The sequence below is a fragment of the Parazoarcus communis SWub3 = DSM 12120 genome, assembly GCF_003226565.1.
In the GTDB taxonomy this organism is placed as follows: Bacteria; Pseudomonadota; Gammaproteobacteria; order Burkholderiales; family Rhodocyclaceae; genus Parazoarcus; species Parazoarcus communis.
Genome location: NZ_QKOE01000008.1, coordinates 1 through 57,671 on the forward strand (window position 1 = coordinate 1; position 57,671 = coordinate 57,671).

48 protein-coding genes and 1 tRNA gene (1 of these 49 running past the window's edge) are annotated in these 57,671 nt (G+C 62.7%); 22 read left to right on the forward strand and 27 right to left on the reverse strand.

What is annotated here, in order from left to right:
- Nucleotides 1-66 precede the first annotated feature (66 nt).
- The 4 genes from DNK49_RS12445 to DNK49_RS12455 all read right to left on the reverse strand — a co-directional run bounded on the left by DNK49_RS12445 (nt 67) and on the right by DNK49_RS12455 (nt 2,760).
- Nucleotides 67-591 (reverse strand): hypothetical protein, encoded by a 525-nt coding sequence (locus DNK49_RS12445; RefSeq protein WP_110525012.1) that lies wholly within the window; start codon nt 589-591, stop codon nt 67-69.
- 157 nt (nt 592-748) lie between these two features.
- Entirely contained in the window at nt 749-1,168 is a 420-nt protein-coding gene (locus DNK49_RS24650; RefSeq protein ID WP_243632348.1) for a toll/interleukin-1 receptor domain-containing protein, read from the reverse strand.
- Nucleotides 1,169-1,631: 463 nt separating this feature from the next.
- Entirely contained in the window at nt 1,632-1,943 is a 312-nt protein-coding gene (locus DNK49_RS23930) for a hypothetical protein (protein ID WP_133255104.1), read from the reverse strand.
- Between the two features lie 244 nt (nt 1,944-2,187).
- Nucleotides 2,188-2,760 carry a hypothetical protein gene (locus tag DNK49_RS12455; protein ID WP_110525017.1) on the reverse strand — a complete coding sequence of 191 codons (573 nt, stop codon included), beginning with the start codon at nt 2,758-2,760 and terminating at the stop codon, nt 2,188-2,190.
- 403 nt (nt 2,761-3,163) lie between these two features.
- Here DNK49_RS12455 and DNK49_RS12460 point away from each other — a divergent pair, with 403 nt between their 5' ends.
- The 4 genes from DNK49_RS12460 (at nt 3,164) to DNK49_RS12475 (ending at nt 8,986) form a co-directional block, all read left to right on the forward strand.
- Nucleotides 3,164-3,688 carry an RNA polymerase sigma factor gene (locus DNK49_RS12460; RefSeq protein ID WP_110525254.1) on the forward strand — a complete coding sequence of 175 codons (525 nt, stop codon included), beginning with the start codon at nt 3,164-3,166 and terminating at the stop codon, nt 3,686-3,688.
- Between the two features lie 80 nt (nt 3,689-3,768).
- Nucleotides 3,769-4,932: a FecR family protein gene (locus DNK49_RS12465; RefSeq protein ID WP_110525019.1), complete on the forward strand. Its 1,164-nt coding sequence runs from the start codon at nt 3,769-3,771 to the stop codon at nt 4,930-4,932.
- Between the two features lie 125 nt (nt 4,933-5,057).
- Nucleotides 5,058-7,451: a TonB-dependent siderophore receptor gene (locus DNK49_RS12470; protein WP_110525256.1), complete on the forward strand. Its 2,394-nt coding sequence runs from the start codon at nt 5,058-5,060 to the stop codon at nt 7,449-7,451.
- Between the two features lie 74 nt (nt 7,452-7,525).
- Nucleotides 7,526-8,986, forward strand: coding sequence for a PepSY-associated TM helix domain-containing protein (locus DNK49_RS12475; protein ID WP_207806968.1), 1,461 nt, complete (start codon nt 7,526-7,528; stop codon nt 8,984-8,986).
- A 90-nt stretch (nt 8,987-9,076) separates the two neighbouring features.
- Here DNK49_RS12475 and DNK49_RS12480 read toward each other — a convergent pair whose 3' ends face one another.
- The 5 genes from DNK49_RS12480 to DNK49_RS12500 all read right to left on the reverse strand — a co-directional run bounded on the left by DNK49_RS12480 (nt 9,077) and on the right by DNK49_RS12500 (nt 16,080).
- The gene (locus DNK49_RS12480) at nt 9,077-9,688 is read right to left on the reverse strand and encodes a DUF1294 domain-containing protein (RefSeq protein ID WP_110525020.1); all 612 of its coding nucleotides are present in this window, start codon (nt 9,686-9,688) and stop codon (nt 9,077-9,079) included.
- A gap of 70 nt (nt 9,689-9,758) precedes the next feature.
- Nucleotides 9,759-14,924 carry a RecQ family ATP-dependent DNA helicase gene (locus tag DNK49_RS12485; protein WP_110525022.1) on the reverse strand — a complete coding sequence of 1,722 codons (5,166 nt, stop codon included), beginning with the start codon at nt 14,922-14,924 and terminating at the stop codon, nt 9,759-9,761.
- 166 nt (nt 14,925-15,090) lie between these two features.
- Nucleotides 15,091-15,411, reverse strand: a complete 321-nt coding sequence (locus DNK49_RS12490) for a type II toxin-antitoxin system YafQ family toxin (protein ID WP_110525024.1) — start codon at nt 15,409-15,411, stop codon at nt 15,091-15,093.
- Entirely contained in the window at nt 15,383-15,661 is a 279-nt protein-coding gene (locus DNK49_RS12495; protein ID WP_110525025.1) for a type II toxin-antitoxin system RelB/DinJ family antitoxin, read from the reverse strand. The genes DNK49_RS12490 and DNK49_RS12495 overlap by 29 nt, the downstream gene beginning before the upstream one ends.
- Before the next feature lie 107 nt (nt 15,662-15,768).
- Nucleotides 15,769-16,080: a hypothetical protein gene (locus DNK49_RS12500; RefSeq protein WP_110525026.1), complete on the reverse strand. Its 312-nt coding sequence runs from the start codon at nt 16,078-16,080 to the stop codon at nt 15,769-15,771.
- Nucleotides 16,081-16,329: 249 nt separating this feature from the next.
- Between DNK49_RS12500 and DNK49_RS12505 the strand changes: the two genes are divergently transcribed.
- From DNK49_RS12505 to DNK49_RS12515, 3 genes are all read left to right on the forward strand, one after another.
- On the forward strand, nt 16,330-18,342 hold the full coding sequence (locus DNK49_RS12505) for a diguanylate cyclase domain-containing protein (RefSeq protein WP_207806969.1): 2,013 nt from the start codon (nt 16,330-16,332) through the stop codon (nt 18,340-18,342).
- Between the two features lie 163 nt (nt 18,343-18,505).
- Entirely contained in the window at nt 18,506-19,336 is an 831-nt protein-coding gene (locus DNK49_RS12510) for an alpha/beta fold hydrolase (protein ID WP_110525030.1), read from the forward strand.
- 110 nt (nt 19,337-19,446) lie between these two features.
- Nucleotides 19,447-19,932: a hypothetical protein gene (locus DNK49_RS12515; protein WP_133255105.1), complete on the forward strand. Its 486-nt coding sequence runs from the start codon at nt 19,447-19,449 to the stop codon at nt 19,930-19,932.
- 103 nt (nt 19,933-20,035) lie between these two features.
- Here DNK49_RS12515 and gmd read toward each other — a convergent pair whose 3' ends face one another.
- Nucleotides 20,036-21,082: a GDP-mannose 4,6-dehydratase gene (gene gmd, locus DNK49_RS12520; RefSeq protein WP_110525034.1), complete on the reverse strand. Its 1,047-nt coding sequence runs from the start codon at nt 21,080-21,082 to the stop codon at nt 20,036-20,038.
- Between the two features lie 272 nt (nt 21,083-21,354).
- On the opposite strand from gmd, the gene DNK49_RS12525 reads away from it, so the two are divergent.
- Both DNK49_RS12525 and DNK49_RS12530 read left to right on the forward strand, forming a co-directional pair.
- Nucleotides 21,355-22,023: a methyltransferase domain-containing protein gene (locus tag DNK49_RS12525; RefSeq protein WP_110525036.1), complete on the forward strand. Its 669-nt coding sequence runs from the start codon at nt 21,355-21,357 to the stop codon at nt 22,021-22,023.
- Between the two features lie 47 nt (nt 22,024-22,070).
- On the forward strand, nt 22,071-23,009 hold the full coding sequence (locus DNK49_RS12530; RefSeq protein ID WP_110525038.1) for a class I SAM-dependent methyltransferase: 939 nt from the start codon (nt 22,071-22,073) through the stop codon (nt 23,007-23,009).
- On the opposite strand, the gene DNK49_RS12535 is transcribed toward DNK49_RS12530, so the two are convergent.
- From DNK49_RS12535 to DNK49_RS12590, 13 genes are all read right to left on the reverse strand, one after another.
- Nucleotides 22,927-23,826 (reverse strand): class I SAM-dependent methyltransferase, encoded by a 900-nt coding sequence (locus tag DNK49_RS12535; RefSeq protein WP_110525257.1) that lies wholly within the window; start codon nt 23,824-23,826, stop codon nt 22,927-22,929. The genes DNK49_RS12530 and DNK49_RS12535 overlap by 83 nt on opposite strands.
- A 7-nt stretch (nt 23,827-23,833) precedes the next feature.
- Nucleotides 23,834-29,023: a tetratricopeptide repeat protein gene (locus DNK49_RS12540; protein WP_110525040.1), complete on the reverse strand. Its 5,190-nt coding sequence runs from the start codon at nt 29,021-29,023 to the stop codon at nt 23,834-23,836.
- Nucleotides 29,024-29,025: 2 nt separating this feature from the next.
- Nucleotides 29,026-29,790: a class I SAM-dependent methyltransferase gene (locus tag DNK49_RS24405; protein ID WP_207806970.1), complete on the reverse strand. Its 765-nt coding sequence runs from the start codon at nt 29,788-29,790 to the stop codon at nt 29,026-29,028.
- 58 nt (nt 29,791-29,848) lie between these two features.
- Nucleotides 29,849-30,883: a glycosyltransferase gene (locus DNK49_RS24410; protein WP_207806971.1), complete on the reverse strand. Its 1,035-nt coding sequence runs from the start codon at nt 30,881-30,883 to the stop codon at nt 29,849-29,851.
- A gap of 45 nt (nt 30,884-30,928) precedes the next feature.
- The gene (locus tag DNK49_RS12550) at nt 30,929-31,780 is read right to left on the reverse strand and encodes a FecR family protein (protein WP_110525042.1); all 852 of its coding nucleotides are present in this window, start codon (nt 31,778-31,780) and stop codon (nt 30,929-30,931) included.
- A gap of 49 nt (nt 31,781-31,829) precedes the next feature.
- Nucleotides 31,830-33,137: a surface lipoprotein assembly modifier gene (locus tag DNK49_RS12555; RefSeq protein WP_207806972.1), complete on the reverse strand. Its 1,308-nt coding sequence runs from the start codon at nt 33,135-33,137 to the stop codon at nt 31,830-31,832.
- Between the two features lie 292 nt (nt 33,138-33,429).
- A complete protein-coding gene (locus tag DNK49_RS12560; protein ID WP_110525044.1) occupies nt 33,430-34,347 on the reverse strand; it encodes a WcbI family polysaccharide biosynthesis putative acetyltransferase in 918 nt (305 codons plus the stop codon).
- A gap of 306 nt (nt 34,348-34,653) precedes the next feature.
- Nucleotides 34,654-34,730, reverse strand: a tRNA-Arg gene (locus tag DNK49_RS12565).
- An 86-nt stretch (nt 34,731-34,816) separates the two neighbouring features.
- Entirely contained in the window at nt 34,817-36,046 is a 1,230-nt protein-coding gene (hemW, locus tag DNK49_RS12570; RefSeq protein WP_110525045.1) for a radical SAM family heme chaperone HemW, read from the reverse strand.
- Nucleotides 36,043-36,639, reverse strand: coding sequence for an RdgB/HAM1 family non-canonical purine NTP pyrophosphatase (rdgB, locus tag DNK49_RS12575; RefSeq protein WP_110525047.1), 597 nt, complete (start codon nt 36,637-36,639; stop codon nt 36,043-36,045). The genes hemW and rdgB overlap by 4 nt, the downstream gene beginning before the upstream one ends.
- Nucleotides 36,640-36,642: 3 nt before the next feature.
- Nucleotides 36,643-37,362 carry a ribonuclease PH gene (rph, locus tag DNK49_RS12580; protein ID WP_110525049.1) on the reverse strand — a complete coding sequence of 240 codons (720 nt, stop codon included), beginning with the start codon at nt 37,360-37,362 and terminating at the stop codon, nt 36,643-36,645.
- A 19-nt stretch (nt 37,363-37,381) separates the two neighbouring features.
- Nucleotides 37,382-38,299, reverse strand: a complete 918-nt coding sequence (locus DNK49_RS12585; protein ID WP_110525051.1) for a PP2C family protein-serine/threonine phosphatase — start codon at nt 38,297-38,299, stop codon at nt 37,382-37,384.
- Between the two features lie 10 nt (nt 38,300-38,309).
- The gene (locus DNK49_RS12590) at nt 38,310-39,257 is read right to left on the reverse strand and encodes a serine/threonine protein kinase (RefSeq protein WP_110525053.1); all 948 of its coding nucleotides are present in this window, start codon (nt 39,255-39,257) and stop codon (nt 38,310-38,312) included.
- Between the two features lie 93 nt (nt 39,258-39,350).
- Between DNK49_RS12590 and DNK49_RS12595 the strand changes: the two genes are divergently transcribed.
- The 4 genes from DNK49_RS12595 to DNK49_RS12610 all read left to right on the forward strand — a co-directional run bounded on the left by DNK49_RS12595 (nt 39,351) and on the right by DNK49_RS12610 (nt 46,101).
- Nucleotides 39,351-40,217 (forward strand): YicC/YloC family endoribonuclease, encoded by an 867-nt coding sequence (locus DNK49_RS12595; protein WP_110525055.1) that lies wholly within the window; start codon nt 39,351-39,353, stop codon nt 40,215-40,217.
- Between the two features lie 271 nt (nt 40,218-40,488).
- Nucleotides 40,489-42,366, forward strand: a complete 1,878-nt coding sequence (locus DNK49_RS12600) for a polysaccharide biosynthesis protein (RefSeq protein WP_243632349.1) — start codon at nt 40,489-40,491, stop codon at nt 42,364-42,366.
- A 224-nt stretch (nt 42,367-42,590) separates the two neighbouring features.
- Nucleotides 42,591-44,513: a glycosyltransferase family 2 protein gene (locus DNK49_RS12605; protein WP_207806973.1), complete on the forward strand. Its 1,923-nt coding sequence runs from the start codon at nt 42,591-42,593 to the stop codon at nt 44,511-44,513.
- 22 nt (nt 44,514-44,535) lie between these two features.
- A complete protein-coding gene (locus DNK49_RS12610) occupies nt 44,536-46,101 on the forward strand; it encodes a glucosyltransferase domain-containing protein (protein ID WP_110525058.1) in 1,566 nt (521 codons plus the stop codon).
- Here the strand turns inward: DNK49_RS12610 and DNK49_RS12615 are convergent.
- The 4 genes from DNK49_RS12615 to DNK49_RS12630 are packed head-to-tail and all read right to left on the reverse strand — an operon-like array spanning nt 46,088 to nt 49,462.
- A complete protein-coding gene (locus DNK49_RS12615) occupies nt 46,088-46,477 on the reverse strand; it encodes a GtrA family protein (RefSeq protein ID WP_207806974.1) in 390 nt (129 codons plus the stop codon). The two genes, DNK49_RS12610 and DNK49_RS12615, sit on opposite strands and share 14 nt — an antisense overlap.
- Nucleotides 46,474-47,421 (reverse strand): WxcM-like domain-containing protein, encoded by a 948-nt coding sequence (locus tag DNK49_RS24995; protein WP_110525060.1) that lies wholly within the window; start codon nt 47,419-47,421, stop codon nt 46,474-46,476. The genes DNK49_RS12615 and DNK49_RS24995 overlap by 4 nt, the downstream gene beginning before the upstream one ends.
- The gene (locus tag DNK49_RS12625) at nt 47,418-48,374 is read right to left on the reverse strand and encodes a glycosyltransferase family 2 protein (protein ID WP_110525061.1); all 957 of its coding nucleotides are present in this window, start codon (nt 48,372-48,374) and stop codon (nt 47,418-47,420) included. The genes DNK49_RS24995 and DNK49_RS12625 overlap by 4 nt, the downstream gene beginning before the upstream one ends.
- Complete coding sequence (locus DNK49_RS12630; protein WP_207806975.1) at nt 48,371-49,462, reverse strand: DegT/DnrJ/EryC1/StrS family aminotransferase; 1,092 nt, start codon at nt 49,460-49,462, stop codon at nt 48,371-48,373. The genes DNK49_RS12625 and DNK49_RS12630 overlap by 4 nt, the downstream gene beginning before the upstream one ends.
- Nucleotides 49,463-49,767: 305 nt before the next feature.
- Between DNK49_RS12630 and DNK49_RS12635 the strand changes: the two genes are divergently transcribed.
- The 9 genes from DNK49_RS12635 to DNK49_RS12675 all read left to right on the forward strand — a co-directional run.
- Nucleotides 49,768-50,676: a glycosyltransferase family 2 protein gene (locus DNK49_RS12635; RefSeq protein ID WP_110525064.1), complete on the forward strand. Its 909-nt coding sequence runs from the start codon at nt 49,768-49,770 to the stop codon at nt 50,674-50,676.
- A complete protein-coding gene (locus tag DNK49_RS12640; protein WP_110525265.1) occupies nt 50,673-51,602 on the forward strand; it encodes a glycosyltransferase in 930 nt (309 codons plus the stop codon). The genes DNK49_RS12635 and DNK49_RS12640 overlap by 4 nt, the downstream gene beginning before the upstream one ends.
- A 70-nt stretch (nt 51,603-51,672) precedes the next feature.
- Entirely contained in the window at nt 51,673-53,409 is a 1,737-nt protein-coding gene (gene gspE / locus DNK49_RS12645) for a type II secretion system ATPase GspE (protein ID WP_110525066.1), read from the forward strand.
- A complete protein-coding gene (locus DNK49_RS12650) occupies nt 53,402-54,634 on the forward strand; it encodes a type II secretion system F family protein (RefSeq protein ID WP_110525068.1) in 1,233 nt (410 codons plus the stop codon). Before gspE ends, DNK49_RS12650 begins: the two co-directional genes overlap by 8 nt.
- A gap of 136 nt (nt 54,635-54,770) precedes the next feature.
- Complete coding sequence (gspG, locus tag DNK49_RS12655) at nt 54,771-55,208, forward strand: type II secretion system major pseudopilin GspG (RefSeq protein WP_110525070.1); 438 nt, start codon at nt 54,771-54,773, stop codon at nt 55,206-55,208.
- Between the two features lie 9 nt (nt 55,209-55,217).
- Nucleotides 55,218-55,664, forward strand: a complete 447-nt coding sequence (locus DNK49_RS12660) for a GspH/FimT family pseudopilin (protein WP_110525072.1) — start codon at nt 55,218-55,220, stop codon at nt 55,662-55,664.
- Complete coding sequence (locus DNK49_RS24115; RefSeq protein WP_110525267.1) at nt 55,661-56,092, forward strand: type IV pilus modification PilV family protein; 432 nt, start codon at nt 55,661-55,663, stop codon at nt 56,090-56,092. Before DNK49_RS12660 ends, DNK49_RS24115 begins: the two co-directional genes overlap by 4 nt.
- Nucleotides 56,089-56,769, forward strand: a complete 681-nt coding sequence (locus DNK49_RS24120; protein WP_165843320.1) for a prepilin-type N-terminal cleavage/methylation domain-containing protein — start codon at nt 56,089-56,091, stop codon at nt 56,767-56,769. Before DNK49_RS24115 ends, DNK49_RS24120 begins: the two co-directional genes overlap by 4 nt.
- A protein-coding gene (locus tag DNK49_RS12675) for a type II secretion system minor pseudopilin (RefSeq protein ID WP_110525076.1) crosses the window boundary here: on the forward strand, nt 56,766-57,671 show its 5' portion. 24 nt of this gene lie beyond the right edge of the window; 906 of the gene's 930 nt are visible here — the first part of the coding sequence; the start codon lies at nt 56,766-56,768; its stop codon lies beyond the right edge, outside the window. Before DNK49_RS24120 ends, DNK49_RS12675 begins: the two co-directional genes overlap by 4 nt.

The window sequence follows — 57,671 nt, forward strand, 5'->3', positions numbered from 1 at the left end:
CCTTGAACCTATCGGGTATATCCCGCCCGCAGAAGCTGAGGCAAACTACTACAGGCAGCTCGCCAGTCAGGCCGCGATCGCGACCTGACTTAAACCAACCGGCCTCCACGGAACCCGGGGCGATTCATACTGTGCAAGTTCGTTTGGATTGACGAGTAGAGTTCCGTCGAATCCGGCGCTGACGTAAATAATTGGAAGTTTGTTCTTGGCGAGTCCCTTCATCAGTGCAGCAGCGATGCCTGCCTCACCTTCGGACAGAACGAATGCTCTGTCGGTTACGGGGATGTCGCCATCCATGCCACCGCCAAGCCGATCTAAGGCTTGACGAATGAAGTAAGGCTTCTTGGGGGAAGGGAGGCGAACTGCTGTGTTCATCGCCTCACACGAAACCTGGATGCTCAAGAGGTGACGGTCTGGCGTCTTATGGGCGACGATCAATGTAGTCCATTCGAGCCCATGTTCAGTACGGCAGTACCGTACCCCCCCAATGTCGTAGCCTTGACCATTTGCTAGAGCAATCGTGACTTGCTCATTGGGGCCACCGACCGTCAGCTCTGCATCAACCGGTAGCTCGGCAAGTTCACTTGCCATAATCTCGGTATGGGGACTCCCCGAAATCCACGTGCACGCAAGGTGGACCACTTCTGAGACGGTTCGACTTGGGTTAATTGGAAATTCAGTGGAAAAGTTTGTAGTCATACGTCTACCACCTGGGAAAGAGGGCTAACGTTACGGTTAGAGCGCATACCTACTCGTCCAGTGTAACCAGCTCAGCCAGCTTGGCCGCAATGTCAGACATTGGTTCTTCTGCAGTGCTCAGGCCGCTGCGTGAGCCAAGCAAGGGGCTTACGTCGCGAAGGGTCTCATAAGTGGTGTCGTGCACGATGGGTACGAGTAGATCACGCGCCAAGAGTGCTGAAAGCTCTTTGTCAGCGATACCTTCCGCCTTTACGCGGCTTAGGAATGCAGGAGTTACCAACACAATACCGACTCGCGATTTCGCTAAGCCTTTGTCGATTTCGCGTAGTAGCGACGTACCAAGGAGCACGTCTTTTTCACTGAACCAAACGGAGACGCCTTTCGATTCGAGTAGATCGTGCAGCTCTTTTGCAGCCCCCTTACGATCGTCCCAAGCGTGACAGAGAAAAATGTCCCGTAGGTCGGGCACGGACGCCCGCCTTTCGACGTTTTCGCGTACCGGTGTAAGCGTCCGTACCTCGGAAGGCGTGTACATAACGGGTGAACTTGCCCTAGACCAGCGGGGTTTCGTGGTGCGGCCTGATCCGCCGCCACTGCTTCGGCTGCTCCCGCTACTACCACTGGCGCTACTGCCCCCATATGACAAGTACGGCGAGGATGGATATGGCGAATACGAGCGGTAACCACCATATCGGCTGCTACACGCTGGGCAAGCCGCTGCTGCGCTCGCTGTGCGGTGACCACGTACTGGTGCTGTGCATCTTGCCATTTTGAAAACCTCCTCAGAATTCGGTGTGCTCTAACGCTCGCGGTAAGCCGCGCCGGAGTGCGAAGCACGGAGGGCACCCACAAGCGGAGCTTGTGGGCGTTGGCTTGACCAACCAGTTAGGCCGCTGCGCGAAGTGGAGTAGGGCGGACTCATTGTGGATTGCCTACATTGAGCGTAACGTTTCTAAAAAATTGCCATATAAACCAACTAAAACGGGTTCGTGGACTCCATTTACCGCCAGGCCAAACAAGTTGAGTTCTTCGTCGTACACAATCTTGTATCCCTCACCCAAATTTGGGCCTTCTTCGAATACGAGCCAGAGGTCTTCCGGCTCGTTGTTGTTATGACTATTTAGGAAGCGTTTCTTCTTTGGTTCAAGGAGGCATTCCCTGAGAGGCCGGCCTCGCCAGTCAGTGAGCGAATCAGTGCTCTTGAGCTCTTCTGCAATGAGCCTAGAAAGTTCTTGCGGAGTCATTATCAAGAGGCCTAACTTTGTTTTCTGGCGACAACTTTGCCGCGTAACACCGGATTGCCGGATAACGTGTCCTGCAAGCTACTGTTTAAACTCAGAAATAACTCGAAACTCAGCATAACAAGACAGAAAAAGCAGCAGCCAACGACCTGCTGGGTTGATCCGACCCATCTGGCACACAGCCCGACAGCATGCCGCCTCGCCCTGATGGCCGCGATCCGAAAGCCCCGACCCACGCCATCCTCCATCAAAACCCACACTTCAACGCCCACATTTCATCTCCCACCCGCCTTCTGTCCTCCTTCAGCCGTTCCTGGCTTTTTGAGCTTTGCCCCCGGCGCGCGCTTTCATCAATCCTGGCCATCCGCTCTTCCAGTAACGCGCATTGCCTTGCGTGACGCTCGCCCAGGCTGCTGGTGCGGGCGATGAACCCGACCTGGCTGTGGTCGATGCTTGTTTCCGGCGGGCGTGCTTGTGGCGATGGGCTGGAGATCGATGGTGGGCTGACGACGCTGAAGGTGCCGCCGGCGACTGGTGCTTGCCGTGCCTCAGCCGCGCAGGCGCTGCGCTGGTAGGTCACCCGGCCTTGATGTTCGCAGCGCACCAGGGCCTGGTTCTGCTCGGTTGTGGCTGGTGGGGTGTGCGGTCTGGCGGATGGGGGGTTGGCCGCTTCGGTTGCGCCGTGTGTTGCGGTGGGCGATGGCGTGGGGGCAGGGGCGGTCTGGCGGGCGTCCCACCACAGAGCGGTGGCCAGCAGGGCGCCGATCAGCATGGTCAGGCTGATGGCCAGCGTGGTTTCCTGGATGGCGTTTCGGCTCATTCGGTCTGCCCTGCGGGTGTCTGTGTGCGTGTGTCCTGATGCAGTTGCTTGCGTATTGCATGCTTTGCCGATGACGACGCCGGCATCCGCCGGAATGCTGGCGGCGTGACGGGTGAAACGGCTCCATTCGCCTATCGTATGTCTTTTTTCTTTTTGTTACGTGTCGATTTGATCACGATTGTGTTTTTGGGGGGGTGAGGCGGGGAGGCGTTGGCGTGGCGTGGTGGGGCCAGCGGTGTGCCGATCGTGCGGGCAGTGGGGTGAAGCGGAGGGTGGATGGGTTGTCTGGGCGTTGCGTTGGAGGCGTGGATGCGCTCTATAATGCGAACAATTCTTATCCACATATTGCCTGTTGCCTGGGTCCGGGTGTGTTTGCGTTGCCGGCCGGTGGTGGGTGTTTGTCTTGTTCGCCACTTTGGGCCGGATCGCCTTGCTGACCCGCTACTATCGAGACCTGCTGAACTTTTGCCTGCGCAAGACGCGGGACCGGGATGCGGCTGCGGATCTGGCGCAGGAGAGCTTTACCCGCGTGCTGGCAATGCAGCGTGCGGGGCAGGTGGTTTTTGAGCCGGGGGCCTTGCTGCGGCAGGTGGCCCTGCGCGCCAAGATTGATCTGGACCGGCGTGCGATGGTGCGGCAGCACGAGGCGCTGGACGCCCTGGATGAGACCTTGCAGCCGGCTGCCAGCCCGCACCAGCAGCCGGAACAGGTTTATGCATCGTCCCGCGCCGTTCAGGCCTACCTCGATACCATTGATCAACTGCCGCCGCGTTGCCGTGAGGCCTTTACCCTGTATGTGTTCGACGACTTGCCCAACAAGGAGATTGCCGAGCGCATGGGCATTTCGCTCAGCATGGTCAATCAGTACATCAGCCGCGGCAAGCTGGCGTGCGCTGCCTGCCGGGATGCGCTTGAAAAAGATGACTGAGCGATTGATCCCCTGTTGTTTGCCGGGCTGTGCCGTGTGGGGTGCAGTTTTGCACCGGCTGGTGCGTCTTGTTGGATGAGATGAGCCCCTACACGCCCCCCCGCCCAGCCAGCCGCCCCCCGCTTGATGCGGAGGAGGAGGCGCGCGAGCTGGAGGCGTTTTTGCGTGCGCAGGATCCGGTGGATCTGGCGGCTGCAGACTGGCACATGCGCTGGGAGCAAGGGCTGGATGCCGAGGGCGAGCGCCAGTTGCAGGCCTGGCTGGCCGAGGCGCCGGCCCATGCGGCGGCGTTTGCGCGGCTGGACCGCAGTGCAACCGATTTGCATGCCATTGCGGTAGACCTGCGCCGGGCCGGGGCAGCGACTGCGCCCGTGCCTGCGCCCGTGCCTGCGGCGGAGCCGCCGCGTGCGGGCCGGCCCCGCTTTAGCGGGTGGCGGTTTGCCGGCTGGCGGGCGTGGCGACCACGGCTACCACGGCCGGCGTGGGTGGCCCTGTGCGGGATGGTGCTGCTGGTGCTGGGCCATGGGTGGTGGCAGTTGCCGGGTTTTGAGCAGGATTATGCGGTGGCGCGTGGCCAGCGCCAGAACGTGGCCTTGCCGGATGGCAGTGTGATGCACCTGGACGCACAGAGCCGCAGCCGGGTCAGCCTGTACCGCGACCGGCGCGAGGTACACCTTGCCGAGGGCCAGGCGATGTTCAGCGTGATGCCGGACCGCGACCGGCCTTTTCAGGTGCTGGCCGGGTCGGCGCGTGTGACCGTGGTGGGCACGCGGTTTTCGGTGCGGGTGGAGCCTTTGGGGGCGGATGCCGGTACCGTAAGGGTGGCGGTGGAGGAGGGCCAGGTGCAGGTGCAGGGCCAGGTGCAGGTGCAGGGCCGGCCTGTGCTTGCCGGGCACGCTCGGACAGAGACGGCCGATCTGCGTGCGGGCCAGGTAGTGGTGGTGGCTGCGGATGGAAGGGTGAGTGCGGTGGCGGCGGTGTCACCCGAAAACATCGCGCCCTGGCGCCAGGGCATGCTGCGCTTTGACAGCACGCCGCTGGCCGCAGTGCTGCAGGAGATGGAACGCTATGGCCCGACCGGGCTGGTGCTGGACGACCCGGCGCTGGGTGCCCTGCTTGTGGGCGGCAGTTACCGGATTGGCCGTGTCGATGAATTTGCCAGCGTACTGCCCCGCATTCTGCCGGTGCGCCTGGTGGCCGGGGCGGACGGCAAGACCCGGATTCTGGGTGCCGCGGATCGGTGAGCACCGCGGCGGGCCGCTGCAAAAAAAAAGTGTGTGGCTTGGGGGTGCAGTTTTGGAAAGGTGGTGCGTCTTGATGGGTATTGAAACTCGATTTCATTCTCTTTTAAGTGACGGACGACACCTTCATGCATCAGACGCCTTCCTTTTTTCGCCGGGCCCCGCTGGCTTTGGCGCTTTCGCTGACCTTTGCCTGGCCCCTGGTGGCGCAGGCCCAGACACCGGTTGACGACCGCGTCAGCCAGCTGGCGATTGCCGCACAGCCCCTGGGGGCGGCGCTTAACGCGCTGTCGGCTGCGACCGGTGTGCCGATTGCGTTTTCGCCGGAGTGGGTGGCCGGCAAGATGGCACCGGCGCTGCAGGGCAGCTTGCCGCTGGGTCAGGCCCTGGCGTTGTTGCTGGCCGACAGCGGGCTGGAGGCAGTACGCCAGGGTGAGACCATGGTGGTGCAGCCGCAGCGACCGCGCACCGAAACCACCTTGCGCAGCGTCGAGGTGGCGGCGCCGGCGGTGTATGGCGTCACCCAGAACCTGAGCGCCAAGGTGGGCGCGGGGGCCTTGGGCCAGGTGACGCAGAAGGACACGCCGTTTTCCAGCGCGGTGATCAGCAACGAGCAGATTCTGGAGCAGGCGTCGCAGAAGCTGGGCGAGCTGTTCATTCAGGACGCATCGGTGTCGGACAACAGCGGCACCTATACCGCGTGGGGCACTTACCTGACGGTGCGCGGCATGGAGCTTGACTGGCAGGGGTCTTACCGCATCGATGGCCAGCCGTTTCTGGGCTACACGGTGACGCTGCCGTACGAGCATTTCGAGCAGGTGGAGCTGCTGAAGGGGGCGACCGGTTTCATGTACGGGTTTGGCGCGCCCGGCGGCATGCTGAACTACGTCACCAAGAAGCCGACCGATGACACCACGCGCAGCGTCAGCCTGGGCTACAGCGCCAACAGCATTGCGCGCGGCACCGTCGATCTGGGGGGGCGCCTGGGTGAGGACGGCGCGCTGGGTTATCGCTTTACCGCCACCCATGAGGAAGGCGATACCGCCAACGGCGGCCCGCTGCGGCGCGATTCGCTGCTGCTGGCGCTGGATGCCCGTTTGAGCGAGCGCCTGAGCTGGGATTTTCAGCTGATCTACCAGGATCGTCTGGCGAAGGATACCGAACCCAGCATCACGCTGTTCAGCTACACCGATGGGCATCTGCCGGCCGAGATCCGCAATAGCGACAAGCTGGTGGGGCCGGGCAACTACATGGACAACCAGTTTGGCTTTGTCTCCACCGGCCTGCGCTATCGCCTGAACGCAGACTGGACGGCATCTACCCGCTTCAGCCAGAGTTATTCGCAAACGCGCCGCAACGAGTCGGTGCTGAACCTGCAGAATGCCGCGGGCGATTATGTCAATGACCGCTCCGACTATGGCGAGCGCTACCAGTACCGCTACTGGGATGCGATGCTGCAGGGGCGCAGTGTGCTGGGGGGCATGGCCCACAATATTGTGGCGGGTGTGTCGTGGCAGAAGCAGATGAACGACGATGCCCGCAACTGGGTGTACAACGCGGGTGCCGGCACCGGCAACCTGCATCAGCAGAACACGGTGGCGTACTACAGCAGCGGTTCGCTGGGCGACCTGGATCTGTACCGCTCCGCCGAGGTGACCCAGAAGGCGGTCTTTGCCAGCGATCGTATCGAGCTGGACCCGCGCTGGTCGGTGCTGGCGGGCGTGCGCTGGACGCATTTCGAGCGTCGCAGCTGGACCGCCGCCGGGGTGGCCAACACGCCTTACAAAGAGCCCGGCATCATCACCCCGACCGTGGCGCTGATGTACAAGCTGGCCGACGACAGCACGGCTTACGCCAGCTATGTGGAATCACTGCAGCAGGGCGGCACGGTGTCCAACAACCCCATCTACACCAATGCCGGCGAGGTGCTGGACCCGCTGGTCAGCAAGCAGTGGGAGCTGGGGGTGAAGAAGGACAGCACGCACTGGTCCGGCACCGCTGCGTTGTTCCGGGTGGAAAAAACCTCCGAGTATGACGAAAGCTGCGGGGTGTCGTGCCTGACCCGCAAGCAGAGCGGCAAGTCGGTGTTCCAGGGGCTGGAGCTGGGCGCCACCTTGCGCCTGAGCAGTCTGTGGAGCGTGGGCGGCAACCTGATGGCGCTGGATACCGAATACGCCTCCGGTAGCGACTACGAGGGCAAACGGGTGGCCGGCGCTCCCCGCCTTGTGGCCACCGCCCAGGTGGCGTACAGCGTGCCGCAGGTTGCCGGGCTGCAGTTGCGCCTGGGGGCGAAGTACACCGGCAAGACGCCGCTGCGCCCCGACAACAGCCTGGATGTGGATGGCTACACCCTGGTCAGCCTGGGCGCGTCGTACGACACCCTGGTCAATGGCCATGCCACCACCTTTCGCGCCAACATCAACAATCTGCTGGATGACAAGTACTGGATGTACCAGTACGCCAACTACATCAAGGCCGGCGAACCGCGCACGTTCAACCTGAGCGCAACCGTGCACTTCTAAGCACGCCTGCCGCGCGCGCCCCGGCCGCGTTCCGGCGGCGGGGTGTGCGCGGCGACCGATGGAGACTGCAAGACATGAAAGCCAGAACGGTGGCCGCCTGGTCGTGGATACACAAATGGAGCAGCCTGGTCTGTACCCTGTTCATGTTGCTGTTGTGCCTGACCGGCCTGCCGCTGATCTTTCATCACGAGATCGAGCACCTGGCGGGCGATGCGGTCAGCACCGCGGAGATGCCGGCAGACACGCCGCGCTTCAACCTGGATCAGCTGGTGGACAACGCCCGGGCCCGCTTTCCGGGCAAGTACGTGATGTATCTGAGCCAGGAGGAGGACGACAAGAGCTTCTGGTATGTGGCCCTGGCCGATCGCCTGGATGAAACCGAGAAGTTCGACGTGGCGGTGCTCGATGCCCGTACCGGCGAGCATCTGAAGGCGCCCGATTTCTATTCGGGTTTCATGTACTGGATGGCGCGCCTGCACATCGACCTGTTCATGGGGTTGCCCGGCATGTTGTTCCTGGGGTTCATGGGGCTGCTGCTGGTGCTGTCCATTGTGTCGGGCGTGGTGCTGTACGCCCCTTTCATGCAGAAACTGCGCTACGGCGAGGTGCGCCGGGCGCGGTCGCGCCGCCTGTACTGGCTGGACCTGCACAATCTGCTGGGCATTACCACCGTGGCCTGGGCGCTGGTGGTGGGCATCACCGGGGTCATCAACACGCTGGAAGAGCCCACCGTCAGCTACTGGCGCGAACATCATCTGCAGCCCTGGCTGGCGCAGTACGGCGACGGCGAGCCGCCACCGCCGACGCGCTTTGCCTCGCTGGATGCCGCCGTGCGCCAGGCCGAGGCCGAGCAGCCGGGCATGCAGCTGAGCTACATCGCGTTTCCCGGGGTGCTTGGCGGCACGCCGCATCACTACAGCATCTACCTGCAGGGCAGCACGCCCTTTACCTCCAAGCTGTACCAGCCGGTGCTGGTGGACGTGCTGACCGGCGAGAGTGCGGGCAGCGTGCCCCCGCCCTGGTATCTGCAGGCGCTATACCTGTCACAACCGCTGCACTTTGGCGATTACGGCGGCATGCCGATGAAGATTCTGTGGGCGGTGCTCGACCTGATCACCATCGTGGTGCTGGTCAGCGGTCTGTACCTCTGGCTGTGGAAGCCCGGCCGACAGGGCCGCCCGCTTGCCCGGCCGGATGTGTCCCCCGCAGGTGCGGCGGCGGTCGGTGGGGGTTACCGCAGCGCGCCCAGGCCGGCTGCTGCCCCACCCGTGTTCCGCATCCCCCTGCTGCTGGCCGGCCTGACCCTGCTGGGCCTGATTGCCGGCTTGCTGGGCGACGGCCTGCTGGACGGGCTGGCCTGGGCGGGCCTCGGCTTGCCCGTGTTGCTGGGGCTGCACAAGGCGCTGGGCGCGCACGGGAGGCGGCGAGGCAGGCAGGGTGATGACCAGGCGCTGGCGCGACCGGATGTACGTGCCGATGGCGGAGCAACTGACGGCTTGCGGCCGCCGGGGCCGGGCGTGCCGACGCAGCCTTGATGTTCAGGGGCACGCCCCGCAGCGTATGACGGGATAGGGGGGCGGCTGCGGGGTGGAAGGCGCCTGGCGCTTTACGGGTTGTGGCGCCGTTTAAATACCCGGGATGGTGCGCAGCATGTTTGCACCGGCAGGGGACAAGAGCCAGCCGAGGGCGCCACAGTTCAGGACGACAGTGATCCAGAATGTGGTCTGGAAGGAGGGCTTTGTCGACTTGTGTCGCAGCAGTCGCTGCGCAAGCAAGGCGCCGGGCCAGCCACCTATCAGCGCAAAAACATGCAGCGTGCTCTCGCGAGTGCGCCATTGATCGCGTTGTGCGGCGGATTTGTCGATGGCGTAGGCGATGAAGGCAATCAGACTGGCGCCTGAATAGAGCATGAGCACTGCAGCCGGCAGCCGGCCAAGGTGCACCGCCGCGCCAATCAGCAGCAGAAATCCGAAGGCAATGACAAAAGGCAGCTTGCTGCGGCCCCGCGCACGGGGCGGGGCGATCCGTGTGCCGACATAGGCGACGGTCCTGGCTTGCGCGCGGCCCTTGTCGTCGACCGCCAGTTCGTAAGTGACGAGTTCGTCACCTACCGGGCGCAGCTGCCGTCCGGAGAAGGCGTTGATGTGCAGGAAAACCTGGGCTCCACCACCATTGGGCGTGATGAAGCCGAAACCTTTGTCGTCGTTCCAGCGAGTGATTCGACCTTGATGGCGCATGGATGTCAGGTGCGTGTGAGTGATCCCGCACATCATAGTGGGTGGTTTTGTCTCGCACCCTGTCAAAGCGTCACGGTCGGTATTCGATTTCCGGCAGGACCAGTTCCCATGTCTGGCATGACAGGGCCTGCTCGTGGTCCTTGGCGTGACGGACCAGTATCGCTGCGACGCGCACGGCGATGATCGCGCCTGCCGGAGGCTGGAACTTGGATGACATGCGCCCGACGGGCACGCCGGATACGTCGGTGATCTCCCAGCCCTTGCCGTCGCTTCTGGGACACAGTTCGAGCGGGCTGCCGACGTCGAGTGCGGCGAGGGCACGGTGGATGGGGGCGCCGGGCGCGAAGCGACCGGGCCATGACAGGAAGACTTTTTCTTGATCGGCGTACCAGGTGCGGTGTGTGGCGCGAGGGTCTGGGGCTTGGGGTGTGGGTTGGGAGCGTAGTGCCAGACCTTGCAGGCTGCGGATGAAAGGATGGTGGCCGCCCATCGCTTCACACAGCGTCAGCGATTGACGCGCCCGGGTCATCGCGACGTAGAACAGCCGGCGTTCGTCGTCGCTGCGGCCTTGCCAGCCCCCACCGTCGAGAATCAGGACATGGTCGAATTCCAGCCCTTTGGCCCGGTGTGCGGTCATCAGTGCCATGGGGGCGTTGGCACGGGCTGAGGTGGCGGGCTTGCCGATGGCGCCGAAGTCGTACAGCGACTCGATGAGGTCATCGACCATCAGCGCTCCGCTGGGTGCTGCGCTGTCGGTGTCCAGGATGAACTGGGCCAGCGCGGCGCGGTAGGGGTGTTCGATGGTGCTGGCGACGGGTACGCCGAAGCGGTGGCGGAACCAGCGTGTCAGGACGCCGGCCTTGAGCAACACGCGGCGACGCGCATGGGGGCGCTGTCTGCCGAGGACGGTCAGCAGGGCATTGCCCTCGCGGGTGTGGTGCAGGTGAACTTGGCCACCGTCGCGTTGCATCTGTACCGGAATGTCATTCAGGCGGCATAGTGCGGCGATGGGTTCCAGATCCTCCCAGCGGCGGGCGATCACGGCGAAGCGACCCCATTGCCCACCAGCTTGTGCAGCGGGGCCGGTCTGCAGATCGTGCAGGCGCTTGAGTTCGCCAAGGGCGATTTGCGCTTCCTGGTGAGGGTTGCGGGGGACTTCGAGCACATGAACACGGCCGCGGGCGAGCGTATCGAGTGCTTCCTGTGGGCCGCCATGGGGCAGGTTGTGCCGGGCATGGTCGATACGGATGTCCTGGCCGGTCTTCATGCGCTCGCGCGCGGGTTCGATGATGCGGTTGGCCGCGTGGATGATGTGCTGGGTGGAACGGTAGTTTTCCATCAGCGCGTAGCGTCGCGCGTGGTAGTCGGATTCGAATTGGCGGATGTAGCGCACACTGGCGCCGTCGAACGCATAGATGTTCTGGTCGTCATCGCCAACCACCATCAGCGAGACGCGGTCTTCTTCGGTCTGCAGCGTGCGACCGGCGACGGCGCTGATCAGGGCGTAGTGGTCGCCGTTGATGTCCTGATATTCATCGACGAGCAGGAAGCGCAGGCCGGCGAGCAGGCGGTCGCGCAGAATCGATGGAGCGACAGCGTCTGCAGCGGTGTCGGGTGTGTCCGGTCCGTTTTCTGCGCTACGCAGGCGTCGGGTGGCCTGGCGGATGACCTCGCCGAAATCCACGGCGTCACCCCGTTCGATGGCGACGGCATAGCTGGTGCCGGTCAGCCGCATGGCCAGGCCGTGCAGGGTCTGCACCGCGACGCCCGCAGCATCGCTACCGACCAGCGCCCATAGACGACGGCGGATTTCATTGGCCGCCGAGCGGTTGTAGGCCAGTACCATGATCTCTTCGGGCAGGACCATGCATTCACGCAGCAGCCAGGCGACGCGATGGACGATGACCCGGGTCTTGCCCGCACCCGGGCCCGCCAGCACCAGGTGGTTGCCTTCAAGGGGGGCGGCGACGATGGCTTGTTGGTCGGGGTTGGCCAGGTTGGTGAGGATGCGCCGGTGGGCCTCCTCGGTGGTGGCGATCTCGAGGACGTCCTTGCGGCCAGCGAAGTAGCGCTGCACGAATTCGGCCCGTTCGAGGCTGAAGTAGTCGAATACAAAGCTCATGGCGGCCTGCAGCTTGTCGATGGCGAGCTTGGCGTATTCGGCCATGACATGGACCTGGACGATCTTGTCCTGGTAGTGCAGGGCGAGTTCGGCGTAGTCGGATTTCTTGAACTGGCGGCGGCGTGCCTCGGGGTTGAGGGTAATGCTCATGGCTGCACGGAAGACCGCCTTGCCGCGTGCGAGGTGCAGCACCTCGTTGGCGTCGAGGTAGAGCAGGGTGGCCGAGAGCGCGCTGTCCCACTGGCGGATGTCGAGGTCGGCGAGCGTGGTGTCAGCCTGCAGTGCGGCTTCGAGTTCGCCTTGCTTGCAGGTGACCAGCAGGGTGTTGCCTTGCCGGCGGCGCAGGAACTCGGTGAGCAGTGCGCGAGCCAGATGCATGCGCCGGGCGCGGATGGTGTCGATGTCCGCCCAGCTGCGCAGCAGCTTCAGGTACCGGCTATCGGCCGATTGCGGACGCAGGGCAAAGAAGCCGCGTTGGGCTGCACCTTGACCAAAGGGTTCGGCAAAGGATTTCAGCAGGCGGGTAAGCCGTTCGGGGTCGAAGTCGATCTGGGTGTCACGTCGCAGGGTGTCGCACAGGCGGCGTACGTTGAGTACTTGCCAGTTTTCCTGATCAGCGTCGGGTGCGGCCTCGCGCAGATTGGCAAGCAGGGCGTCCTCGATGCGAGCCAGTTCGTCGAGCCGCTGCACGGTGTCCGGGTCGCGGTACAGGGTGATGCCGATTTCGGTGTCGTTCGACAGCAGTTTCCAGCGGTCCAGCTCGCGCAGCATGTTTTGCAGCGCGCGTGAATCGCGTCCGGTGATGAGCATCAGGTCGTCGGTGGATAGACCTTCGTCATCATTGGCCTGGATCAGGGCGGAGAGGATGCGGACATAGGGCTCGATGTCGGCGTCGGCGCCCAGCTTGCGCTGCAGCAGTGCGCGTGCCTCGTCGAGCGTTGCGACCAGCAGGCTGCCCGGGAAGACCCGGGTGTGGTTTTCGTGGCGTTCGAGCAGGCGGGCTTCTTCCAGCCAGGCGACGGCGATGCGTACCTTGGTGTCGGCATCGCCTGCGTCGGGGTCGATGCGGTGTTTGTCGGGTATCTCGAGCAGGATCTCGCCGGCGGTGACGACCACTTCACCTTCGCCGCGATCCTTGCGTTCGATGGCGCGTAGCGCCTTCAGGATGGAGAGGATGTCGTGCTGAGTCAGCCGGGCGTTTCTGAGCAGGCGGAACTGGACGTCGAGGTCGGTTTCGTCATAGAGCAGCACGCAGCGTGCAGCTTCCTGGTCACGCCCGGCACGGCCGGCTTCCTGCAGGTAGTTTTCCAGCGAACCGGGGGTGTCGAGGTGGATGACCAGACGCACGTCGGGCTTGTCCACGCCCATGCCGAAGGCGTTAGTGGCGGCAATGACGCGCAGGCTGCCGGCGAGGAAGGCTTCCTGCACCGCGCGTTTTTCCGTCGGCAGCATGCCACCGTGGAAATGGCCGCAGGCGAGCCCGGCCTCTTTCAGGAATGAGGACAGCTCTTCGACGGTTTTCTGGCGGGCGCAGAAGACAATGGCGCCGCCTTCCTCACGCAGGGCGTCTTGCAGCAGGCGAAGAACCTCGCCGTACTTGAGCGTGCCGGGTACTGGACGAACTTCATAGTGCAGGTTTTCGCGCTTGACGCCGCCTTCCTGTCGATCCAGGACGATGCCCAGACGTTTCTCGAAATGCGTGCAGATGTCGTCCACCACGTCGGGTTTGGCGGTGGCGGTAAAGCAGTGTACCGGCGAGGGGGCGTTTTTCTGGCGGGCCTTGATGAAGCGCGACACATACAGGTAGTCGGGACGGAAGTCGTGCCCCCACTTCGACAGACAGTGCGCTTCGTCGAACACCCAGGCGCCGATCTGTCGGTGCATCAGCGCGTTGGTGAAGGCGGTGCTGCGGAACTGCTCGGGGGCGACGAAGATCAGGCCGAGATCACCCAGGCGCAGCTTGTCGAGCATGGCTTGGCGCTCGAGCGGGTTGAGCAGGCTGTTGAGGTAGCCTGCACAGGTGATGCCGCGAGCTTCGAGGTTGTCGACCTGATCCTTCATCAGCGACTGCAGCGGCGAGATGACCACGGTCAGGCTGCCGTTGCGGTAGTAGCGCGCCAGCGCGGGCAACTGGAAACACAGCGACTTGCCCCCGCCAGTGGGCAGGATGGCAAGTGTCGAGCGGCCGGCAAAGCCGTTTTCGACAATGGTTTGCTGCAAGGAGCGGCCGTCGGGGGTGGTGGGGGTGGCGCGAAAGCGGGTAATACCCGGGAAATAGCGTGGCAGCAGGGCTTCGATGTGGTGCTGCTCGCGACACCAGACGCACTCGGGGTCGCTGCAGGGTGTGTCGCGCAGCATGGCGAGGGCCTCACCGACCTTGGGGACGCTGTGCATGACCCAGGGTGGCAGTACCGAGTTGCCGCCGGCGACCCGCAGCCATGTCAGGGTGTAAGCCAGTGCCCGATGCCAGCTCGGGTCGGGCAGGCATTGTTCGATGAGCCGGCGCTGGCCGCTGATGCAGACCTTGCCGGCGCTGGCACGCTGCCAGGCAAGGGCGGCGTCGCCCAGCTTTGGACGCAAGGCGCGACGCAGGGTGGCGAAGAAGTTGGCTAGGCCGCTGCCGTTTTCCGGGGCCAGCAGGAAGTGCAGGCAGCAGGCTTCGTCCGGGTCTTCAGCCACCCGGCGTTGCAGGGCTTCGGTCTGGTCGAGGAAGAGGGTGTAGGCCAGTTCGGCATCCCGCACCGGATCATTGCGGGTGGTGGTGCAGAGTTTGTAATCCTTGACCAGGTGATGGTAGGGGTTCTGCGGGAAGGCGATTGGCGACAGTTCGAGTGTATCGATCAGCGGCAAGCGGTGCAGCGCGAGGCCTGGGTGCAGGGTGGCCAGCGCGGGCTGGTCAAAGGCGGTGACGTTGTGACCAAGGACGAAGGCGGCCCCTTCGGTCAGCCGATCAAGCTGCTGCTGCAGGTCGCGGGCCTTGCCCGACAGGCGCAAGCGGGCGTCGAGGTCCGGGCGGAACACGCCCAGTTCGCGCAAGGCGAGACGGTCGTGGCGGGCGGTTTCGATGTCGAGGCACAAACACCGCGCGCGCGGCGCAGAGAGTGGGTCGGCCATGCAGGAAGCGTGGAGAAAGGAATTCGGCCGATTCTATCCGGATGTTTCGTGCATTACCGATGCATGTGACACGGCATACGGTATGAATGATGCCGCACCCGCTGCTGGATGGTGCGGGTGGGGGAATCGTTTGCGAGCGGCCGTTGCCATTGGGCTGCAACCGGCATCATTCTTCGAACAGTTCAGAATGCGTGCCTGTGCGTACGAAAATGATGGCGCTGCCCTCAAGACGATAGAGCAGTAGAAAATCTCCGCCGATGTGGCATTCCCGGTGGTCTGCCCAATCGCCCTTTAGCGGATGATCAAGCCATTCCGCGCCCAGGGGCTGATCATTGGCGATCAGAAGCAGCATCGCCTCCTTCAGCCGCTTGAGGTCATAGCGGCCCGAGCGGGAAAGGCGGTCCCAGTCCTTCAGGAAAGTCCGGGTGTAGTCACACGCCCTTGGCGGAGCAGCCCGTTTACTGCTGGCGGGCTTTTTCGAGCTCATCAATCAGCCTGTCGGCGCCGTCAAAGCGTGCTGCGCGGGCCTTCATCATGGCGCGGGCTTCTTCCATTGCGGCACGGGTCTGAGCATTCGGAACCTTGAGTTCAAGCGGAAATGCCTGATCGCTGACGACGCGCTTGAGCAGGATACGCACTGCGTCCGATACGGAAAGCCCCATGGCCGCCAGGGCTTCGCTGGCTTGAGCCTTGATTTCGTTATCTACGCGGACATGCAGCATCGTGGATTGAGTCATGGTTGAATCCTCCTTGCTTGCGTATTTTGTATCTCTATTGAGATACAGTCAATCGACTTGGATTGATGGCAGGGGCAGCGCTTCATTCGCAGACACGCTGCACGTGATCAACGGATCTCGGTCAGGAAGCGCTGGCGCGCTGTTTCCAGCGCCAGTCGGCCGGCGTCGTCGGCCAGGCGGAGTGCGCTGCGATGGTAGGTTTCGAAGGCGGCACGCACTTTGGCGGCGTCCAGTTGCTGGGGGGTGTCGTTGGTGGGCGGGGCCGGTGGGGCTTCGCCGGGGACGGGCTGCAGGATGGCGTGCTTGGGGACGAAGTCGGTGCCGCCGCTGTCGGAAGCGGCCGTCATCGGGCCGACCTTGGTGTAGTTGCGGCCTTTCCATTGAAAGCGGGCGCCGATGGGAAGCTGGTCGATCTTCATGAGTGGATGTGCAGGTTTTGGGGTTGGCCTAGTCTAAACGCACAGGCGCGTGCAGGGGCAGGGAACGCAGGCTTGAAGGTGTGTGGAGCCCGGGGCTGTTGATCCGGAGTGAGGATTTGCACGATGTTTGATGCCCGCCGCTTGCCAAGCGCTGCGCCTGAGGCAAACTATGTTCGACGGGCGCCGGAGGCGGGGTCGTCACGCGGGTCGGGCGGGTGCCTGATGGCTTAATTCACATGGGGCGATGTCGTGCGCTCACCATTTCGGATGTGGTTCCACCTCGCGCTGACGCTGGTTGCGGCGGTGTTGGTGCTGTTTGCGCCATCGGCGCGGGCGCTCGACAAGGTGGTGCTGCAACTGAAATGGACCCACGCCTTCCAGTTTGCGGGCTATTACGCTGCAGTCGAAAAGGGCTTCTACCGCGAGGTCGGGCTGGAGGTCGAGCTGCGAGAGGCGGTGCCCGGCCTTGATCCGGTGGAGGAAGTGCTGTCGGGCCGGGCCGCGTACGGGGTGGGCAACAGCAGCCTGTTGCTGGCGCGTAGTGCCGGCAAGCCGGTGGTGGCGCTGGCGGTGGTGTTCCAGCATTCGCCGGTGGTGATCATGGCGCGTGAGTATGAGGCGACCCAGGGTGTTCACAACCTGATTGGCAAGCGCTTGATGGTCGAGCCGCAGTCGGATGAGCTGCTGGCCTATCTCGACCAGGCCGGTGTGCCGCTGGATCGCGTCGAACAGTTGCCGCACAGCTTCAATCCGCAGGATCTGATCGAGGGCAAGGTGGATGCGATCACCGCCTATGTCACCAACGAGCCGTTTTTTCTTGAACAGGCCGGGGTGCCGTTTCACCTGTATACCCCGCGCTCGGTGGGCATCGACTTCTATGGCGACAACCTGTTCACGACGGAGCAGGTGCTCAAGCAAGGTCCGGAGCGGGTCAGGGCGATGCGTGAAGCCAGCTTGCGCGGCTGGCGGTATGCGATGGCGCACCCTGAGGAGGTGATCGACCTGATCATGGCGAAGTATTCGCAGCGCCACCCGCGTGCCTTCTATCAGTTCGAGGCGCGCCAGATGGTACCGTTGCTGATGCCCGAGCTGATCGAGATCGGTTACATGAACCCCGGGCGCTGGCGCCATATTGCGGATACCTATGCTGACCTGGGTTTGATGCCCAGGGATGTCTCGCTGGATGGTTTTCTTTACGAGCCCGATCTCAAGGCCGATCTGAAAGGCTTGTACGCCGCGCTGGTGCTGTTGCTGGGGGTCAGTGCGATTGCGTTCTACATTCACCGGGTGAATCGGCGTCTGGCGCTGGCCTTGATGGAAAGCCATGAGGCGCATGAGGCCTTGAGCCGGTCGGAGGAGCGCCACCGCCTGCTGGCCGACCATGCCAGCGATGTGATCTGGACCATGGATCTGCAGGGGCGCTTCACTTATGTCAGTCCGTCAGTGGAGAAGCTGCGTGGCTATACCGTGGATGAAGTGATGCGGCAGTCGCTCGATGAAGCACTGACGCCCGAGTCCGCGCCCATTGCGGTCGATGGCTTGAGCCGGGCGATTGCCGCTGTGCAGGCGGGGTTGCCGGTGCCGGATTTCCGCGCCGAACTCGAACAGCCTTGCAAGGACGGCAGTACGGTATGGACCGAGGTGACGGTGACCGGCATCCGTAACGAGTCGGGCGTGTTTGTCGGCTTGCTGGGTGTGACCCGCAACATCAGTGAGCGCAAGCAGGCCGAGGCGAAGATGCTGCACATGGCACGGCATGATCCGCTGACTGGCTTGCCCAATCGGGCATTGCTGGCCGACCGCCTGCAGCAGGCGATGGCGGCTGCCCGGCGCGATGGGCAGGTGCTGGCGCTGATGTTCATCGACCTGGACAAGTTCAAGCCGATCAATGACAGCCTGGGGCATGCGGTGGGTGATGTGCTGCTGGTGGAAGTCGCCCGCCGGGTTCGCAATTGCGTGCGTGAGTCCGATACCGTGGCCCGCATCGGGGGAGATGAATTTGTGGTGCTTTTACGTGCGGTCGATAGCGAGTCGGGCGCGCTTGCCGTGGCGGACAAGATCCGGGTAGCGCTGGGTCAGCCGGTCTGCGTGGGTGAACACCGCCTGGGGGTCAGTGCCAGCATTGGTGTGGCGATGTTCCCCGCTCATGGTGAGGATGATCTGGCGCTGACCCAGCATGCGGATATTGCGATGTACGAGGCCAAGGCGCGCGGTGGTGATGCGGTGTACGTGTTCCGCGCGGGGGAGGCCGGCGTCGCTTGAAGGCAGACCGTGGTCTGCCGCATTCGTCCGGACATGAAATGTTTTTCTGTTGACGTGCACGTTAACGTGCACAAAAATGCAGTCAGCTGGTGATGGTTCGATAGATCATTACTTCCCCGACCCCCCGGTGCGTCGAACGCGCCGCAGCTGAGAGCATAACAAGATGTCCAAGTCAGATATTCCCGGCACCCTGGTTCGCGATCATTGGGTGGTGCATCCGCAAGGGCGGATCTTTGCGCGTTCGTGGACGCCCGAACACTCCGCGGCCGCCGCGCCTGCGGCCCCGATCGTGCTGATGCACGATTCGCTGGGGTGCGTTGCCCTGTGGCGGGATTTTCCGCAGGCCCTGGCGGCGGCGACCGGTCGTCAGGTGATTGCCTACGACCGGCTCGGCTTCGGTCAGTCCGACCCGCGGCGCGAGCGGCCTTCGCTCGACTTTGTCGCCGAGGAAGCGCGCGAGTACTTTCCGGTGCTGCGCCAGCAGCTTGGGCTGGCGCGTTTCGTCCTGATGGGCCATAGCGTGGGGGGGGGCATGGCGATCGAATGTGCGGCCCGGTATGGCGAGGGCTGCGAAGCCCTGATCACCGTGGCGGCACAGGTTTTTCCGGAAGATCGCACGCTGGATGGCATCCGCACGGCCAAAGCGCAGTTTGCGGGTGAGGGGCAGGTCGATCGTCTGGCGCGCCACCATGGTGACAAGGCACGCTGGGTGCTGGAGGCCTGGACCGAAAACTGGCTGCACCCCGACTTTGCGCGCTGGACGCTTGAGCCGGTGTTGCCGCAGGTGACGTGCCCGGTGCTCGCCATCCACGGCATTCACGACGAGTACGGCTCGACCCGTCACCCCGAACTGATCGGCGCTTTGAGCACCGGGCCGGCACGGGTCGATATCATGGAGGAGACCTATCACGTGCCGCATCGTGAGCGCCCCGGTGAGGTGCTGAGCCGGGTGGTGGCCTTCCTGGATGCGGCGGTGCCAACCCAGGCGGCGTGAGGCGGCATTCCGGCTGATTCGGTGGGGGCGGGGCGCGATGCAACTTGCGTGTAACGCATATGGGATAAATTGCGCGCATCCCTTTGACCGCAGCCACTCTGCCTGCCGCCGTGTCTGTCCATTCTCCGATCTACGCCAAGACCTCCGCTGGTACCCGGGAGGTGGCCGAGCGCTCGCGCCGGCTGTCGGCGCTTCAACGCCGGGTGCTGATTCTTGTCGATGGTGTTCGCAGCCGCAGCGAACTGGCCGGCCTGCTGGGCGCGGAGGAGATCGACACGGTGCTGGCCGAGTTGCGCCTTGCCGGCCTGATCAGCGACGGCTCACCTCAGCCGGCGCCCCCGCCCGTCGTGCGTCCGGTGGTCGAGGTGGCGCCAGCCATCCTGCATGACGCCAGACAGTTGATGCAGCGAACGACCCGTCTGCACCTTGGGCTGATGGGCGTTGCGCTGCAGGACAAGATTGTTGCGGCGTGCAGTCGCAACGAACTGCTGAGCGTCTGCGCCCAGTGGCACCTGGAAATCCGCGAGTCCCGCGCAGGCCGGGACGAAGCCGATGCCTTGCTGGCGTCGTTTCACGAGATTTTGCGGGCGGCCTGAGTGCCTGGTGCTGTCAGGCTGGGTGGATGACGATCTGGCTACGCACTGGCATTGAGGCAGGAGGGGGTCGTGACGATCACCACCCCTGACCTGCCACCGGCCATCAGAATGAAACGCCGTGCTCCACGCGTTTCAGGTCTGCCATTACCATCATTTGACAGAGTTCTTCAAGCGAGGTCTTGGGCTCCCAGTTCAGCTCACGCTTGGCTTTTTCCGGGTTTCCTACCAGAAGATCGACTTCGGCGGGGCGATAGAATTTCCGATTGACGCGCACCAGTGTGCGGCCTGTGTGAAGGTCAATGCCGATTTCGTTTTCTGCTTTACCCTCGAACACGAGCTTGATGTCGACAGCCTTGAAGGCGAGGGAGACGAAGGTACGAACGGCCTCAGTGCGGCCGGTAGCGAGGACATAGGAATCTGGCTGTTTAGCCTGAAGCATCTGCCACATCCCTTCCACGTAATCCCGCGCATACCCCCAGTCCCGTTTGGCCTCCAGGTTCCCGAGTTCCAGACAGTCCTGCTTGCCCAGCTTGATCCGGGCTACCGCATCGGTGATCTTCCGGGTCACGAACTCGCGGCCGCGTAGTGGCGATTCATGATTGAACAGGATGCCGCTTGCGCCAAAAATGCCATAGCTCTCACGGTAGTTGATTGTCATCCAGTGTGCGTACAGTTTGGCAACACCGTATGGGCTGCATGGATAGAAAGGTGTACTTTCAGTTTGCGGAATGGACTGGACCTTACCGAACATTTCGGAGGTACTGGCCTGATAAAAACGGATCTTCGGGTTCACCAGGCGGATGGCTTCCAGAAGATTCAGGGCGCCAATGGCGTTGATCTGGGTGGTTGTGTTGGGCTGTTCGAAAGAAACGCCGACAAAACTCTGTGCGGCCAGATTGTAGATCTCGTCGGGCTCGATTTTCTGGACCAGTGCGATGCAGATCCCCAGGTCGGTAATGTCATATTCCACCAGGTGTACGTTGGCGTGGTTGAGAATATCCAACTCAGCCAGCCGCCAGAAATTGACCGAACTCGTCCGCCGGTAAGCGCCGTACACGGTATAGCCCTGCTTGAGCAGGAGCTGGGCCAGATAGGCGCCATCCTGGCCGGTGATTCCCGTGACGATGGCCTTTTTTGTCGGTGTTTCCATGGAGTGCGCTGATAATCCTAATCATGAGACGGCAGTTTCGGCTGCCAAAAACGACATTCAGGGCACGGAAGGTGCCGTTGCTTCATGCTAACCTACTTGGCTCACTTGCCGACGTATCGTATAAGACGAAGGACAGATCAGACTCACCGTCCGGCGCGTTCGGACTTCAGGATTTTCCGGATCGGTACGCCATGAATCTCTATCAAGCCGATATTCAGCTTGCTGCTGCCAGGCATCTTCGCGGCCAGCTTTCCTGAGACGAAACAGCCCTCATGCACCCAAGCGCGCTCGAAAATGGTCGCCTCTTCTTTCAGACCTACGTGCATCAGGCCTGTCACGTTCTGGAGATCGGCGCTCAGGATGTGAATGGCAGTTTGCGACAGCTGGCGCCTCCTGGCTGCGACTACGTCGGTCTGGATTTCGTTGAAGGACCCGGGGTGGATGTGGTGCTGGAGGACCCCTATACGCTGCCCTTCGCCGATTGTTCAGCGGACGTCGTGGTCAGTAGTTCCTGCTTCGAGCATGTCGAGTTTTTCTGGCTGATGTTCAATGAAGTCTTGCGGGTCTTGAAGCCGGCGGGGTTGTTCTACCTGAACGCCCCGTCCAATGGCGATTACCACCGCTATCCGGTTGATTGCTGGCGTTTCTACCCGGATGCGGCGATGGCGCTGCTGCACTGGGGGCAGCGCTCTGGCTATCGGCCGGCCTTGCTGGAGTCTTTCACCACCTATCAGCGGCTGGATGTCTGGAATGACTCGGTGGCGGTTTTCGTCAGGGACGAAGCTCAAGCCCATGTTCATCCGGCACGCATGTTGGGACGGGTCGGACGCTACATGAACGGACGTCTGCTTGGGTGTGATGGCATCCTTTGCCCACAGACCGCTTCGGAGGATGGCCAGAAACTGGCGCACCTGACGGGGCATGCCAAGCCTCGTGAATGAACCTCTTTCCCCCGTTTCCTGACCTACCGGATCACAGTCCTGCAACCATGCAACATGTTCATGCGCTAGGCCATATTGACGACACTTTGGCGAAAAAGCTGGATCAGGCCTGGGGGGCGCCGGATGACTGGGCGGCTTGCGGTTGGCATTGGACTCAATTGGACGAGGTGCGTGCTGCCATCAATCGCAAGGTCACAGGCGATGCAGCCTTGTCGCCACTGGCGTGGTTCTTCCGGGTCGTCGGGATGGCGCAGGCGCTTCCACTGACGCGCGTGCTGGTGCTTGGTTGCGGCGCTGGACGGGTGGAGCGGGAGGTCATGCAACAGGGCTGGGCGCGCGAGGTTGTGGCCATCGATCTGTCAGCCAAGGTGCTGGAGGTGGCCCGCGCGGAGGCCACAGGTCTGCACGGCATTGGCTATTTCCAGGCTGACATGAATTGCCTGCCGATTGGGGATGGCCCATTTCAGCCGGCTGCTTTTGATGCTGTGCTTGGGGTATCCAGTGTTCACCATTGCGCCGAACTGGAGTGCCTGTACCAAAGACTTGGTGTGTTGCTTCGACCCGGCGGATTCCTGTTCCTCGATGAATATGTGGGGCCGGATCGTTTCCAGTGGCCAGACGCCCAGTTGCGTCATCTCAACCGGCTCGCCGGGCTGCTTCCCACGCACATGATGAGCACGTTGCAAGGGGAGTACCGAAGCTGCTTTCGCGCACCCAGCGTAGCTGAAGTGATCGCGGTCGACCCTTCCGAGGCGGTGCGGTCGTCCGATTTGTTGTCATTGCTCGGGGCGTACTTTGTTGATGTGATGGTTCGCCCCTATGGCGGAGCCATCTTGCATCTGCTTCTGGCCCACACCGCTCAGAACTTTGTGGGCGAAAAGGCGGCGCCCTATCTCCACAGCGTCATGGCTGCCGAGGATGAGCTATACCGCAGTGGCCAGTTGCAGCATCACTTTGCTTGTGCGATTGCACGCCGGCCCGGCTGAGCCAGTCGGCCATCCAGGCCCAATTGTTTTGACCCAGCAGCATCAGGCGTTGAGGGCTTTCCACCGCCTGGGTGGCGGGTAGCCGTCGATAGGCCTGACGGATCAGGGGCAAGCGTTCCTGCAGCAAGGTGGATTGGGGGTTCAGACCGGTGATGACCGTCAGGCCGGAGGGGGCGACGGGTAATGTGACCATGTGCAGATCAGGACGCAGGGCCCGCAGGCATGGCACCATTTTCCAGGTATCGCCGGTATAGAAGCCTGTGTTGCGCACGCTGCCTGAGGTGGATTCAGTCAAGGGCAGGGTGTCGTGCAACAGTACGACGGATTCTGGTGCCGCGTGGCGTTCCAGTGCGATGAAGTCTTCCAGAACGCTTTCAAAGCGGTGGTCTCCGTCTATGAAGGCCAGATTGAACCCTCTCTCGAGACCGCAGCCGTCTGGCACCGAGGCAAAGAAGGCGGCGCTGGTCTGGCGGAACAGCCGGGCGGGGGCGCCGCACACCTCCAGGGGGTTACCCAGTGGATTCGGATCAATGGCGATGACCTGGCTGGCTGCTTGGACCAAGGCGAGCGAGGCGCCGCTTTCCACGCCAATCTCCACATAAAGGTCGGGCTGCAGTCGCTGGTGGAACCAGTTTAGCCATTCGTGGTAATTCGGTCCTGGCCAGCGCAAACGTGCCAAGGCTTGATGAGCGGAGGGCAGATTGGGTTCCTCTGCCAACAGTTTCCACAGGGCCGCTGCGGCCCGCTCGGGCTGGCCCAGTGCCATCCAGTGCTTGAACTGCTGGGCCGCTTCTCGGTCGAGGGGGTGTTGCTGCATGTGGATGTCAGACGCCCGCCGCCGCATTGCGCACCAGCTGGCGGACGGTACTCATGAATTGTTCCGGGGCGTAACGGGTCTGGCAGGTTGCCCAGGCGGCTTGTTGCTGCAGCCGCCAGGCGACATCGTCCTGCAGCAGGCGGGCGATTTCCTGCGCGAAGGTGGTGGAGTCGGCAGCGCCACGGATGTCTGTTCCATGCTCCCAGGCGAGCTGCTCCACCAACAAGGATGAGGCCACCACGGGAATGCCATGCGCGGCCGCTTCAATGACTTTCAGTGGCACACCACCGGCAAAGCGGGCCGGGGCGATGAAGACCCGGGCCTGGTCATAATGGGGCGCCAGATCTGCCTGGGCCCCCAGCACCTCCAGGTGTGTGCCGGCCAGCGCTGCGACGCGGTAGGAGCGGCATTCGCCGACAACGCGCAGGCGAGGTAATGCGGGCAGCCGTTCGCGCAGCTGGGGCAGGACCTCTTCTACAAACCAAAGCAGGCCGTCCTCGTTGGGCGTGTCGGGGTGCAAGGCACCGACAAAAAGCAGCCCCTGGCGCAGGCTGGCGTCAGGAACATCCCGACGAACGGAGATGGCGTGGCTGAGCGTCGCGACTTCGTGACCCGCCGAGCGGAAGTGTGCAGCATCAATCGCGGAGACGACGACGCTGCGATAGGTGCCTTGAGCCTGTTCCAGTTCGGCTTGCAGTCGGGCCTCGGCCTGCTCTGGGGTCAGAGGGCGGCCTTTCGCTGCGGCCTCTCCGATTTCCCGCAAGGCGAACAAGGCCTCCGAGTCATAAATGATGCGCATATGCTCGAACAGCTCCGGACGCCGTTCACGCAGGGGTTGCAGGGCCTTCAGATTGGGCGGGCGGCTGACCCAGAGCACATCGTAGACGTCACGTCGCTGCTCGAGGAAGCGCTCGAGTCCGGCCATGCCGAAGCTCGGGCCCAGCATGACTTCAGTGCTATGCGGAAGGGAGGCATACACCGCCTCCCAATCGTCTTCGAACCGCCACAGGGGGTACAAGGTTACCGGCCAGCCTTCCAGCGCCTGCAGTACCAGGCGCGCCCGGGGTAGCCCCCCGCCACGGGCCATGTGGGGTACTTCGTTCTCCAGCATCAGGATGCGGGGCTTGCGCGGATTGTCGGTGGGTGAATGCCAGCGGTCTCCATCCAGGGGGACGGGGCGGGGGGACGGCTGCTGCGCCAGCCAGTTATGCTGCTTTGCCAGAAAGCGGCGGCGGTTGTCACGCATCCGTTGTTCGGCCTCGCCGTTGCCGGCGCTACCCCATTCCAGATGCTCCACCAGCACCCTCGGCTCGTAGACAACGCGGAAGCCTGCCTGCCAGACCCTTACGCAAAAGTCGCTGTCTTCGTAGTAGGCAGGCGCGTAGTCCGGGTCGAAACCACCCAGCATGTGCCACAGGGGGGTCGGTACTGCCAAGTATACGCCAGAGCAGTAGTCGGTATCGCGACTGGCCATGGCTGCAGGTGACCAGGGGGCTTCGCCGCGGCCGACGCCCAAGGCAGAACCATCCCGGAAAAGGGTGTTGCCTGCTTCTTGAAGTCCGCCGGACATGAGTACGATGCGCCCCCCCAGGGCGCCAATCGAATGGTCCTGCTCCAGCCGCGTGACGGTCTGTGCCAGTGCGCCCGCTTGCACGATGGCGTCATTATTCAGGAAAAGCAGATGGCGACCACGAGCAAGGGCCGCCCCCTGATTCGCCGCCAGCAGGAAACCATGGTTTTCGCTGTTTCGGATGATGCGTGCGCCTTGTACGCGATCGAGCAGTTGGCCGGTTTCCGCACCGGAGGCATTGTCCACAATGATGACTTCAAAGTCGGTGTCACGTTGATCGGCCAGGGCCTGCAGCGTGCGCAGACTGAGACCCGCTTGCTTGTACAGCACGATGATCACCGAGAGCGCCGGGACGTCCTCGGGGAAGGAAAAATGAATTTGCGCTTGCTTTTCCAACCAGGTTTCGAGCCTGCGGCGGGCGAGTTCCCGTACCCACTGTTTCGGGTCGGAAGAAGACCCGGTTTCAACATGCTTATTGATCCAGCTGGTGCAGCGCGCCTCAATCTGCTGCGCCAGGCGTCGGCCATCAGTAAGAGAGGAGCTGCGTATGCGCTGGCGTAGCGCCAGGCGGTGGGCGGTCAAGGCGGTCGCATTGCTCGCCAGTTGCACGGCAAGGGTGATGAAACCGTCGGCACTGTCTGCTACCCAGGTGTCCAGCCCCAGGGCTGACAGAATGGACAGTCCTTGGCGTGCCCCGGCCCAGTCTCCCGCGCGAGATACCACCGGCACGCCCATCCACAAGACGTCCAGCGTGCTGAGACCACCGTTGCCGGGGAAGCTGTCGAGCACCAGATCAATCTGCTGCAGCCATTCAAGCAAGCTTTCGTAGCCTCTGGGGGGATCGAACTCGATGCGCTCGGCGACCACCCCGTGGACTGCCATGAAGCCAAGGATCTCCCTGCGCTGGGGCCAGTCGTCACTCACCAGACCGATGAATCGGATGCGCGACTCGGGTACCGCCGCGACAATGCGGGCAAAGGTGTCAAGCGTGACGGGGTTGAGGCGGAGGCCGCGGGCGGTGACGCCAAAGGTGATTCTGCCGCAGCTCAGCGAGGGAGGGGGGTGCGGGGTGGGGGCGTGTTCTGGGGGGGACCAGCTCCACTGCCCTCCTTCCAGCCACCAGACCGCCTCTTCGTAGCCGTGCTGATGTTCCAGAGGAAGGGCAGCCGAATCGCTGAGTAGCACATCGAACAGCCCCCCGGATGTGCCCCAGCAGCCCAGCCAGCCAATTTGCAGTGGGGCAAGGCGTCTGGCGTAAAGGGTGAGCAGCAGGTCCTGCCCTTCGAATGGATGCAGGCCGCCAGCATCAATCACGACATCGACCTGGTTTGCGGAGCAGGAGTCTGCCAGCTCGTCAGGTTGCAGCGGATGCTGGTGGACGTGAGCGGGCAACCCGGCCAAGTGCAGGTTGCTGTAGACGAACACTTCTACCTGGGTCGGATCGTGGCCCGCCATGACCGGAACGAGCAACCGTTCATGCTGCTGGCTGGCGATGTAGGCGATACGCAAGCGGGCAGTGCTTCGTCCTGAGGGTTTGGCTCCCCAATGCTTTGACAGACCAGCCTCAAGCTTGAGTTGCCGGAAAGCGCTGCGTGCCTGGAAGGCCAGTTTCTCTGGCGTCAATGTTGAATCCAGCGAGGCCGCATAGAGGCTGGCGTAGGAAAACCAGGGCTCGCTGGGAAAGGCAGCAGCGCTGATTTGCGCAAGCCGGGTCAGGTAGGCATTGCCGTAGCGAGCGACGGCCTCGGCCAGCGCCTGCTGGCAGGCTGTCTTCCACACTGGCCATGGCAGCAAGGCGCACAGTGTACGTACTTCGCTTACCCCCAGACCGAGTAGCCGCACCAACATGGGGGCACTCTCATCAAGTCGCTGCCGGCACCTGGTCAGGACACGGTCCCGCCAGTCAGGGATGGGGCAGGCGCCGAGGCTTTCCGTAAGTAGCCGGGTTTCCAGCATCAAGGCACTGGGCCATTCTGGCCGTACTGTGTGCAAGGCTTCGACGGTTTTCAGGCCTTCTGCGAACCTTCCGGCGCGCAGCCGTACTTCGGCAAGCTCCAGCAAGATAACCGGGTTGTCCGGTGCCAGCTCGCAAGCGCGCAGGAATGCCAGTTCAGCATGGCCCAGGCGATGGTCGGCAACATAAATCCAGCCGAGTTGGCGCAGGCTGTCGATGCGCGCAGGGTCCAGTTCCAGCGCCGTATCGATGGCGTCCTCTGCCTCAGAAAGCCGTTTTTGCTGGTAGCGCACCTGCGACAAGGCTCGCCAGGCCTCTGCGTTTGCGGGCTCGGCAACGACGGCGTCTTCAGCATGTCGGGATGCCGTTGCAAGTTCACCCGCCGCGGCCAGGATAAAGGCGGCCTGAATCAGCGCAGCGGACTCTCCTTGGCGCAGTGTGAGCAGGCGGAGGGCTGCGTCCACGGCGACTGGACGATCATCTTGCTCGTGCGCGGTCCAGCCCAGGGTGCGCAAGGCTTCGATGTTTGCAGGATTGAGCCGGAGCGCCCGTGCCAGCGCAAGTCGGGCCCTCGAATGCCGTCCCCTACGGAGGTGTACCACAGCCAAAAGGCGCCATAGGTCGCTGTGAGACGGGGTCTTGCGCAGCCGTCGCAGCAGCAGATGACGGGCTTCGTCGTGACGTCCAAGGTCAAGCAGTGCCCGGACCATCAGGTCCTGGGCTGGTTCGGAGTCGGGTTGCTGGCGCAGCACGTGCTCCAGCAGCCAGTGGGCGTCCACGGGCCTGCCCCAGTCCAGCTGCAAACTTGCACGACGCATCAGTGCATCGGTGATGCTCATGTCCCGCTGCTGAACTTCGTTGAACGCCTGATCGGCAGCATGCAACTCACCCGACTCGTGCTGGAACACACCCAGCTGATGCCATCCGGCGACATGGTCGGGATGGCGTTGGGTGAGTCGGGTTGCGATGTCGACGGCCGCTTTCCTGCAGCCCAGCTTCCAGGTGAGCCTGGCCAGCTCCAGCAGTAGCGCCGGCTCGTCGGAAAAGCTTGCGAGCCCGTCTTCCAGTGTGTTCCGGGCCGCATCGGGCTGCCTCAACGCATCTTGGCATTGGGCAAGATGAAGATGCAGCGGGACTTGTTCCGGGGCATCGGAAGCCAGTGTTTCTATGGCTTCATCATAAGTTGAGCTGGCTTCCGCGTATAGCTCCAGAGACTGCAGCAGCCAGCCAGTTTGCAGCAGACGGGCGGGAGTGCGCTCGGCTGTCAGCGCGAGCCGCGCCCAGATCAGGGCCTCCGGTAACTGCCCCAGGTCGTGCAGCACCCAAGCCAGGGTAAACGCGGCTTCGTGCAGCATCGGGTCCAGCTGGCAGGCACGGCGAAGGGCCTCACTGGCCGTACGGGTTTGCCCGTGGCGCAGCGCCAGCAAGCCGCAGTACCAGTGCAAGGGGGCGTAGTGCGGAGCACCGGTGCAGGCCGGGTTCAGCACGGCGGCGGCTGCATCCAGGCGGTTGTCATCCAGAAGGAAATAGCCGAGTGCGGCGGCGGCTTGGGGGGGGGCGGGTTCAGATGCGCAGACTTGCTCTGCAAGACTCAGCGCCCGTTGTCGGTCACCCGCTGCAAAAGCCTGCCAGGCCCGCTCGATCAGCCCGTCGATCTGGCGCTGCTCATCCATTTTCAGCGGCTTGCCTGGGCGCTGGTCAGCCCATCTGGTCGTTCGCAAACCACGGTAAACAAGGGCACAGTCCGGTTTTCTGACGGCTGGCTCTGGTGGTGGAACAGTATGCGGGATTCGGTGAACCCCAGCAGCCCCAAAGCAGAAATGAAGAACTGGGGCGTGAATTGCCACCAGGTATGCACCTGCTGTGCGCCCTGATGGGGTAGCAACATACAGACAGGGAGATCACCCAGGCTGGGGTTCCAGAGCTCGGTAACGATCACTGTGCGCCTGGTCCGACGGGCAACGCTCTCCAGGATGTCGAAGGGGCGGCGGCAATGCAGCAGCACGGAGGCAAGCAAGCTGATGTCGAACTTGCCCGCGGCTTCCGGGATGTTGCATGGATCGGCTTCAATCAGCTGGACGCTTGACTGCTTTTCGTCATGCACGTACCAGAATGAGTTGCGTACCCGCTCGATATGGCCAGTAAACTCGTCTCGCCATTTTTCGGTGTCATAACCTTCGATCGGGACGGTATCCCAAAGGTGTGACATGGGGGGCTCCAGGCAGGTGACCTGGGCGCCTGCCGCTTCCATGTGAAAGGAGAGGAAGCCACTGGCCGGACCAATTTCCAGCACTGACCGGCCATCGAAGTCCACGTTGCCAAGATATTCCGAGGTCGCCAGCCGGAGGTCCCAATCACCCACGACCTCGCCATCAGCCAGCGTGTAGGAGTGGTAGAAGCGGCAATCCTCGCGGCGAGGCTTTCGGGGAGGGACGAACATGAGTGGGTTCCTGCTCACAGGGCAGGCCTGTGGAAATGGATTGAAGGTCAATAGTGCGTCAGCGGATACCGTGAGCAGCCAGCTGGGTCAGCATCGTGTCGATGATGAACGGGGTGGAGAGTACATGCTCTGTGGCCTGTTGCCTGGCTGCGGCACTGAAGCTGCCCGTATCACGCTCGTTATAAAGGCGGCGTAGCGCCTGAACCCAGTCGGAAAGCGGGGCATGAGGGTCTACGACGAGCCCTCCATCACCGACCAGTCTGGGTAGCGCCCCCCGGCTGCTCGCCAGTACGGGCAAGCCGTTGAGCTGGGCTTCGACCACCGTACGGCCAAAAGACTCCTCCCATACCGAGGGCATCAGCAGTACGCGGGCTTCATGATAAACCTGCCGCATGTCCTGGGTTGGACCGCGCCATTCAATGTTGCCGAGCATCTGCGCCCTTGTCTGGCAGTGGCTGCGCCACTGGGGGGCGAGGCTCCAGCTTTCCAGGACCAGGAAGGGGAGTTCGGGGCAGGCGGCAGCCAACCCGAACATGATTTCCACGCCCTTGATGGGCGTGGGATTGACGAACAGTACCTTGTTGCCGGTTTCCGTGACGACGTAACGCTCTGGTGCAATGATGGGGGGGACCACCGTACAGTCGATGCCACAAAGGGTGCGCCAGCGTTCGGCGGTGAAGTCGGAATTGGCGAAGTACAGCAGGGATGCGTCGGGCAGCAGGGTTCCGGCCAACTGGTGGGTTTCCACATTGTGGAGATAGACTGCAGTGGGGCGACCGGTGGCGAGACTGGCCAGTACCATGGGCAGCAGGGCCGTACCGCTTTGTACCACGATCGCAGTGGCATTCCAGGCGGCGGCGGCCATGGCCAATGCGCTCTCAGGTGTGGCGCTGCGCATGACCAGGTAGCCCAGTTCCTCGTCACAGCGCGCCGGGCGGCTGGGGTCCGCGTTTCCGTGCTCACATTGGCCGCATAGTACGGCCACCTCAGCCCCCAGGTCCTTGATTGCCAGGCACAGGTCATGGGTCGTGGTCTGCAGTCCGCCCTGGATATCGGGAAGATGGGGGTAATTCGAGACGAAAAGAATACGCATGCGCGGAGGCTTGGCCCTGGGGTTGGAGCGGGGACTGTCCTGTTATCAGGATTGGATGTTGGTCTGGCTGGTGCCCAGCAGGGTTTGCAAGGTATTGCTTGGATTGGTGCTGAGCTGGTTCTGGGTGGTCGTTTGCAGCCGGTCACTTGCAAGGATTGCGTTGGGCTGCTGAGTCCCCGAAGGCCGATCGCTGGTGCTGATCAGCACGGTAGGCTGACTGGGGCTGGGGCTGGGGCCGGGACTGGAGGAAGAGATGGAATTGGGCGAGTTGAAGTGATTGGCGCCCAATGTCTGGGCTGAGATGCGCTGAGGGGGGCTAATCGTGTTGTTGGTGATGCTTGTGCCAAAACCTGGGCGGGTGACCGTCTGGGTTTGGCCGGAATTTTCGGTCACCCTCATCTGCTGACCGAACAGGAAGGTTGCACTGGTACTGTTGCCCGTGGTTTCTATGGTTGAGATGCCGCCGGAAATTTCAACCTTTCCTTGAGGTGTTCCGATCACGGTGGGATTGTTCTTGCTGATATGGCCACCGACCACGCGCAGGGAGCCGCGGTTCAGCGTAAGACCGATCTGACCAAGGCGGCTGCTGGTGTCGTAGCTGAAGGTCTCAATGATGACTTCGGAATCAGGCCCAATCGTGACCGCCGATTGATCAAGGAAGAGGATGTGCAATCGGCCTTCTGCATTGGTCCGCAGCTTCTGGCCTGGCAGAACCTCTGCACCTACGTGCAACACCTGGTCACCAGCAGCAAAGCTGGCGCCTGCAGTCGTCGCGGTGACGACTCCGGCCTGGATGGGCTGATTCGGCTGGGGGGACTGAGCCATGGCCGTTGGCAGCGCAGCCGTACTCAGTGCGGCGGCGAACCACAGGTCTTTGGAAATGGGCGGCGGGGACATCGCTGACTCCTCGGGCGATCAGTATTGGCTTTGTTGGAATGAACAGTACTTAGAACAGGTACACGACAGAGGCTTGCAATGACGTGTTCCTGTTGTCATAGTTGGGCAGGCTGGAATGGGTTTTCAGGTGTTCCAGGCGCCACTGAATCGACCATTTGTCGTCCATGGGAATCGTGAGGCTGGCACCGAAGCGCAACTCGTTGTCCTTGCGGGTCCGGTCAGCATTGATGGTGGGATCGCCCGCACCATACCTGCGCTGCGAGGCCCCCGTCCAGAGCGAGCTCAGCCAGTAGTCACCGTTGTCGCTGAATGGATTGGCGTGTCTCACGAAGTAGGTGAGCTGCAACTCCTGGCTGGTGTAGTCGTAATATGCCTTGCTGGTGTCGTGATCACGCAGGGCGAGTTCTGCGCTCAGTACCTGGCCGGGCGCCAACTCGCGCATCAGTCGCAAACGCAATCCGTTATCAGGCCCGCCCAACTGATTTGCGTCAGGCACATCTACCCGTGACGCGTAGTCATAGTGGCGGTATTCATAGGTCGCCTCGGCGAGGGTGCGCTCATTGAAACGGTATTCGACGTCGACGCCGACCCCCGCAGTGCTAAGGTACTGGTGCTTCTGTGCCAGTAGTTCTGCGGCAATCAGGTGCGGGCGTATCCGGAGTGCCGGCAGCAGGATGGGGGCCGGTTTGAAACGGATTCCGCTGGTGATCTCCAGCAGTGCAAGATCATAGGGTTCCGTCTGATCGGCCCGCAGCTTGCTGCCCGATGAAGAGCGATAGTCAACAACCTGGGCCACCAGGGAGCTGATCACCGAAGCCTCATTCTGCAGTCCAAGATCGTAACGATGGTCCACGCGGGCGGTCAGTTGCACATCCGTGTCGGAGTCCGGCTTGAGTTCGCGGTTCTGCGGTACCAGGGCTCCATTGGCATACACCATGTCCCTATGACTGCGGGCATTGGGGTTGGACTGGTGGCGAAGGCCGAGTATCACGAAGCCGCTGAACTGCGAGGTTTGGTTGCGTGCCGCTACATCGCGGAGCAGTGCATTTGCCTGGGCGCGGTGTTCGTCGGCAAGGCGCTTGTCCTCGAGTGCGCTCCGCAACAGCGCCTCAGACATGCCATAGGAGCCCATACGGTAATACAGCACGGCCAGTTCCAGTCTGATGCTGGGCGGTGCGTCAGGGTTGATCAGCATGCTTTCAAGCGCTGCCACCCCTCCTTCGTAGTTTCCAGCTTCGACAAGCAGACGGGCATAGCGCATGTTGAGCGCCATATCCGAAGGTGTGCGGGTGAGTTCCTTGAAAGCCTCATCAACCTGGCGATCCAGAGGAATATTCGCACCGGATACCTGCGCCAAGGAAACGCCGCAAAGGCAGCAAAGCGTTGTTGCAGTCGCCCAGCGCCATGCCAGGGTCCGGAGAGAAAAAGATGGGGCGCGCAATGGGGGCTCCTTGATGCTGCAGTCAGATAGTGGCCGAGATTGTATCCTTTTCGTAAGCTTCCCGCGTCGGGAGGCCTTGCTGGGGAAAACGTGTCGGTGACGCTGGCCCGGCCTGAGCCGTTTGATGCGAGTGCGAACAGCGCGAGCAGCTACGCAGCTCGATCAATACGAGATGGACGAGGCATTGGCAACTTTGATGCCACGGGCCTTACCAGCTGGTGTCATAGTCCAGATAGCGGCGCATGTACTCGGCGAAGGTCCATTGTTGCGTGTGCCAGCGAAAGCGCATGTCCGGTCGGTAAAACTTCAGCCCCAGACCTTCGGCGACGGCTGGTTCGATAGGCTCTTCTATGACGTCCATGTCTGGCATCGCGGCCAGTGCCGTGCCTAATCGCGCCCTTGCCATCTTGGCGTCTCCCCTCATGTAGGGTTGTATGGCTGACAGTGTGCGCATGGCCAGTTCGCCTATAGCCTCTGCCCGGACGTGACCGTAAGTCAGGAACAGGTGGCGTTCACGAAAATTGGTCCACACATAGTCGGCGATCTTTACGTCGCAGTGAGTGTCCCGATTTTCCAGTTTACGTTGAGCCCGCTCAAGCAGTGCCTTCAGGTCCGGCATGCATTTGGCGGAGAGTTGCATGTAGGCCTCAAGTGCTGACGGACCCTTGAGGCCACGCGTGACGACCTCCAGCGCCAGCCGGTTGCCATAGGGATAACGTCCCCAGACATAGGCGGGCTCGGCGACATTGCGGGGGTCGCCAACGGTAGAAAACGGCCACATGCAGGTCATGATGATGCTGGGAAAGACGATCCTCGGACAGCCTTCTGGGCAATGCGTGCGCAGGTATTTCCGCAAAGGCAGTCCATAGTGACGGACATCCTGCGCGTGCTCAGTGACCGGCAGTTCTGGTTGGCTGTCGTACTGTTCCAGATAGAGGCAGCAGCGGCGCATCTGCTCCGGAGTGGGGCGGTCTGCCACTTGGCCCGGTGGCGCGTGATTGAGCACACATAGATAGCCCTTCTCCCCGTGGGCGGCGGCCAGCAGCATGGCCAGAAACGGGATCTGGCAGTTGCCGTAAAGGACCACCAGTTCCGCATCTGGGGAGGGGTTGCCGTAAAACAGCATGGTTTCGATTGGGCTTGAGAATGGAAGATCGTGAGGTTATTTCAAATCAGTCATTGATGCACATCACTGCACAAGAGGCCTGGCCACCGTCATTCCGTGAGGGTTTGAGGGATGTGGCTTCGTTGCGTGATTGGCATGAATGAAAGAATGACTTTCGAGGTTCCCGCCAGTCGTGGCACGTTAGATGGGAACATTGAACGCAAAAAAGCCGGCACAGGGCCGGCTTCATTGCAGGATGGAGGGTGTATTCCAGAAACGTCACATGATGTGCAACCTTTCCTGTGCGGCTCCAATCCTTTGGTTTTATGGCGCGCCCGGCGCGATTCGAACGCACGACCCCTGCCTTCGGAGGGCAGTACTCTATCCAGCTGAGCTACGGGCGCAGGCCTGCTGACGGGAGTCCGTCAGCGAAGGGCGCAAGGATACCCCGGTTCTTCGGGCAAGTCCATTGGTGCGTGCGGTGGTGGCTTCAGTCCTGCAGAAAGTGTTGCAGCAGGTCGTTGAGAAAGCGCCGGCCCTGCTCGGTGGGTTTGAGCTGGCCGTTGGCGGTGTCGAGCAGGCCGCGTTGGCGGGCAGCGATCAGTTCGTCCTCGATCACGGTCAGCGGCAGGCCGGTGCGCTCGGCAAACAGGCTGTGCGGCACGCCGCCGGTCAGGCGCAGGGCGTTCATCATGAACTCGAAGGGTAGCTCCGCACTGCCGACGGTGCGGCGATCCTGCACGAAGTCGCCGCGGGCGGCGCCTTCCAGGTAGTGGCCGGGGTGTTTGTGCCGCATCTCGCGGACGATGCCCTCGTGGCTGGAGAGTTTGCCGTGGGCGCCGGGGCCGATGCCGAGGTAGTCGCCAAAGGTCCAGTAGTTGAGGTTGTGGCGACATTCCTGGCCGGGGCGGGCGAAGGCCGAGGTTTCGTAGTGGCGCAAGCCGGCTGTGGCCAGGCGGGCTTCGATGGCGTCCTGCATGTCGGCGGACAGGTCGTCGTCGGGCAGCGAGGGCGGGTTGTGGGCGAAGGGGGTGTTGGGTTCCAGCGTCAGGTGGTAGCACGACAGGTGGCTGACGCCGGTGGCGAGCGCGGTGTCGAGGTCGGCCAGGGCATGCGCGAGATCTTGCTGGGGCAAGGCGTACATGAGGTCGAGGTTGACGCGTTCGAAATGCTGCTGGGCGATGTCGATTGCACGCCGGGCTTCGTTGCCGTCGTGGATGCGCCCCAGGCGCTGCAGCATGACCGGGTCGAAGCTCTGGATGCCCAGCGACAGCCGGTTGACGCCAGCGGCGCGGAAGTCGCGGAAGCGATCGGCTTCGACCGTGCCGGGGTTGGCTTCCAGGGTGATTTCGGCCATCGGGTCGAGCGGCAGACGCATGCGCAGGGCGGTGAGCAGGCCGTCGAGGGTGGCGGCAGACATCAGGCTGGGGGTGCCGCCACCGATGAAGACGGTGTGGACCCGCCGGCCCCAGATCTGCGGTAGCGCGGCTTCCAGGTCGGCGATGACGGCGGCCAGCCAGTCGGCTTCGGGCAGGCTGCCGTCGGCGCTGCGTGCGGTATGCGAGTTGAAGTCGCAGTAGGGGCATTTGCGCACGCACCACGGAAAGTGCACATACAGCGACAGCGGCGGCGGGGCGGTGAGTTGCGACGCGTGGTCGCTGCGGCCTGCTGCAGGCCGCGCTGCGACGGGCTGCAGGCTGATGATGCGGCGTTCGGTCACAGTGGGTGGCGGGCGAGAGCGTCGAGCAGGTGGCGCATCGCGGCGCCGCGATGGCTCAAGGTGTTCTTGAGTGCGGCGTCGAGTTCGGCTGCGGTCTGGCCGAGTTCGGGCAGCCAGAACAGGGGGTCGTAGCCGAATCCGGCCTCGCCGCGCGGCGCATGCAGGATTTCGCCATGCCATTCGCCGTCGGCGATCAGCGGACGAGGGTCGTCGGCGCTGCGCACCAGCACGACGGCCGAGTAGAAATAGGCACGACGGTCAGCCACGCCGGCAAGTTTTTCGATCAGCAGCTGGTTGTTGCGGGCGTCGGATTTCGGCTCGCCGGCGAAGCGGGCGGAGATGACCCCGGGCGCGCCACCGAGCGCGGTCACGCACAGGCCGGAGTCGTCGGCGATGGCCGGCAGGCCGGTGGCGGCGGAGGCGTGGCGGGCCTTGGCCAGCGCGTTTTCGACGAAGGTGGGGTGGGGCTCTTCAGCTTCGCTGACGCCGAGCGCTGATTGAGGCACGATCTCGATGCCCAGCGGCGCGAGGAGCGCCTGCATTTCGGCAGCCTTCTTGGCGTTGTTGCTGGCAAGGACGAGACGCAGGCTCATGGCTCAGCCTCCGAGGGCGGATTTCTGCAACTCGACCAGACGACGGATGCCGGCGTCGGCGAGGTCGAGCAGGGCATTGAGTTCGGTGCGCGAAAAGGGCGTGCCTTCGGCGGTGCCCTGCACTTCGATCAGGCCGCCGCTGCCGGTCATGACCACATTCATGTCGGTGTCGCAGTTCGAATCTTCATCATAGTCGAGGTCAAGCACCGGGACGCCCTGATGGATGCCCACTGACACCGCGGCGACGAAGTCGGTCATCGGGTCGGTGGCAAGGGTGCCGTCGGCCAGCAGTTTGTTCAGCGCGTCGCGTACCGCGACACAGGCGCCGGTGATGGCGGCGGTGCGGGTGCCACCGTCGGCCTGCAGCACGTCGCAATCGATGGTGATCTGGCGTTCGCCAAGCGCGCCGAGGTCGACCACGGCACGCAGGCTGCGGCCGATGAGGCGCTGGATCTCCTGGGTGCGGCCACTCTGCTTGCCCTTGGCCGCTTCGCGGGCGCTACGGGTATGGGTGGCACGTGGCAGCATGCCGTATTCGGCGGTCAGCCAGCCCTGGCCCTTGCCACGCAGGAAACCGGGCACGCTGTCTTCCACACTGGCGGTGCACAGCACCCGGGTGTCGCCGAACTCGACCAGCACCGAACCTTCGGCATGACGGGTGAAGCCGCGGGTGATGCGGACGGGGCGGAGTTGATCGGGCTGGCGCTGGCTGGGACGGGTCATTGCGGGTGTTCCTGGTGACTTACTTGCTGAATTTCTTGATGGCGGAGTTGATTTCGGCGATGGCGCGTTCGATCTCGTCGTCGGTCAGGTCGATGGGCGTCGAAGGCGCGCGGCTGCGCTGAAAGGTGTCCATCTGGGTGGTGAAGTCGTTGAGCGCCATGGTCTGGGTGGAGATCGAGTCCGGCACGGCAGCGCCGATGTCGTCATGCCAGCACATTGCGATCAGCGACAGGTTATCGCAACTTGGGCCTGCGGCTTGCTCAGCCTGTGTCATCAGGGCGGGTACCTGGACGGACAGGTTGCTGCCGGTCAGTGCGAGGGCGATGGCATCGTTGTCGAGCGGCCCCCAGACGCCGTCGGAGCAGACCGCGATGATGTCGCCATCCTGCAGCAGGGTGCGGCGCGAGAATTCGATCTGCGGTGCGTGATTACCCCCGAGGCAGGAGTAGATGCGGTTGCGGCCGGGGTGGCTGGCGGCGCCCTGGGCGTCGAGCAGCCCCTGGTCCATCATCAGCTGCACGCGGGAGTGATCTCGCGTCTGCACGTGAACGCGACCATTGCGCAGCAGGTACAGGCGCGAGTCGCCGGCGTGCGCCCAGTGGGCGTAACCGTCCTGGATCAGGCAGGTGACGATGGTGGTGCGTGGCGCTTCGGGCAGATTCTTGTCCAGCGCGTAGTCGAGGATGGCGTGGTGCGCGCTCGACAGCGAACGTGACAGGAACAGCGCCGGATCCGACAGTTTGGGTTGGGCATCGCGCTGAAAGGCCTGGGTGATGTACTGCGCGGCGATGTGGGCCGCCACCTCGCCATGCAGATGTCCACCCATGCCGTCGGCGAGCACCATCAGCAGTGCGTCGCGCGAATAGCAGTAGGCGACGCGGTCCTGGTTGGTCTTGCGTTTGCCGATGCGGCTTTCCTGATAGATGGTGAATCTCACTGGGGTGTCCTCAGCCCTTGCCGATGAAGGATTTCAGCCGGGAACCCAGGTCGGTGAACCAGGTTGCCGGCATGGCTTCGCCTGCCTGTTTCTGCATCAACGACTTCTGCAACGTGTAGACGCTTTGCGGGCGTTTGAGCGGATCGAGGTGCAGGCACCATTCAATCAGCTCCAGTAGTTGTGCGGAATATTTTCCAGCATGCGATTTTGATATCGACTGCAGTGTATCGCGTTTGATGCGTTCGTCGGAGCGTGGCGGCGAGGTGCCCACCACGCAGGCATACATGCTTGCGCCGACGCTGTAGATGTCGCTCCACGGGCCGAGGGTCTCGCGGTTGCCAAATTGCTCGGGCGAGGCGAAGCCCGGGGTGTACATGGGCTTGAGCATGGGCTGATCCAGCGCCAGCGTCTGCCGTGCGGCGCCAAAGTCGAGCAGCACCGGGGTGCCGTCCATGCGCAGGTAGATGTTGGATGGCTTGATGTCCAGGTGCAGCAGCTTGTGGGCATGGACTTCACGCAGGCCGTTGAGCATGCGGGTGAACACGCCGCGGATGAAGCGTTCGCGTACCTCGCCCTTGTGCTTCTGGATGTAGTCGTGCAGCGTGCGTCCGCGCTCGAACTGCATCACCATGTACACTGTATTGTTGGCGCGGAAGAAGTTGAGCACCCGTACCACGTTGGGGTGCATCAGCTTGGCCAGCGAGCGGCCTTCCTCGAAAAAACACTTCATGCCATAGCGAAAGGCGGGCTGGTTATCGTCCGGCACCACGGGCTCGATCTCGCCGTCCTTGCGCAGCGCGAGCGAGTTCGGCAGGTATTCCTTGATCGCGACCGGCGTGCCTTCGGCGTCGTAGGCCAGGTAGACGATCGAGAAACCGCCCAGCGACAGCTGACGCTCGATCTTGTATTGATCGAGCTGAAAGCCGGAAGGGAGTGCGCAGTTTGCTTGAGGCGGCATCTTGGTGGGCGCTAAGATTCGGCTTTCCGCAGCTTTTCCAGTAATGGGTTCTGCAGTGTACCTGAACACGGCAGCTTCCCGGAGACCCCACCCATGATTCATAGCATGACCGGCTTCGCGGTTCAGACCCGCGATCTGGGCCCTGTCAGCCTGCATCTCGAGCTGCGCAGCGTCAATTCCCGTTATCTGGACCTGAACTTCCGCATCGTCGAGGACCTGCGTCAGGCAGAACCTGCGGTGCGAGAGCAGATCAGTGCCCGCCTGACCCGTGGCAAGGTCGAGTGCCGGCTCAATCTGCAGACCAACAGTGCCGCGCCGCGCAGCCTGGCGCTCAACAGCACGCTGATGACCCAGCTGGCTGAAGCCCAGGCTGCGGTGCAGGCGCGGTTTCCCGACGCCAAGCCGATGTCGGTGGGCGAGTTGCTGCGCTGGCCCGGCATGCTGGCCGACGATGGTGTGACTTTCGAGCAGATGCAACCGGTTATTGCCGAGATGACCCGGGTTGCGCTCGATGAACTGGTGGCTACCCGTCTGCGTGAAGGCGAGAAGCTGGCCGGGATGATCCGTGAGCGCATCGTGCGCATGCGCGAGCTGGTCGCCATCGCCACGCCGCGCATGCCGGAGGTTGTGCGCGAGTACCAGGACAAGCTCACCCAGCGTCTGCGTGATGCGGTCGCCACTCTCGACGAAGACCGGGTCCGCCAGGAGGTCGCGCTCTACGCTCAGCGCATCGATGTCGCCGAAGAGCTGACCCGCCTCTCCACGCATCTCGACGAGCTCGAGCGCATTCTCAAGACCGGTGGCTCGGCCGGCAAGCGGCTGGACTTCCTGATGCAGGAGCTAAACCGCGAAGCCAACACCCTGGCTTCCAAGTCGCCTGCGACCGACATCACCGGCGTGGCGATGGAAATGAAGGTGCTGATCGAGCAGATCCGGGAGCAGGTGCAGAACCTGGAGTGAGGTGCTGAGTCTGGTGGAGACGTGCGCCTGCTGCATCTGGCTGAATGTGTATCTTTTTAGCCAATTTTGGTGAATAAACTCAGTAAGTTGCTTATTTTTCTGGGTTTTTGCTTACAATTTGTCAGGGTATAGCGATGTGTCATCTGGCACCATGCCAGCCGGTATGGCAGGTGTCGGTATGGCCGCGCAGCAAGACTGATGTGGCGCCGGCCATTGTTGCGAAGTCGGCCAGAGAAACGAGGTGACGTGTTTGAGGAAATCAATCGCAGGGGTGTTTCGGATTCCCGCAAACTGGCGGTCACTGACTGTGTTCGGTTTCGACCTCTGCGCAGTCGTCATTGCGTGGCTGATGGCCTTGGGTGTTCGCTTCAACTTTACCTTACCCCCTGATTATTACCGTCTTGCTGTGATCGGCTTGCTTCTGCTGGTGCCGATGCAAGCCGTCATCTTCCGTGCTGCCGGTCTGTATCGGGGTATCTGGGTATTCGCCAGTCTTCCGGATCTGATGCGGTTGGCCAAGGCGATTCTGGCGAGTGGACTGGCGGTTGCGGTGGGCGGTCTGATGTTGCAGCCTGAGCCCGCCTTTCCGCGGTCGATGCTGCTGCTCTACCCGATGTTCCTGGCCGTCATCATGGGTGGCGGGCGCGTGACCTATCGTGTGTTCAAGGAGCAACGCGAGTACGGCGCACATCAGACACTGGGTCGGCCCGTGCTCGTGCTTGGTGTGGGCCGCGCTGCGGCGAGCCTTGTCCAGCAACTGGCCCATTCCAAAGAGTGGCGGGTGGTCGGCCTGCTGGATGATGATCCGGCCACCCGACATCGCGAAGTCTGTGGCATTCGTGTGCTGGGGCCAATTTCCAGCCTTGCGGAATGGGCGGGGGTGCTGAAGGTTCGTCACGCCATCATCGCAATGCCTGAAGCGGGCCTGGTGCGTTACCGCGATGTCGCCAACATCTGCATGCGCGCAGGTATCAAGGCATTCACGTTGCCGCCGATCGGGCAGATCATTGCTGGGCATGGCTCGGTGTCGCAGATGCGGCGCCTCAATCTTGAAGACCTGCTTGGTCGTGAGGCAGTCGTTATTGACACCCCCCAGGTGCGCGAACTGCTGAGCGGACGGGTCGTGATGGTGACCGGTGCGGGTGGTTCGATCGGCGCCGAGCTCTGCCGTCAGATCGCCCGCTTCGGTCCCGCACAGATCGTCGCTTTCGAGCAAAGCGAGTATGCCTTGTACCTGTTGGCGGAGCAGTTTGCTGAAATATTTCCTGAGATTCCGCTGGTGGCGGTGGCTGGCGATGTCAAGGATCGCCGGCGGGTGCTTGAGGTGCTTGAAAAGCACGTGCCTGCGGTGGTGTTCCATGCCGCAGCCTACAAGCATGTGCCACTCATGGAAGAAAACAACTCCTGGCAGGCGGTCCGCAATAACGCGCTTGGCACCTGGGTTGTTGGTCACCTGTCCGATCAGGTGGGGGTCAAGCGCTTTGTGCTGGTGTCCACCGACAAGGCCGTCAATCCGACCAATGTCATGGGGGCAACAAAGCGCCTGGCCGAGATCATCTGTCAGGTGCTGCAGGTCGGTGCGCGCTCGACGCGATACGAGATCGTCCGGTTCGGCAACGTGCTGGGCAGTGCAGGGAGCGTGATCCCCAAGTTTCAGGCGCAGATCGAGCGTGGTGGTCCGGTGACGGTGACGCATCCGGAGATCACCCGCTACTTCATGGCCGTACATGAGGCCGTGCAGCTTGTGTTGCAGGCGGCTGCGATGGGCGAAGGGGGGGAGATCTTCGTGCTCGACATGGGCGAGCCCGTCAAGGTGCTGGATCTTGCCCGCGACATGATCCGTTTGTCCGGGCATGCGGAAGACGATATTCCGATCGTATTCTCCGGATTGCGGCCTGGCGAGAAACTTTACGAAGAAGTATTGGCCGACTCCGAATGTACTCGTCCGACGCACCACCCCAAACTGAGAGTCGCCTGGGCCGCACCTCCGGACGGGTTTGCCATCGACAGCCTGATTCGCTGGATCAACGCTGCCAGGGTTCTGTCGGACGATGAGGTCCGTCGCGATCTACGTCGTTGGGTTCCGGAGTACGTACCTTATAATCCGCCCCGCCCTTACCTCGTCGAGGCCGAAACCCGCCGCGCTTGATGCCGGCAGGTGCTTGCGCTGCCATTTTCCCCGCATGCCGGGTCTTTGGCGTGGCCTTGGTTGCACTTGAGCATCCGGCGCCGATCCAGGCCGGTGCATGAATGCGCTGCCAGCCTTCGGCGAGGGACGTCAGGAACGATATAGATAGCTACAGAATGCCGATTTCGACAGATTCAAATGCAGCCGTCCGCAGTCCGCGAGCGCTCTTCAGGTATGTTCAGCGCTTGCGCAAGGTCGTTGCGCATTTGTGGCCTGTCGCAGTGCATGCGGTGTGTCATCCGGTGTGGGCTTTCGGGGCCTGTGGCCGCGCGTTGAGACTGATGCGCGCCGGGGGCATCGGTGCGCTTCGCAACCGCGTTTTGCTGCGCGAATCGGTGGTGTCCAGCCGACCGGAAGAGCATACCTATGCACGGTGGATCGAGTCGTTTGATACCCTCGATGATGCCGACCGCGCGCGCATGCGCCGCCAGATCGAAGCGTTCGCCCACAAGCCGCTGGTGTCGGTGCTGATGCCCGTGTACAACCCGCCCGCTGATCTGCTTGATGCCGCGATCCGTTCGGTCAGGTCGCAGATCTACCCCCACTGGGAACTCTGCGTCGCGGACGACGCTTCTACCGATCCCGAAGTGAAGGCAGTTTTACTGCGCCACAGCGCCGAAGACGAGCGCATCCGGGTGACATTCCGCGACCGCAATGGCCATATCTCGCAGGCCAGCAACACCGCACTGGAGCAGGTTCAGGGAGAATTCGTGGCCCTGCTCGATCATGATGACCTGTTGGCCGAGCATGCTTTGTTCCATGTTGCCGCAGCGCTCGACTGCAACCCGGATGCAGGCTTGATCTACTCGGACGAAGACAAGCTAGATGCCGAGGGGCAGCGCTACGATCCGTATTTCAAGTGTCAGTACAACATCGAACTGATGCTGGCGCAGAACATGATCTGTCATCTTGGCGTCTATCGTACTGCGCTTGTCCGCGAGCTCGGTGGCTTTCGCACCGGCTTTGAGGGCGCGCAGGATTACGACCTTGCCCTGCGCGTCATCGAGTGCCTGCGTCCGGCGCAGATCGTCCACATTCCCCGAGTGCTGTATCACTGGCGCGCAATCGAGGGCAGCACTGCGCTCGATGCTGGAGAGAAAGACTACGCTTCAAGTGCGGGGGTGCGCGCGGTGCAGTCTCATCTCGACCGCACCGGAGTCAGGGCCCGCGTCGTGCCCGCTCCGGAAGTTCCGGTGCTCAACAGGGTAATCTTCGAGTGTCCGGCACCTGCGCCTCGGGTCAGCATCCTGATACCAACCCGGGATCGAGCGGATCTGCTGGAGATGTGCGTGCGCTCGCTGCTCGAGCGCAGCACCTATGCCAACTTCGAGATCATCATCATCGACAACGGCAGCACGGAGCCGGAAACCTTTGCCCTGTTCGAGCAACTGCCGTCCGATCGTGTGCGCATCCTGAGGGATGAGGCCCCGTTCAACTTCTCGCGGCTCAACAACGCTGGGGCCGCCATTGCGCAGGGCGAACTGCTTTGCCTGATGAACAACGACATCGAGGTCCTGACCCCGGGCTGGCTCGAAGAAATGGTGTCGTTCGCGACACAACCAGGCGTCGGCTGTGTCGGCGCCCGGCTATGGTATCCCGATGGGCGTCTTCAGCATGGCGGCGTGATCATTGGTCTGGGTGGCGTGGCGGGGCATTCGCACAAGTATTTTCCGAAGGGGCATCCCGGCTATTTTCACCGCGCGGTGCTGCATCAGCGCCTTAGCGCCGTCACCGCCGCTTGTCTGGTGATCCGCAAGGCTGTGTATGAGCAGGTTGGCGGTCTGGATGAGTCGCTGGCGGTTGCCTTCAACGATGTGGATTTCTGTCTGCGGGTTCAGGCGGCAGGCTACCGGAACGTCTGGACGCCGTATGCCGAGATGAATCACCATGAATCCGCATCCCGAGGCTACGAGGATAACCCGGAGAAGCAGGCGCGCTTTGCCGGCGAGGTTGCCTGTATCCAGGCGCGCTGGGGGCGCAGTCTGCTTGAGGATGTCGCCTACAGCCCGAATCTGACGCTTGCTACGGAAGATTTTGCAATGGCATGGCCGCCACGGGTAGCAAATAATGAAGAATTTGCGGCTGCTCGGGTTAAGACGATCGAATGAGCTCGGATGATAGGAGTCATTCATGACAAGTGCCGTCATGCGAAGTGGTGCGCCGTGGCTGGCCCGTGTCCTTAAACCGGAACTGGCGATTCTCATTGGCCTGTTTCTGGTTCTGTATTTCTTCAAACTCGCCAGTTTTACGCTGCTCATCGATGACGAGGTTGCAGCGGTGCGTGTGTCCCCCGAAATATGGCTTACTCAAGGCCGTTGGGGTGCCTACCTCTTTGAGCGGTGGCTGTTGCCGAATCCGGTGATTCCGTTCGTCGCGACCTTTGTCTTTGGTTTTTTTTCCTCTGTAGGCTATCTGATACTGTTGGATGCACATGGGGTTCGCCGTCCGGGGCTTGTCCACTACGCGACGTTTCCGCTATTCGTCGCATTTCCCACCTGGCTTTATCTGGCTGCGTTTGCAGCAAATATCGGCGCTGCAGGCCTTGGTTTGCTTTTCTGCTGCCTGGCTGCTTTGGGCTATAGCCGCTATGTGGGCCGTGTTCAACTGGGAGAGGCTCGTCAGACATGGATTCCCCTCGTCGTTGTGGCGTTGATGAGCGCCTTGGCGATGGGTATCTATCAGACCTATGTGTTTGTCGTTGTCGTCCTGTCGCTAGGCGTGCTGCTGGGGGTGTCCCTGCGTGGCCCGGTACCGTGCCGCAAGTTGATAGCTGATGCCTCCGTTCTGCTGATCGCGCTGTTGCTGGGCATTGCACTGTATAAGCTGATTGATGTGCTATTCCTGAAGCTGCTGGGTGTTCAGGCCTCCGGCTATGTTGGACAGTTTGCCAACATCCGTTTGCTGCTCGACAATCCCATAGCCATGATTGATGTCGCATGGGATGCGCTTCGTCGGACGTATGGAGGCGATGCGGCGTACTATGGCATCGAGATGCCAGGTTTCCCCTTGTTGATGGTGCTTGGCGTTCTGGCTTTGGCTGTATCCAGCCCCCGGATCGCGCTTCCGCAGCGTCTATGCAATGTATTGCTGGGAATCGTGCTGCTGGGCACTCCGTTCGTCATGCACCTGCTCTCGGGCGGCATGCCCTTGCGTACCATGGTTGCCGTTCCATCGGTGGTCTGGCTGTTTGCAGTCATTGGTCTGACATGTGGACACCGTTGGCTCGAGTCAATGACGAGCATTGCACTGCTGGTCTCGGTGTTTGGCATACTGCATATCGTCAACGGTATGCAGGCCGTTGATAGTTATGTCCGGGCGCACGACCGTCATCTTGCTGCCGACCTGTATCGACGGATTGCCGAAAGCAATCCCGGATTTGATGTCAGGAAGCCGCAGGTGGTCGATATTCATGGTGGGAAGCCCTTCGAATCTGCATTTCCCCGCACATGGTCGTCGACCTGGGGGTATTCCTTCTTCGAGTGGGATGGCGGTAATCCGCAGCACCGTATCCTGCCATACATGCGCTTGCTGGGTTATTCCAATTTGGTACTGGCGCCGCCCGAGAGCCGTCAGGTCAATCTACGCCATTTTGCTGCTATGCCTTCCTGGCCTGCAGTGGGTTCTGTGCGGGTCGTTGATGGCGTGACATTGATCAAGCTGGGCGAGGCGCCGGGTCATCCTTTCAATTTGCCTTAGCTGCCCGGAACAGTCCCCGACTGAGTACGAAGGTGACGGGGACGGTGACGGCAATGCTGGCAAGCAAGGCCCACTCCCGAGGAATGTCCATGCGGCTGACCGCCAGATGTAGCACGGTGGCGCCCAGGCTGTACTGCACCAGATAGATCAGCGGAAAGAGGGCCAGCTTGCGCCAGCTGTGTTGTGCCCTGAAGACGAAGCGCAGGCTCAGGGTGTAGGCCAGCAAGATGCCTGCAGCGTAGGCGATGGTGTAGGCTGGCAGGTAATCGAGCCATTGCAGCAACAGCAGATACAGCAGGTAGCTGAGCACCGTATTGGCGGCGCCGCTGGCCAGGAAACGCACCCCTTCCCGGACGATGCCGCCAGCCATGGTCATGCCGCGGGACGCCGGGCCAGCGTCAGAAAGTCGTCGTAACTGCGGATGTAGTCATCGGCATCGTAGTGTTCCGACGCAAACACCAGCAGAACGGCATCGGCGCTGTATTTGTACTGGATGCCCCAGGTCATTGGGGGAAGGTGGATGCCCAGATCGGGGCTGTCGAGCCGATACTCCTGGCGCTGCCTGCCGTCGTCTGCAACCACGGCACAGCTTCCCTTCACGCATAACAGGAACTGATGGCAGGTGTGATGGGCGTGCTCTCCCCGGGTCGCGGCGCTGGGGACATCGAACACCAGGAAATAGCGTTTCACCTCGAATGGGATATCGCGCGAGAACTCACCCACGCTGAGGTTGCCACGCAGGTCGTGCACCTTCTTGATCCGGTGCAGGCCGACGCCTTTCACGATGCTGGGGCGGTGGCCTGGCGCAACCGGAAATGCGGCGCTGGTGTCCTGGGTTTGGGGGGTGCCGGTATCCTCGCCCACATAGCCGATGATCCTCGCCGGGTTGCCCGTGACGATGGCGTATGGCGGTACCGAACGTGTCACTACCGCGCCCGCGCCGATCATGGCGTACTGGCCGATGGTCAGGCCCGGCAGGATGGTGGCATTGGCGCCGATCGAGGCCCCCTTGCCAACCAGGGTCTGGGGGTAGGCGTCCAGATACTGCTTGCTGCGCGGGAAGCGGTCATTGGTGAAGGTGGCATTAGGGCCGATGAACACGTCGTCCTCGACGCGCAGGCCATCCCAGAGTTGAACCCCGCACTTGATGGTGACCCGGTCTCCCACGACGACATCGTTCTCGATGAATACGTGGTCGCAGACATTGCATTCCTTACCGAGGCGTGCGCCTGGCAGCACGTGGGCAAAAGCCCAGATCCGGGTATCGTCGCCGATCTGCGCGCTTTCGCAGCAACCAAGTTCGTGTACGAAGTGATTCATCGGGTGGGGGCTCCGTCAGGCGGGGGCGGGGAGAAGTCGCGGCGGCTCATCACGATCGACAGGGGGCGGTTCTGGGTGTTGGCGAATGCGCGCCAGACATAGGACCCGATCAGGCCCAGCCCGAACGCATTGAGCCCGCCGAAGAACAGGATGGTGATCATCGTGGCGGTATAGCCGGGTACCGCCGTTCCACTGAACAGGCGCAGGCCCAGCACCGCAATGCCAAGAACGATCGACACCAGCATGCCGCCGGCACCTGCCGCCAGCAGCAAGCGCACCGGCAGGTCGGAGAACGAAAACAGGCTATCCAGCATGTACTTCAGTTTGCGGCGCAAGGTCCAGGCGCTTTTCCCGTGTATGCGCTCCTGCCGGTTGTAGGCCACGCTGCCACGGCGAAAACCGATCCAGTACATCAGGCCGATCAGCGAACTGTTGCTTTCTTTCATTGCCAGCAACTGGTCGCGAAAGTCGCGGTTACAGGCAAAGACATCCACACCGCCGGGCGGAACGTCCGGATTGACGAGTTTGCGGTAAAGCCACCAGAAGGAGCCCGCGGCCAGCCGGGTGGTGATCGGGTCGGCACGGTTGTCGCGCGTGCCGACGACGACGTCGACCGTCTCTGTGCCGAGTTGCTGAAAGAAGGCTTCGACAAGTTCCGGCGGCTCCTGAAGGTCTGCCGCCATGACTGCGAAATAGGTGCCACGGGCCGCTTCCAGGCCGGTTCTGATGGCGGCAAACGAGCCGAAGTTTCGGGAGTGGCGCAGCAGTTGGGCGGTGAAGGGCATCTCTGGCAGTGCGCGGGCCAGTATGGCATGGCTATTGTCCGGGCTGCCGTCATCAACGAAGATGACCTCGAGCGGGTCCGGCAACCGGCTGGCCAGTGCCGCAAGGGCGCCGAGCAGGTCCGGGATGTTCGCCTCGTTGCGGTAGACCGGGATGATCAGCGAGTTCATTCGCCGTTCCAGGTCAGCAGTGCCTTGCACACTTGCTCGATCTCGTGGTCGGTGAGCTCCGGATAGCAAGGCAGGGTCAGGATTTCCCGCGACGCTGCCGCGGCGACCGGTACTGATGCGCTTGTCTCATCGTCATGCACGAAGGGCTGGTCGCTGTCGATCAGCGGGTAATGTATGTCACTGCTGATGCCACAGTCGCGCAGGTGACCCATCAGTGCATCCCGCTTCGATGTTCGCACGACATACAGGTGGGCAACGTAATCGTCACCCTCGGTGCGCGGGTGGCGGATAAGGGGATGTCTTGCGCTGGCGTAACGTGCTGCCACGGCCCGACGTCGCGCATTCCAGTCAGCCAGCATCGGCAACTGCACCGACAGGAACGCAGCCTGAAGCTCGTCCAGGCGGCTATTGCGGGCGGGGCCGTCGGCCACGACATATTTGGACGTCCAGCCATACTGGCGCAGCTGGCGTACCCGAGCGGCAATGGAGGCTTGATGGCACGCGACCAGCCCGGCATCGCCGAGCGCCCCCAGGTTCTTCGTGGGGTAGAAGCTGAAGCTGGAGACGTCGCCCCAGGCGCCGGCATGGCGTCCGTGCTGCACCGCACCTACGGCTTGGGCGCAGTCCTCCATCAGCACCAATGCATTGTCGTCTGCCAACTGGCGCAAGCTAGGCATGTCGGCCATGCGCCCGAACAGATGGGTCACGACGATTGCGCGCGTGCGTGGGGTGATGCAGGCTGCCGCTGTTTGCGGCGACAGGTTCAGGTCATCGTCGACATCCGCATAGACCGGGGTGGCTCCGATTGCAGCCAGCGCAGTGGCCGCATACATGCCCGCGTTCGGTGCCAGGATGACTTCGTCACCTGCGCAGATGCCCGCACCGCGTAGTGCCAGCTCGATGGCATCTGTCCCGTTGGCGACGCCTACGGCATGGTTCAGGCTGAACTGACTCGCGAACGCCTGCTCAAACGCCTGCAGTTCCGGGCCCAGCACGAACCAGCCGCGCGCCAGGACACGGGCAAAGGCTGCCTGCAGCGCTTCCTGCATCGGTTGCATGTGGCGTGAGAGATCATTCAGTGCAATCAATCTGGGTATCCATCCAGTCTTGTGTTGGTCGAGGTCGTGCATCCCGACTTACCTTGCGTCGGCAGGGTGGCTTTCGCAACCCGGCATTGTCATGGCGAATGCGGCTTGACACAAGATTCCGTGAGCCGGCCGATGGCGGTGAGTGGTCGCTGACCGAGTCCTTGAGCGGGGGGCACATGGGCTGCGTCATCCGTGTCGACAGCGGCCTGTTGCGTGATGGAAACATGAAGTTGCTGATGGTGCGCAGCGGCCGTTGTATCCTAGCGCGCCCCTGATCCCTTGAACGTGCATCTGCGCCCCTTGCCGTGATTGTTGCCGTCGTCGTGACCTATCTGCCTGACCATCATGCACTGCAAAGGCTGCTTGCCGCCATGCTGCTCCAGGTCGACAGGATTGTGGTGGTAGACAATGGCAGCATCCAGGCAGGTACGGAGCTTGCCGGCTGGCTCGATGTCCATTTCCCGGGGCGCGGCGATGCGCTGGTTTTCGTCCCGCTCGGCCGGAACTTCGGCATTGCCGCAGCTCAGAACCGGGGTATTGCCCATGCCCGCCAACTGGGTGCCAGGTATGTGCTGTTGTCGGATCAGGACAGCCTGCCGGCGGCCGACATGGTTGCGCGCCTGAAGGCCGCGGTTGAGTCCCGTCGGGATGCGGGTTTGCGTGTCGCTGCAGTGGGCCCCCGTTATGTCGACGAGCGCCAGAACAACCCGCCCCCTTTCATCCGGGTAAGCGGCATGAGGGTGGAGCGGGTGCCGTGTACCTGTCCGGACGCCATAGTGGAAGTCGATTACCTCATCGCTTCGGGTTGCCTCATTCCGATGGAAACCCTCGATGCCGTCGGCGACATGGCCGAGGCTTTGTTCATCGATTATGTCGATATCGAGTGGGGCTTGCGCGCTGCCCATCACGGCTATCAGTCCTTTGGGGTCTGCTCCGCGGGGATGCGGCATGATCTGGGCGAGACGCCGGTCCGTTTTCTGGGACGGCAGATTCCGATGCACAGTCCGCTGCGTCATTATTACCATGTGCGCAATGCGATCTGGCTGTATCGCCAGACGTGGCCCCGTCGCGACTGGAAGCTGGCAGATGGCTGGCGGTTGCTGCTGAAGTATGGCTTTTACTCGGTGTTCGGCAAGCCCTGGTGGAAGCACTGGCAGATGATGAGCCTGGGGGTATGGCACGGTCTGACTGGCCGCATGGGGCCGTACCGATGACGCGACCTGCGGTGCCGCGTGTTGCGGTCTGCATGGCGGTTTGCAATGGCGCGAACTGGATTGACGAGCAACTTCGTTCCATCCTCGGGCAACAGGGTGTCGAGCTGACCGTGTTCGTCGGCGTGGATCAGTCTCATGACGGCTCGGCCGAGCGGCTTGCCCGGCATCAGGCGGTAGATTCACGGGTGCGCATCCTGCCTTCAGGACAAGGCTTTGGCAGCGCGGCAGCCAATTTCTTTTACCTGCTGCGCGAGATCGATTTCACCGGTTTTGACCATGTCGCGTTGGCGGATCAGGATGATGTCTGGTTTTCCGACAAGCTCGTGCGGGCCGTTGCCGAGATGCGTCGCCAGGGGGGCGATGCCTACTCCAGCAATGTCATTGCGCTGTGGCCGGACGGTCGTCAGTCCTTGGTCGACAAGGCGCAGCCGCTGCGCCGTTGGGACCATCTGTTCGAGGCCGCTGGTCCGGGGTGTACCTACGTCATGTCAGCAGCTTTGGTCGAGGCGCTGCGCGCGGTGCTCGATCGGGAAGGGAAGGCTGTGGCCGGCATTGCCCTTCATGACTGGTTCATCTATGCCTTTGCGCGGACGCAGGGTTTCCGCTGGGTGATTGATCCGCGGCCAGGCATGCTTTACCGCCAGCACGCCAGCAATGTGGTCGGCGTCAACGCGGGATGGAGGGCGCTGCTGCGCCGCGCGACGATGGTGAGGTCTGGCTGGGCGTTTCAGCAGGCGGCACTGATTGCGCACCTGTCTGGCGCCGCCCGGGATCCGCAGGTGCTCGCCTGGTTCGACGGCAGTCGTGCCAGCTCACTCCGGCTGGCACGCCACGCCTGCCAGTGTCGACGGCGGCGGCGTGACCGGCTGTTCTTCCTGCTGTCGTGCGTGCTGATGTTTGTGACGGGTCCGGCACGGCCCAGATGAGAGCGTGGGGCGAGGGCACCTTTTCCGGTAGACTCCGCCCTGCTGAATTGAACGCGAATCCGGTTCCTACATGACCAAGCAAGCGCTACTTGAACCCGTCGTACCCACGCCGGACGCCACCCGTCCGTTGCTGGGAGAGTTACTGGTGCGTCAGGGACGGCTTGCGCAGCGCGACCTGGACCAGGCGCTGGCGGCGCAGACCGAGATGGGGGGGCTGATCGGGCGGGTGCTGGTGCGCCTTGGGCTGCTCTCGGAGCTCGATGTGGCAACGGCTTTGTGTGAACAGCTGGGCATCCCCCTGGTGCAGGCGCAGGACCTGCCTGACGAGCCGCTGGAAGTGCCGGGGCTGAGCCCGGATTACCTGCTGGCGCACACCATGCTGCCGCTGCGTCACGACGAAGGGCGGCTGGTGGTGGCGATGGCGACGCCGCAGGATGCCTTTTTGCTCAAGGCCGTCCGGCTGGCGGCTGGGCTGGCCGTTCAGCCGGTGCTGGCGCTGGAGTCGGAGCTCTCCGCCACGCTGGAAAAACTCTACGTTGCTGGCGACGACAGCGATGAAGAGGGCGACGACGACGCCATGCTGTCAGGTGCGGACAGTGAGTTCGTCGAGCACCTGAAAGATCTGGCGAGCGAGGCGCCGGTCATCCGGCTGGTCAACCAGATCATCTCCCGCGTCATTGACCTGCGTGCCTCTGACATCCACATCGAACCTTTCGAAGACGGCCTGCATGTGCGCTACCGTGTCGATGGCGTGCTGCAGGATGCCGAAGTTGCGCGCACCGAGTTGGCTGCGGCGGTCACCTCGCGCATCAAGTTGCTGGCCCATCTGAACATTGCCGAGCGGCGCCTGCCGCAGGACGGCCGTATCAAGAACCGGGTCAAGGGCCACGAACTCGATCTGCGGGTGTCCACCCTGCCCACGGTGCACGGCGAGAGCGTTGTGATGCGTGTGCTCGACCGCGCCAGCATCCGGCTTAACCTCGAGGACATGGGGTTCGCGGCCGATACGTTGGCGCGTTTTCGCCAGTTGCTGGACCGCCCTCACGGCATTTTGCTGGTGACCGGGCCGACCGGTTCCGGCAAGACCACCACGCTGTATGCCTCGCTCGCCAAGCTGGATTCCGCTGCGCTCAAGATCCTGACCGTGGAAGACCCGGTCGAGTACCAGCTCGATGGCGTCAATCAGGTCCAGGTGCAGGCGCAGATCGGCATGACCTTTGCCCATGCCTTGCGTTCCATCCTGCGCCAGGATCCGGACATCATCATGATCGGCGAGATGCGCGATACCGAAACTGCGCAGATCGCCGTGCAATCGGCGCTGACCGGCCACCTTGTGCTGTCGACCCTGCATACCAACACGGCCGCTGGTGCAATCATCCGCCTGGAAGACATGGGGGTGGAGCGCTACCTGATTACCTCTTCGGTCAATGGCGTTCTGTCTCAGCGCTTGCTGCGCAAGCTGTGTCCGCACTGCAAGGAGGCCGTGGTGCCCAGCGCCGAGGTGCTGGCGCGAACCGGGCTGGACCGTTACATGCCTGCGCCCGGCGCGCCAATCTATACCGCCAGAGGCTGCCCCGCCTGCCGTCAGACAGGCTACCAGGGGCGCACCTCGATCCACGAGCTCTTCGTCATGGACGAGGCAGCGCACCAGTCCATCCTCAGCGGTGCCGACGCCACCACCTTGCACAACGTGGCGCGTCAGGGCGGTATGCTGACCCTCTACGAGGATGGATTGCGCAAGGTCGCTGACGGCGTCAGCTCGCTGGAGGAGGTCTTGCGCGTCACCCAGGATCAAGGCAATGCCTGAGTTTGCCTACAAGGCTGCAGACGCGGGCGGCAGCATGCATGACGGCCGGATTGAGGCGGCCAATCGCGATGCGGCATTTCGTCTGCTGCAGGCCAAAGGCTGGGCGCCGCTGGTGATCGAAGCTGCTGTGGCAGCGGCTGTGCCAATTGTCCAGGCCCCCAGGGCCGTGCGCCGGGGGCGGGGCGACGGGCGCCTCACCCAGGACGATGTCCATAATCTGACCAGTGAGTTGTCGGTCATGCTGCGTGCCGGTCTGCCGTTGGATCGTGGCTTGCGGGTGCTGATCGGCATGGCCGCGAAAGCCTCGGTAGCCGAGCTGCTGGAAAACGTATTCAAATCGGTCAAGGCGGGGAAGGGCCTGTCCCAGGCGCTTGAGCCGCATCGCGCGCTGTTTGGCGATTTCTACGTCAATATGGTGCGCTCCGGCGAGGTCGGTGGTCAGCTGGCCGAGGTCCTTGGCCGTCTTGCCGAGCACCTCGAGCGCGTCAAGTCCCTGCGCGAGTCGGTCAAGTCGGCATTGATCTACCCCGCCATCCTGGTGTTCGTCGCCGCCATCTCGGTGTTCCTGATGCTGGGTTTCGTCGTTCCCCAGTTCGAAGGGTTGTTCAACGACATGGGCGATGCGCTGCCGCTGCCAACCCGTATCATCGTGGCTGCCGGCCATTTCGTCGGCGACTGGTGGTGGTTGCTGGGGGCGTTGTTCATCGGGGGGGGCTGGTTGGTCCGGCGCTGGCTGGCGGGGCCGACCGGGCGGCGCTGGTGGGACGCCTTCGTGCTGCGCCTGCCGGTGCTGGGCGGGGTGTCGATGAAGTACGAGATCACCCGTTTTGCGCGCAGCATGGGCACGCTGCTGGGCAATGGCGTGCCGATCGTCAGCGCACTGAAGATCGCCGCTGAAACCATGAGCAACCATTGCCTGCGTGATGCGATGGAAGGGGTCGCGCCTGCCATCAAGCAGGGCGTCAGGGTGGCGACTGCGCTGGAGAAGACCACGCTGTTCTCGCCGCTGGCGCTCAATATGGTCCGCCTGGGTGAGGAAACCGGCAAGCTTGACCAGATGCTGCTTGAGTTGGCGCGCATTTACGACGGTGAAGTGCAGTCCGGCGTCAAGCGTGCACTGACCCTGCTCGAGCCCCTGCTCATCCTGGTGCTGGGTGCGGCGATTGCAGCAATCATTGTTGCCATTTTGCTGGGCATCCTGTCGGTCAATGAACTTGCCGTGTGAGTCAATGACCGTCGTGCGGAAATGTTTTGATGCGAATATTCCAGTGCCCGACACAGGCGGGGTCTGACGTCGGGCATACAATCGGGTCTTTATGCCCATCGCGGGCATGCTTTGTCACACTTGTACGGATGTTCCTATGAATCGTCATGTTTTTCGTCGCACAACGCGTGCGTTGGGTTTTACCCTGATCGAACTCCTGGTCGTCCTGGCCATCCTCGGCTTGCTTGCAGGCTTGGTCGGTCCGCGCGTCCTCGGCCAGCTGGGTGGCGCCAAGTCCAAGACCGCGGCCGTGCAGATCAAGGATCTGGAGCAGGCTGCCGAGTTGTTCAAGCTGGACGTCGGCCGTTTCCCGAGCGCCGAAGAGGGGCTGGAATCCCTGGTGGTCAAGCCGGCCTCGGCACCGGGCTGGAATGGTCCCTATCTGAAGAAAAGCGAGTTGCCCAAGGATCCCTGGGGCAGCCCCTACAAGTATGAGACGCCGGGTAAGCGTGGCGAGGTCGACATCTATTCGCTGGGGGCAGACAAGGCGCCCGGTGGCGAAGGTGAGAACGCGGACGTCGGCAACTGGCAGTAAGGGCGCGTCTTGCAACGTGGGTTCACGCTGATCGAGCTGGTTGTTGCCATTGCGATCGCTGCGCTGCTGGTGGGGGCGATTGCCACCAATTATGCCCGGCTGCAGCAGGCGATGGAGTATCGCAGCGTGGTCAGGGAGGTGCTTGCCGGTATGCGCACGGCACGTAACGAGGCGCAGCGAAGCGGCCGCCCGGTCAGTTTCGTCGTGGATCTCGAGCAACGCAGCTATGGCGTCAGCGATCACGGATTCGGGCGCTTCCCGGACTCGGTTGATGTGCGAGTCACTGTTGCCAGTACCGAGGCCTTCCAGCGTGGCCGCAGCGCCATCCGTTTCCTGCCGCAGGGTGGGGCGACTGGCGGTAGTGTAGACATCCTCCGTGCCTCCTCGGGTGAAGGTGTCAGACTCCGGGTCGACTGGCTGCTGGGTCACATCGAGCAGGAGCCGGTTGTTCGATGACGTCATGGGTCACAGGCCTGTCCCGCCATGCGCCGCTGCCGTCCGGGCAGGCAGGCTTTTCCTTGCTGGAGATGATCGTCGCCATGGCGATCATGGCGTTTTCACTGGGGGCGCTGTACAACGCTGCCGGGGGAAGTGTGAAAGGGGTGCAGGCGGCGGAGCAGCGCGCCGGCGCCTTGTTTCTTGCGCAGTCGCTGCTGGATGCCCACGGCACGGTGCCGGCAGGCGGACTCACCGAGCAGGGTACGGTGGACGGCATGCGTTGGCAGTTGAGCGCTGTGCCTTATCCGACCGGTCGCGAGGCCTCGCCAGGCTGGCCGCTTTACCGTGTCGAGGTGCGGGTCGAGTGGGCTGGTGGCCGGCAGGGCGTGAGCCTGGTCAGTCTGCTTCCGGAGCGAGGACTGAGTGTGACGGAGGCTACGCAGTGAGCGGTCTCTCGTCTCGTGGTGACGGCAAACAGTCTGTGGCTGGTTTCACCTTGGTCGAGGTGGTCATCGCGCTGTCGATTTTCTCGCTCATCATGCTCGGCCTGCTCAGTGCCCTGGGCACCTTCGGCGCCAGCGCATCGCGTCTCGACGAGCGGACCAACAAGAGTGGTTCGGCGTGGCTGGTGGGCGACTTCCTGCGTGCGACCTTGTCGCAATCGGTGCAGCGACTCAAGGAGACCTTGCCGGATGGCAGCCAGGCGGTGTTCTTTCGTGGCACTGCCGATGAACTGAACTGGGTGGGCAGGATGCCGGCGCGGTTCGGTATCGGCGGTCTGTATCATTTTCGCTTGTCGAGAGTACGCGACGCAGGAGGTGACAGCCTGATGTTGATCTACGCGCCCTATGTGGGCGGAGACCGGGTGCAGGCGGCGCATCACGAGGCGCGACATGTGCTGGTCGAAGGCATTGAGGCGTTTCGTCTGGCCTACCAGATCAAGCCGGCCAGCCGGGAAGAGGCGCCGCTCTGGCAGGCGATCTGGGAGGATCCGGAGCGCTTGCCGGCGCGTGTGCGGATCGACATCGCCGCGACCGGGCGGGCGTGGGGGCCGCTGTTCGTCTCCATCTCACCGCCTGATTCGGGCGGCGGCATCCGGATCGTGAGTGGACCGGTGGAATGACTCATCCTCGAATGTCCGGCGAATCTGTCCTGGCTTTCCGGCAGCGCGGTGTTGCGCTGGTCGCGGTGTTATGGATCGTTGCGGCCCTGACGCTGTTGGTGGCCAGCATGCAGACCACCTCGACTGCCGAGATCCGGGTGGCGCAGTCGCGGACTGAAATCGCGCGTGCGGCCGCGCTGGGCGACGCCGCCATCCAGATGGCCTTGCTGGACTGGCGTACCAGTGCGCCACCGCCGGATCGGATGACGAGGAAGGTCTACACGTTCGAGGAGGTTGCCATCGAGTTGGCGGTGGTGCCTGCAAGTGGCTACATCAACCTCAATGCGGCGCCTGAGGCGCTGCTGCGACTGGCGCTGGAGCAGCGCGCAGGTTTGAGTCCGGCGCAAGCGCAGGTGTTGGCGCAGCGGATCATCGATTGGCGTGACCAGGATGATGCCCCTCTGCCGCAAGGGGCCGAGGCTGAGGCTTACGTCGCGGCAGGGGTGGCGTTCCGTCCCCGCAACAAGCCGTTTACCGTGCCGGAGGATCTGATGCAGGTTCTCGGGATGGAGCTTGATCTATTTGATATGATCCAAGGTCTTTTTTCCGTGTGGTCGGGATCGGCCCAGGGCGTCAATCCGATGGCCGCGCCCTACGAGGTGCTGCTGTTGCTGGCGGGAGGCCGGGCCGAGGTGGCCGCACAGATCGCCACTGCCCGGGACGCCGGTGCGGTGGGTATCGATACCACCGCACTGGAACAATCCTTCGTCGGTGGCGGCAGCATCGGGAATACCTTGCACCTGATCGCATCCGTCCCGCTGGCCGGTGGCGGTGTGGCGGTTCGGGGGCGTTGGGTCAACCTGGCTGCCGATGTCGATGGGACGCCTTGGCGCACGCTCTCGGTAGAGCCGGTCCGTTTCGTT

Bases quoted from the DNA above. Each gene is read 5' to 3' on its own strand.
- DNK49_RS12560 (WP_110525044.1), bottom strand. From the start codon at position 34,347: ATGCTGTTTTACGGCAACCCCTCCCCAGATGCGGAACTGGTGGTCCTT.
- DNK49_RS23930 (WP_133255104.1), bottom strand. From the start codon at position 1,943: ATGACTCCGCAAGAACTTTCTAGGCTCATTGCAGAAGAGCTCAAGAGC.
- DNK49_RS12480 (WP_110525020.1), bottom strand. From the start codon at position 9,688: ATGCGCCATCAAGGTCGAATCACTCGCTGGAACGACGACAAAGGTTTC.
- DNK49_RS12615 (WP_207806974.1), bottom strand. From the start codon at position 46,477: ATGACCATGGCTGGCGGCATCGTCCGGGAAGGGGTGCGTTTCCTGGCC.
- rdgB (WP_110525047.1), bottom strand. From the start codon at position 36,639: ATGAGCCTGCGTCTCGTCCTTGCCAGCAACAACGCCAAGAAGGCTGCC.
- gspE (WP_110525066.1), top strand. From the start codon at position 51,673: ATGACCAAGCAAGCGCTACTTGAACCCGTCGTACCCACGCCGGACGCC.
- DNK49_RS24995 (WP_110525060.1), bottom strand. From the start codon at position 47,421: ATGAATCACTTCGTACACGAACTTGGTTGCTGCGAAAGCGCGCAGATC.
- DNK49_RS12550 (WP_110525042.1), bottom strand. From the start codon at position 31,780: ATGTCCCCGCCGCCCATTTCCAAAGACCTGTGGTTCGCCGCCGCACTG.
- DNK49_RS12650 (WP_110525068.1), top strand. From the start codon at position 53,402: ATGCCTGAGTTTGCCTACAAGGCTGCAGACGCGGGCGGCAGCATGCAT.
- DNK49_RS24410 (WP_207806971.1), bottom strand. From the start codon at position 30,883: ATGCGTATTCTTTTCGTCTCGAATTACCCCCATCTTCCCGATATCCAG.
- DNK49_RS12610 (WP_110525058.1), top strand. From the start codon at position 44,536: ATGACAAGTGCCGTCATGCGAAGTGGTGCGCCGTGGCTGGCCCGTGTC.
- DNK49_RS12445 (WP_110525012.1), bottom strand. From the start codon at position 591: ATGGCAAGTGAACTTGCCGAGCTACCGGTTGATGCAGAGCTGACGGTC.
- DNK49_RS12625 (WP_110525061.1), bottom strand. From the start codon at position 48,374: ATGAACTCGCTGATCATCCCGGTCTACCGCAACGAGGCGAACATCCCG.
- DNK49_RS12490 (WP_110525024.1), bottom strand. From the start codon at position 15,411: ATGAGCTCGAAAAAGCCCGCCAGCAGTAAACGGGCTGCTCCGCCAAGG.
- DNK49_RS12465 (WP_110525019.1), top strand. From the start codon at position 3,769: ATGAGCCCCTACACGCCCCCCCGCCCAGCCAGCCGCCCCCCGCTTGAT.
- DNK49_RS12510 (WP_110525030.1), top strand. From the start codon at position 18,506: ATGTCCAAGTCAGATATTCCCGGCACCCTGGTTCGCGATCATTGGGTG.
- DNK49_RS12455 (WP_110525017.1), bottom strand. From the start codon at position 2,760: ATGAGCCGAAACGCCATCCAGGAAACCACGCTGGCCATCAGCCTGACC.
- DNK49_RS12475 (WP_207806968.1), top strand. From the start codon at position 7,526: ATGAAAGCCAGAACGGTGGCCGCCTGGTCGTGGATACACAAATGGAGC.
- gspG (WP_110525070.1), top strand. From the start codon at position 54,771: ATGAATCGTCATGTTTTTCGTCGCACAACGCGTGCGTTGGGTTTTACC.
- DNK49_RS12540 (WP_110525040.1), bottom strand. From the start codon at position 29,023: ATGGATGAGCAGCGCCAGATCGACGGGCTGATCGAGCGGGCCTGGCAG.
- DNK49_RS12535 (WP_110525257.1), bottom strand. From the start codon at position 23,826: ATGCAGCAACACCCCCTCGACCGAGAAGCGGCCCAGCAGTTCAAGCAC.
- DNK49_RS12500 (WP_110525026.1), bottom strand. From the start codon at position 16,080: ATGAAGATCGACCAGCTTCCCATCGGCGCCCGCTTTCAATGGAAAGGC.
- DNK49_RS12470 (WP_110525256.1), top strand. From the start codon at position 5,058: ATGCATCAGACGCCTTCCTTTTTTCGCCGGGCCCCGCTGGCTTTGGCG.
- DNK49_RS12530 (WP_110525038.1), top strand. From the start codon at position 22,071: ATGCAACATGTTCATGCGCTAGGCCATATTGACGACACTTTGGCGAAA.
- DNK49_RS24405 (WP_207806970.1), bottom strand. From the start codon at position 29,790: ATGTTCGTCCCTCCCCGAAAGCCTCGCCGCGAGGATTGCCGCTTCTAC.
- DNK49_RS12525 (WP_110525036.1), top strand. From the start codon at position 21,355: ATGCACCCAAGCGCGCTCGAAAATGGTCGCCTCTTCTTTCAGACCTAC.
- DNK49_RS12485 (WP_110525022.1), bottom strand. From the start codon at position 14,924: ATGGCCGACCCACTCTCTGCGCCGCGCGCGCGGTGTTTGTGCCTCGAC.
- DNK49_RS24115 (WP_110525267.1), top strand. From the start codon at position 55,661: ATGACGTCATGGGTCACAGGCCTGTCCCGCCATGCGCCGCTGCCGTCC.
- DNK49_RS12495 (WP_110525025.1), bottom strand. From the start codon at position 15,661: ATGACTCAATCCACGATGCTGCATGTCCGCGTAGATAACGAAATCAAG.
- DNK49_RS12640 (WP_110525265.1), top strand. From the start codon at position 50,673: ATGACGCGACCTGCGGTGCCGCGTGTTGCGGTCTGCATGGCGGTTTGC.
- DNK49_RS12590 (WP_110525053.1), bottom strand. From the start codon at position 39,257: ATGCCGCCTCAAGCAAACTGCGCACTCCCTTCCGGCTTTCAGCTCGAT.
- DNK49_RS12595 (WP_110525055.1), top strand. From the start codon at position 39,351: ATGATTCATAGCATGACCGGCTTCGCGGTTCAGACCCGCGATCTGGGC.
- rph (WP_110525049.1), bottom strand. From the start codon at position 37,362: ATGACCCGTCCCAGCCAGCGCCAGCCCGATCAACTCCGCCCCGTCCGC.
- gmd (WP_110525034.1), bottom strand. From the start codon at position 21,082: ATGGAAACACCGACAAAAAAGGCCATCGTCACGGGAATCACCGGCCAG.